This is a genomic window from Microcoleus sp. S13_C5, from assembly GCF_036700845.1.
In the GTDB taxonomy this organism is placed as follows: Bacteria; Cyanobacteriota; Cyanobacteriia; order Cyanobacteriales; family Microcoleaceae; genus Microcoleus.
In genome coordinates, this window is sequence record NZ_JAUBPR010000025.1 from 1 (window position 1) to 57,671 (window position 57,671).

At 45.8% G+C, this 57,671-nt stretch carries 34 protein-coding genes (1 of these 34 running past the window's edge); 18 read left to right on the plus strand and 16 right to left on the minus strand.

Going from position 1 to position 57,671, the window contains the following annotated elements; translation table 11 throughout:
- Nucleotides 1-150 precede the first annotated feature (150 nt).
- A complete protein-coding gene (locus QUA04_RS09680) occupies nucleotides 151-645 on the plus strand; it encodes a hypothetical protein (protein WP_333256063.1) in 495 nt (164 codons plus the stop codon).
- A gap of 581 nt (nucleotides 646-1,226) precedes the next feature.
- Here QUA04_RS09680 and QUA04_RS09685 read toward each other — a convergent pair.
- Nucleotides 1,227-2,399, minus strand: coding sequence for a TRC40/GET3/ArsA family transport-energizing ATPase (locus QUA04_RS09685; RefSeq protein WP_172188640.1), 1,173 nt, complete (start codon nucleotides 2,397-2,399; stop codon nucleotides 1,227-1,229).
- 298 nt (nucleotides 2,400-2,697) lie between these two features.
- A complete protein-coding gene (locus tag QUA04_RS09690; protein ID WP_333256064.1) occupies nucleotides 2,698-3,090 on the minus strand; it encodes a DUF2358 domain-containing protein in 393 nt (130 codons plus the stop codon).
- Between the two features lie 137 nt (nucleotides 3,091-3,227).
- Here QUA04_RS09690 and QUA04_RS09695 point away from each other — a divergent pair, with 137 nt between their 5' ends.
- Nucleotides 3,228-3,836, plus strand: a complete 609-nt coding sequence (locus QUA04_RS09695) for a glutathione S-transferase N-terminal domain-containing protein (protein ID WP_333256066.1) — start codon at nucleotides 3,228-3,230, stop codon at nucleotides 3,834-3,836.
- Nucleotides 3,837-4,011: 175 nt separating this feature from the next.
- Here the strand turns inward: QUA04_RS09695 and QUA04_RS09700 are convergent, their stop codons facing one another.
- From QUA04_RS09700 to QUA04_RS09715, 4 genes are all read right to left on the minus strand, one after another.
- Nucleotides 4,012-5,436, minus strand: a complete 1,425-nt coding sequence (locus tag QUA04_RS09700; RefSeq protein WP_333256068.1) for an NADP-dependent isocitrate dehydrogenase — start codon at nucleotides 5,434-5,436, stop codon at nucleotides 4,012-4,014.
- A 438-nt stretch (nucleotides 5,437-5,874) separates the two neighbouring features.
- Complete coding sequence (locus tag QUA04_RS09705) at nucleotides 5,875-6,489, minus strand: DedA family protein (RefSeq protein WP_333256070.1); 615 nt, start codon at nucleotides 6,487-6,489, stop codon at nucleotides 5,875-5,877.
- 167 nt (nucleotides 6,490-6,656) lie between these two features.
- Nucleotides 6,657-7,934 carry an adenosylhomocysteinase gene (gene ahcY, locus QUA04_RS09710; RefSeq protein WP_333256073.1) on the minus strand — a complete coding sequence of 426 codons (1,278 nt, stop codon included), beginning with the start codon at nucleotides 7,932-7,934 and terminating at the stop codon, nucleotides 6,657-6,659.
- Nucleotides 7,935-8,136: 202 nt separating this feature from the next.
- Nucleotides 8,137-8,748 carry a VTT domain-containing protein gene (locus tag QUA04_RS09715; RefSeq protein ID WP_333256075.1) on the minus strand — a complete coding sequence of 204 codons (612 nt, stop codon included), beginning with the start codon at nucleotides 8,746-8,748 and terminating at the stop codon, nucleotides 8,137-8,139.
- A 48-nt stretch (nucleotides 8,749-8,796) separates the two neighbouring features.
- Between QUA04_RS09715 and QUA04_RS09720 the strand changes: the two genes are divergently transcribed.
- From QUA04_RS09720 to QUA04_RS09730, 3 genes are all read left to right on the plus strand, one after another.
- Nucleotides 8,797-9,084, plus strand: a complete 288-nt coding sequence (locus tag QUA04_RS09720) for a mechanosensitive ion channel family protein (protein WP_333256077.1) — start codon at nucleotides 8,797-8,799, stop codon at nucleotides 9,082-9,084.
- 155 nt (nucleotides 9,085-9,239) lie between these two features.
- Nucleotides 9,240-9,476: a mechanosensitive ion channel domain-containing protein gene (locus tag QUA04_RS09725; protein ID WP_333256139.1), complete on the plus strand. Its 237-nt coding sequence runs from the start codon at nucleotides 9,240-9,242 to the stop codon at nucleotides 9,474-9,476.
- Nucleotides 9,477-9,502: 26 nt separating this feature from the next.
- Nucleotides 9,503-9,685, plus strand: coding sequence for a hypothetical protein (locus tag QUA04_RS09730; protein ID WP_333256079.1), 183 nt, complete (start codon nucleotides 9,503-9,505; stop codon nucleotides 9,683-9,685).
- Between the two features lie 539 nt (nucleotides 9,686-10,224).
- Here the strand turns inward: QUA04_RS09730 and QUA04_RS09735 are convergent.
- Both QUA04_RS09735 and QUA04_RS09740 read right to left on the minus strand, forming a co-directional pair.
- On the minus strand, nucleotides 10,225-10,917 hold the full coding sequence (locus tag QUA04_RS09735) for a PEP-CTERM sorting domain-containing protein (protein WP_333256081.1): 693 nt from the start codon (nucleotides 10,915-10,917) through the stop codon (nucleotides 10,225-10,227).
- Nucleotides 10,918-11,544: 627 nt separating this feature from the next.
- Entirely contained in the window at nucleotides 11,545-12,144 is a 600-nt protein-coding gene (locus QUA04_RS09740) for a sulfite oxidase-like oxidoreductase (protein WP_333256082.1), read from the minus strand.
- 437 nt (nucleotides 12,145-12,581) lie between these two features.
- Here QUA04_RS09740 and QUA04_RS09745 point away from each other — a divergent pair, with 437 nt between their 5' ends.
- Nucleotides 12,582-12,815: a hypothetical protein gene (locus QUA04_RS09745; protein ID WP_333256083.1), complete on the plus strand. Its 234-nt coding sequence runs from the start codon at nucleotides 12,582-12,584 to the stop codon at nucleotides 12,813-12,815.
- A gap of 340 nt (nucleotides 12,816-13,155) precedes the next feature.
- Here the strand turns inward: QUA04_RS09745 and QUA04_RS09750 are convergent, their stop codons facing one another.
- Both QUA04_RS09750 and QUA04_RS09755 read right to left on the minus strand, forming a co-directional pair.
- Entirely contained in the window at nucleotides 13,156-13,851 is a 696-nt protein-coding gene (locus tag QUA04_RS09750) for a TrkA family potassium uptake protein (protein ID WP_333256086.1), read from the minus strand.
- 140 nt (nucleotides 13,852-13,991) lie between these two features.
- The gene (locus QUA04_RS09755) at nucleotides 13,992-15,326 is read right to left on the minus strand and encodes a TrkH family potassium uptake protein (protein WP_333256088.1); all 1,335 of its coding nucleotides are present in this window, start codon (nucleotides 15,324-15,326) and stop codon (nucleotides 13,992-13,994) included.
- Between the two features lie 260 nt (nucleotides 15,327-15,586).
- Here QUA04_RS09755 and QUA04_RS09760 point away from each other — a divergent pair, with 260 nt between their 5' ends.
- The 3 genes from QUA04_RS09760 (at nucleotide 15,587) to QUA04_RS09770 (ending at nucleotide 27,650) form a co-directional block, all read left to right on the plus strand.
- The gene (locus QUA04_RS09760) at nucleotides 15,587-16,540 is read left to right on the plus strand and encodes a methyltransferase domain-containing protein (RefSeq protein WP_333256090.1); all 954 of its coding nucleotides are present in this window, start codon (nucleotides 15,587-15,589) and stop codon (nucleotides 16,538-16,540) included.
- Nucleotides 16,541-16,577: 37 nt separating this feature from the next.
- A complete protein-coding gene (locus tag QUA04_RS09765) occupies nucleotides 16,578-17,636 on the plus strand; it encodes a homogentisate phytyltransferase (RefSeq protein WP_333256092.1) in 1,059 nt (352 codons plus the stop codon).
- A 168-nt stretch (nucleotides 17,637-17,804) separates the two neighbouring features.
- Nucleotides 17,805-27,650 (plus strand): tetratricopeptide repeat protein, encoded by a 9,846-nt coding sequence (locus tag QUA04_RS09770; RefSeq protein ID WP_333256094.1) that lies wholly within the window; start codon nucleotides 17,805-17,807, stop codon nucleotides 27,648-27,650.
- A 108-nt stretch (nucleotides 27,651-27,758) separates the two neighbouring features.
- Here QUA04_RS09770 and QUA04_RS09775 read toward each other — a convergent pair whose 3' ends face one another.
- Nucleotides 27,759-30,974: a glycosyltransferase gene (locus QUA04_RS09775; protein ID WP_333256096.1), complete on the minus strand. Its 3,216-nt coding sequence runs from the start codon at nucleotides 30,972-30,974 to the stop codon at nucleotides 27,759-27,761.
- A gap of 140 nt (nucleotides 30,975-31,114) precedes the next feature.
- Between QUA04_RS09775 and cobA the strand changes: the two genes are divergently transcribed.
- From cobA to QUA04_RS09800, 5 genes are all read left to right on the plus strand, one after another.
- Nucleotides 31,115-32,686 (plus strand): uroporphyrinogen-III C-methyltransferase, encoded by a 1,572-nt coding sequence (gene cobA, locus QUA04_RS09780; protein WP_333256098.1) that lies wholly within the window; start codon nucleotides 31,115-31,117, stop codon nucleotides 32,684-32,686.
- Nucleotides 32,687-32,874: 188 nt separating this feature from the next.
- Nucleotides 32,875-33,066, plus strand: coding sequence for a hypothetical protein (locus QUA04_RS09785; RefSeq protein ID WP_015177921.1), 192 nt, complete (start codon nucleotides 32,875-32,877; stop codon nucleotides 33,064-33,066).
- A 16-nt stretch (nucleotides 33,067-33,082) separates the two neighbouring features.
- Entirely contained in the window at nucleotides 33,083-33,439 is a 357-nt protein-coding gene (locus tag QUA04_RS09790) for a type II toxin-antitoxin system death-on-curing family toxin (RefSeq protein WP_333256100.1), read from the plus strand.
- Nucleotides 33,440-33,672: 233 nt separating this feature from the next.
- Nucleotides 33,673-34,863: a tetratricopeptide repeat-containing serine protease family protein gene (locus QUA04_RS09795; RefSeq protein WP_333256102.1), complete on the plus strand. Its 1,191-nt coding sequence runs from the start codon at nucleotides 33,673-33,675 to the stop codon at nucleotides 34,861-34,863.
- A gap of 87 nt (nucleotides 34,864-34,950) precedes the next feature.
- A complete protein-coding gene (locus QUA04_RS09800; protein ID WP_333256104.1) occupies nucleotides 34,951-35,529 on the plus strand; it encodes a Uma2 family endonuclease in 579 nt (192 codons plus the stop codon).
- Nucleotides 35,530-36,487: 958 nt separating this feature from the next.
- On the opposite strand, the gene QUA04_RS09805 is transcribed toward QUA04_RS09800, so the two are convergent.
- Together QUA04_RS09805 and QUA04_RS09810 are read right to left on the minus strand one after the other, a co-directional pair.
- Nucleotides 36,488-39,514, minus strand: a complete 3,027-nt coding sequence (locus tag QUA04_RS09805) for a PAS domain S-box protein (protein ID WP_333256106.1) — start codon at nucleotides 39,512-39,514, stop codon at nucleotides 36,488-36,490.
- A gap of 34 nt (nucleotides 39,515-39,548) precedes the next feature.
- Nucleotides 39,549-39,704 carry a hypothetical protein gene (locus QUA04_RS09810; RefSeq protein WP_333256108.1) on the minus strand — a complete coding sequence of 52 codons (156 nt, stop codon included), beginning with the start codon at nucleotides 39,702-39,704 and terminating at the stop codon, nucleotides 39,549-39,551.
- 224 nt (nucleotides 39,705-39,928) lie between these two features.
- Between QUA04_RS09810 and QUA04_RS09815 the strand changes: the two genes are divergently transcribed.
- Entirely contained in the window at nucleotides 39,929-41,353 is a 1,425-nt protein-coding gene (locus QUA04_RS09815) for a diguanylate cyclase domain-containing protein (RefSeq protein ID WP_333256110.1), read from the plus strand.
- Between the two features lie 488 nt (nucleotides 41,354-41,841).
- On the opposite strand, the gene QUA04_RS09820 is transcribed toward QUA04_RS09815, so the two are convergent.
- On the minus strand, nucleotides 41,842-46,989 hold the full coding sequence (locus QUA04_RS09820; protein ID WP_333256112.1) for a CHAT domain-containing protein: 5,148 nt from the start codon (nucleotides 46,987-46,989) through the stop codon (nucleotides 41,842-41,844).
- Nucleotides 46,990-47,194: 205 nt separating this feature from the next.
- Between QUA04_RS09820 and coaE the strand changes: the two genes are divergently transcribed.
- Together coaE and patX are read left to right on the plus strand one after the other, a co-directional pair.
- Nucleotides 47,195-47,932, plus strand: a complete 738-nt coding sequence (gene coaE / locus QUA04_RS09825) for a dephospho-CoA kinase (protein ID WP_333256115.1) — start codon at nucleotides 47,195-47,197, stop codon at nucleotides 47,930-47,932.
- An 808-nt stretch (nucleotides 47,933-48,740) separates the two neighbouring features.
- Nucleotides 48,741-48,944: a heterocyst-inhibiting protein PatX gene (gene patX, locus QUA04_RS09830; protein ID WP_333256117.1), complete on the plus strand. Its 204-nt coding sequence runs from the start codon at nucleotides 48,741-48,743 to the stop codon at nucleotides 48,942-48,944.
- Nucleotides 48,945-49,254: 310 nt separating this feature from the next.
- Here patX and QUA04_RS09835 read toward each other — a convergent pair whose 3' ends face one another.
- Nucleotides 49,255-50,661, minus strand: a complete 1,407-nt coding sequence (locus QUA04_RS09835) for a TldD/PmbA family protein (protein WP_333256119.1) — start codon at nucleotides 50,659-50,661, stop codon at nucleotides 49,255-49,257.
- Between the two features lie 268 nt (nucleotides 50,662-50,929).
- Between QUA04_RS09835 and QUA04_RS09840 the strand changes: the two genes are divergently transcribed.
- Complete coding sequence (locus QUA04_RS09840) at nucleotides 50,930-52,546, plus strand: HAMP domain-containing sensor histidine kinase (RefSeq protein WP_333256121.1); 1,617 nt, start codon at nucleotides 50,930-50,932, stop codon at nucleotides 52,544-52,546.
- A gap of 152 nt (nucleotides 52,547-52,698) precedes the next feature.
- Here QUA04_RS09840 and QUA04_RS09845 read toward each other — a convergent pair whose 3' ends face one another.
- A protein-coding gene (locus tag QUA04_RS09845; protein WP_333256123.1) for an AAA family ATPase crosses the window boundary here: on the minus strand, nucleotides 52,699-57,671 show its 3' portion. Its footprint extends 412 nt past the window's final position; only the last 4,973 of its 5,385 coding nucleotides appear in the window; its start codon lies beyond the right edge, outside the window; the stop codon is at nucleotides 52,699-52,701.

Here is a 57,671-nt window from a genome sequence, read left to right on the forward strand (position 1 = left end):
ATCTCTTGTTTCATCTGTCGAAAGAATTCTTAAAGAATTTGGAGATAATTATGTAATTAATTTTGCTTAACTACTTATGACACAGATATCTTGTGTGGTGAGTGCGACGGTAATTTGATAGGTCCCTGGGACAACTACGGTCAAACACTTTTGCTAAGCTCTCCATCTCCAGAAAATTATATTGTTGACGATGCTGGTAAACCTGCTGCTTACAAGATTGAGACATTTGACTACAAGCAACTCAAACTCTTTTTTATGTCAATATTGTGGCGAGCAGCAATTACAAGTGATTCTTTTTTTGCTCAAGTTCAGCTTGGATCTTGGGAAGATAAGCTAAAGAAAATGATTTTAGCGCAAGATCCAGGTAGCGAAAACGATTTTTCAGTAGTCTTATTCAAATATGAGGGAGATGGGAGCGAAATTATGCAAAATCCGACTAAGCAAAAACAAGACGGAGTTAACTACTATCGCTTCAGATTTCCAAAATATGGATTTTTAATAAAAGTAGATCAGAGAAACTTTCCCCCTAATTTGGCTCCTTATATACTTAGCCCTAATCAGCCTTTGTTAATAGGTGTTATGGAATATATGGATTCTAAAGAATCTGAGAGAATTTGGGCAATTAGGGATAAAATTTCTGACTAAGCGGGGACGCTGCCTAACAACCTTGGTGCAACGGACTGTCAAAAGCCACTTGCTTAGTTGCAAAGATTATCGGCAGCCGCTGACCAAGAAAGTTATACCTAAACCGGATCGATCCGTTGAGGTTGTCTATTTTTAGCCCTTATTAAGCAAGCAAAGATGGTCGGCTTCGTTAATAATAGTTAAGCGTTAGGGGCATAACAAATCATTGGAGCGGACAAAATTATGATATTTTTAGGTTGAGCTAGGGCGATCGTTGGCGGCCCAATTTAGCCCTTATACCTAAACCCGATCAGTCCGTTAAGATTGTCTGTTTCTATCCGAGACTAGGCAAGCAAAAAGGGTCGGCTTCGTTGGTAAGTACCGAAAGTGGATCGGCGCTCGCACTAGCATAAATAATTGTTAAGCGATCGCCGTATAACACGTCATTGGAGCAGACAAAACAGAGATAACTTCAGTTAAGCTAAATAGGACTTACAATCGGGGCCCAGAAACCGGGTTTGATGGACGAAAATACTTCGTTAGAGCATCGCAGATTGGGTGAAAAACCCGGTTTCGAGGAGTCGGAGTGCGATCCGGAACTGTTAAGCAAACTTAATCTTCAAATAATCATCCTCCATCTTCGCCCCCGAAGGTTGCAGCGCCGCTAAAGCCTGGGGCAACACCAAATTACGGCGGTGATTCCCAATCCGAACATTCAACTCATCTCCCGTTTTGCTCAACTGGATCTGATCCTTAGCAATTCCGGGCAAATACAGTTCAAGACTATATTGATTGTTTTCCTGCACGATCTTAATCGTATTTTCTTTGTAATAAACTTGACTTGGGTCTTCGTCTTTGTAAAGCGTTTCTTTCAACCGTTCCAAAGCTGCCAAACCGCACATTTCTTCAGAATAAAGTGGCACCTCCTTAACTGGCAGCGGCATGAAATCAGAGTGAATTTCCTGACGGTACTGTTCCTGGCTTTCTTTCCACCGTTTAAAAAATGGGTCAGTTACTTCTGCGGGAATAATCCGGTTAGCTACTACTAAATCTGTGGCTACATTGTACAAACTCAAATAGGCATGAGCGCGCAGAGACTCTTTAATTACCATTTTTTCGGGATTGGTAACTAACCTTACCGAAGTGACAGTATTGTCAGTTAAAACCTTTTCCAAAGCTTCGATTTGTTCGTAAAATTCGTAAGGTGCATCCATCACCTCTTTGTCTGGTAAAGAAAAACCCGCAATTGGTCTAAAAATAGGTTCAACTAAAGGTCTAAGGGCGGCTGATATGCCTTGCAGCGGCTTGTAAAATTTTCTCATGTACCAGCCGCCAACTTCCGGCAAACTGAGCAGTCTCAATGCTGTGCCAGTCGGAGCAGAATCGATAATTAAAACATCAAATTCGCCTTCGTCGTAATGCCGCTTCATTCGCACCAAACCGAAGATTTCATCCATTCCGGGCAAGATGGCTAATTCTTCAGCTTGCACCCCTTCGAGCCCCTGCGCTCGCAAGACTTGAGTAATGTAGCGCTTAACGGCTCCCCAATTGCCTTCTAATTCCCTGAGAGCGTCTAATTCTGCTCCCCACAAATTCGGTTTCACCAGCCGCGAATCGTGTCCGAGTTCCATGTCAAAGCTGTCGGCTAAGGAGTGAGCGGGATCTGTGCTCAGCACTAGGGTTTTGTATCCCAATTCGGCACACCGCAGCCCAGTCGCAGCGGCTACGGAGGTTTTGCCGACGCCGCCTTTTCCAGTCATTAATATTAAGCGCATTGATTGTTTAGCTCGCCTGAAAGTAGTTTACTCCTATATTGTAACGTTATGTAACAGACATTAATTTAGTGGGCGCTTAATTTTGGCCACAAGCAGCCGCCGGACAAAGCACATTTTCGGTCATTCACGAATTTACTGCCATCTCAAGATAAGTTAAAATTATTTATCTCCGATATCAATTGCAACAAATAAAAATCCATCAGCGTTCATCTGTGTTTATCTGCTAACATCTGCGGTGAAAAAAGGGCGATCGCTCTTAAAGCACTATTTTTTATTCCTAAAAAACTAATAAAAATTCTCAAACATTAGTTTTCAGAGGAAATACAAGCTGTTTGAGAACATCCAACCGCGAACAGTCCCAATAATCGATGTGAGAAACGATTAAACTGTCGCTGTTGACTTTCAGTTCGCTCCTACCGGCGATCGCCATTTTCGGTTTCCAAGGTAACGGTGCAGTCCAGCTCAGAGTCCAGCGAGTTTCTATAATATCTCCCGACTGCGAAATCCCGTGCAAATCGAGATTTACATCCTGAAAAAAAGTACCCATAAACCCGATCATTTTGCGGTAGCGATCGACTCCTGTAAATCGATTCACCGGATCTTCAAAATAAACATCTTTTGCATAGATGCTGTAAGTCTGATTATCGGGAAATCTTTGATAATCGTCTTTGAGAATTTCCAGAATGTCCATTTCGAGCGAGCGTTATTCTTCTATTATTAGAATATAATTTTAACACGAGAGATCTAAAATCCGCAATTTTCGTCCAAATTGTGATAGTATATCGGGTTATTTCCTGCCTTGCCAACTTTCAACTTAACATCACAACTATGATCGACCTCTACACTTTTACCACACCGAACGGCCGCAAAGTCTCGATCATGCTCGAAGAAATAGCTTTACCCTACAACGTGCACGTCATCGACATCACAAAAAACGACCAATTTAGCCCAGAATTCATCGCCATCAACCCCAACAGCAAAATTCCGGCGATAGTCGATCGAGATAACGGCATCACCGTCTTCGAGTCTGGCGCTATTCTGATGTATCTTGCCGAAAAAAGCGGCAGATTTCTGCCCACAGACAAACAAAAATACTTTCAAGTTATAGAGTGGCTGATGTTTCAAATGGCCAGCGTCGGCCCGATGCTTGGTCAGCTAAACCACTTCAAACGCTTTGCACCCGAACAAATTCCCTATGCGATTGGGCGCTACCAAAAAGAAACCTTACGCCTCTACGGAGTATTAGACACTCAACTAGCAAAATATGAATACATCTGCGGCGACTATTCGATCGCCGACATTGCTACCTATCCCTGGGTTGCGATTTACGAATTTCAAGGATTAACCCTCGACCACCACCCCCACCTCAAACGTTGGGTAGAAACCTTGCAGAAGCGTCCCGCAGTTGAGCAAGGCATGGCTGTTCCATCGTTATAAACCCTCCATCTAAATTGTATTTTCGGGAGGGCGGGACACCCCACAAGCAAGTTGACTTTTGTGGAACGGGCTTCTAGCCCGTTCTTAATAAACAGGGGGCTAGAAGCCCACCCCACAAAGCAAGTTTACTGGTTGTGGAACGGGCTTCTAGCCCGTTCAAAAAAAGCCCTCAAACTCAATCCGCGAAATGCTTAATAATCGCCTCAGCAAACTCCGAACACTTCAACTCAGGCACCGGCGGCTCCATCAACCTCGCCAAATCGTAGGTAACTTCACCGTTAGAAATTGCCGCTCCCAAACCCTTCTTAATCAAGTCGGCTGCTTCCTGCCATCCCATGTATTCTAACATCATCACCCCGGATAAAATCAGGGAACCGGGATTGACTTTATCCAAACCAGCGTGTTTCGGTGCAGTGCCGTGAGTCGCCTCAAAAACTGCACATTCATCACCAATATTAGCGCCGGGGCCCATACCCAATCCACCCACAATGGCGGCGGCCGCATCGGATAAATAATCCCCGTTTAGATTCATTGTCGCCAAAATCGAATACTCTGCAGGTCGGGTTTGAATTTGTTGAAAAATACTGTCAGCAATTCGGTCGTTGACCATGATTTTTTCTTTCCACTGGCCACTGCCGTGACTCTCCCAAATTGCAAACAGAACGTCGGCTACTTCTTGACGAATTTTGGCTTGTTTTTCTGGGGTCAAAGCATCATATCCAGGGTCTATTTGGCGAGCATTATCTTCTAAGCTAATGTCGGGATTTTTTTCTTTGTTGCCCAGAATCCAAGACTCTCTTTCAGTTACGCACTGTTGGCGAAATTCGGTGGTTGCTAATTCATAACCCCAATCTCTGAAAGCTCCTTCAGTATATTTCATGATGTTGCCTTTGTGTACCAAAGTCACTTGCTGCTTATCTTTCGGCAACCGCAAAGCGTGGGTAATGGCGCGCCGTACTAAACGCTGAGAACCTGTTTTGCTAATGGGTTTAATTCCGATTCCAGAATCGAGGCGAATTTGTTTTTTGCCATGTTCTGGTGTTGCGGGAATTAACTCATTATTGAGGAATTCAATCAATTTTTTGCCGATTTCGCTGCCTTTGGCCCATTCAATTCCGAGGTAAATATCTTCTGTATTTTCCCGGTAAATAATTACATCTAGGAGTTCAGGAGTTTTGTGTAGCGATGGTGTTCCAGCATAATATTTGCAGGGCCGCACGCAGGCGTAAAGGTCAAAGATTTGTCGCAAAGCTACGTTTAGCGATCGAATGCCGCCCCCGATTGGGGTTGTCAGTGGCCCTTTGATGGCGACTCCGTATTCTTTGATGGCGTCTAAGGAATCCTGGGGCAGATATTGGTAAGTACCGTAGACATCGCAGGCTTCGTCGCCTACATAGATTTTAAACCAGTTGATTTTTCGATCGCCACCGTAAGCCTTTTCTACCGCAGCATCCATGACTTTCTGGGATGCAGGCCACAAGTCAACGCCCGTACCGTCGCCGCGAATGAAGGGAATAATTGGGTCATTGGGGACGATCGGCAAACCGTCTTTGAAAGTAATTTTAGAACCAGTTGTCGGGGCTACAATTTTTTCGTACATATCTTAACAGCGCGGATAGCAATGTTCCCTAATTTTGCCACGATTATCTGCCTAAACCTCAACTAATCCTAAATATTTGTATAAATTTAAGTTTAATTTTTGGGCTATCGGCTGCCCGTCACTGTGACTTTTTGGCGATCGCAAATTTAAACGTAAATTTTAAAAAGTAGCAAAGATAGCAGAAGTTTCTATCAAATCTCCCTCTCTATCTTTCAGCGCTACGGTTGAGAAGATGCTGAAAACAAGTCACTGGATTTTAGATTTTAGATTTTTAGATTTACTCCACAGATGAATCTGGGAGGTTGAACCTTAGTCTAAAATTTTGGGCGGATCACGACTCCTGTCGGAAAGTTGTATGCGCTTTTGGGCGGTTTAAAATGATGATTGTAGCCGCCGATGAACGCAAATAAACGCAGATTATTTTCACAAAAGTTGCATTTATTTGCGATATTTTTCCTTCTGCATATTCTTTTTGACCACCCATAATATAAACCAAATGACAATACTCACCACAACTATTTTGGAAACCGGGTCCAGATATTCCTCTACAAGTGTATAATTTTCCCCTAGTTTATATCCTGCAAAAGTCAGGAAACTTACCCATAAAAGAGTGCCGCCTGTTGAGTAGAGTAAAAAAGGAATTAAAGACATATTGTTGATGCCAGCGGGCAGGGAAATCAGGGTGCGAACTCCCGGTACGAGGCGACACAAAAACACGGCTTTGTTGCCGTGTCTATTAAACCATCTATTCGCTTTGTCAATATCTGCGCCCGATACAGTGATCCACTTGCCGTATTTGTCGGCTAAATTCCTCAAGCGTTCTTCGCTCAATAATTTACCGGCATAGTACCAGGGAAGCGCCCCCAGAACTGTACCGATTACTCCTGCTGCGATCGCCGGTGAAAACTCCATTCCGCCCTTGAATACCGTGAATCCTGCCAGTGGCATAATCAATTCTGAGGGTATGGGCGGGAAAAGATTTTCTAAAAACATCAACAGGCCTATTCCGAAATAGCCCATCGACTCCATTGTGTTAGTTATCCATTCAACCATTTTGGTTTAAATATTGGTAATAGGTACTTTGTATTTTGCTCGTTTTTGCTCGTTCCCCGGCTGTGCCTGGGAACGCATATCTAGAGGCTCTGCCTCGACTCTTCATGAGGGAGGCAGAGCCTCCTTGTATTCATTCCCCGGCACAGCCGGGGAACGATAAACGATGATTAAGTGCCCGAAGTCCAAGAGTTTGTGTACTCAATTTGTTCGGCAGTCAAGGTATCAATATGAATACCCATTGCTTCCAATTTGAGACGGGCAATTTCTTTGTCAACTTCTACGGGTATTGAGTGAATACCAGGCTCTAGTTTTCCTTTGTTCGTAACCAGATATTCGCAGGCTAAAGCTTGGTTAGCAAAGCTCATATCCATCACGGCGCTGGGGTGTCCTTCGGCTGCTGCCAAGTTGATCAAACGACCTTCGCCCAACACAATAATCGACTTGCCATTATTGAGGTGATATTCTTGAGTGAAAGACCGGACTGTTTTCACGTCGGTGCTTTTTGCGCCGAGGGATTTGAGGTCAATTTCAATGTCGAAGTGACCGGAATTGCAAACAATTGCCCCGTCTTTCATTGTCTCAAAATGTTCGGCACGAATGACGTGCTTGTTGCCGGTAACGGTAATGAATATATCTCCGACTGTTGCTGCTTCGTCCATCGGCATGACGCGGAAACCGTCCATCACTGCTTCGATCGCCCGAATCGGATCGATTTCGGTGACAATTACGTTAGCACCCATGCCCCGGGCCCGCAGTGCCGTGCCTTTGCCGCACCAACCGTAACCTGCAACCACAATATTTTTACCCGCTAACAAAATATTGGTAGCGCGGATAATGCCGTCTAGGGTAGATTGACCGGTACCGTAGCGGTTGTCAAAGAAGTGCTTGGTGTCGGCGTCGTTGACGTTCATTGCGGGGAAAGTCAGCACACCGTCTTTCAACATGGCCCGCAGGCGCACGATGCCCGTAGTAGTTTCTTCGGTAGTTCCGAGCAAGTCGGAAATTTGGTTCGGGCGGTGCTGGATTAGTGCCGCTACCACGTCGCTGCCGTCGTCGATGATAATATTGGGGCGGTGGTCTAGGGCTGTGTAGACGTGACGTTCGTAGGTAGCCGCGTCTTCTCCTTTGAGGGCGAAGACGGAAATGCCGTAGTCTTCAACTAAGCAAGCTGCTACGTCATCTTGAGTGCTCAAGGGGTTGCTGGCGATCAGTACGGCGTCGCCACCGCCGAGTTTGATGGCGATCGCCAAATGAGCGGTTTCTGTGGTTACGTGGCAGCAAGCAGCCAAGCGAATGCCAGCGAAAGGCTTTTCTTTAGCGAAGCGTTCTTGAATTTGTCGCAAAACCGGCATTTCCCGGCCGGCCCACTCAATGCGTTGCTTTCCCAAGGGGGCGAGGGACAAGTCTTTGACTTCGTGTTTAATCTTGACGGATGTAGCAACCATGTATGTTATTTCTGAGGAATCATCAAACTTTGTTAGTTCTAGCAGATTAACCCCTCGGCGGGCAAGTGCTGTGATTTTACTTGATCGGGCTGGGCGAGGTTAATCTTAAATTTTGATTGTGTTCGATCGACCAATTTGCGATCTGCACAGGGGAGTCACCCGCACCGCGAGAGTCAAAAATTCCTGTCGGGCGATCGCGATCTCAATCTTTTTTGTTAGCCTGGCGTTCTTGAATTATATGAATAATAGAAGGCACAAAAGAAAGTACAATTATTCCACAAACAATCGGCAGTAAATATTTGTCAACTTGATCTGGAGGAATCATTTTTCCCAAATAATAACCCAGCAGAGTTATCCCCACTGTCCACACAAACCCGCCGACGAGGTTATAAAACATAAAAGTTTTGTATTTCATTGCCGCCACTCCCGCCACTATCGGCGCAAAAGTGCGGACAATTGGCATAAATCTCGCCAGTACAACTGCTTTTTGACCGTGTTTTTCGTAGAAGTTTTCGGTTTTTTCTAAATATTCTTTCTTAAACAGCCACGAATCTTCCTTCTGAAATAAGCGACGGCCCCAACGGTGTCCCATTGCATAGCCAACATTATCACCAGCCACCGCGCAGACAAAAGCCCCAAAAATTAGCGTCCCAGTATTCAGAGAGTCGGGCGCAGCAGCGACAATTCCAGCAGTAAACAGCAAGCTGTCTCCTGGCAGAAAAAAACCGAACAGCAATCCGGATTCTGCGAACACAATAGCCCAAATCCCCAAATAGCCAAAGGTTTTAATCAGTTGCTGCAAATCAAGATTCATCTTTCTGTTTTTCCGAGGAATGAGCTAAGCAGTAGATAAATGACATATATGATATCATTGTCTGTTGAATATAGCATAAACGAGGGTCTGGAAAAATCAGAAATTAGCCAGCGATCGATTATTGGTCTAAAATTTTTGAGTTCAAATTTAACAATGGGTGTGATAATTCAACACATCCAAACTAGCTTGTTAAACCTGTTGGGTCAAGCGATCGAGGTAATGCCGTCAATAGCAGCGGCTGTGGTAGTTCTGGCGCTGACGAACACCGCAGCGAAGTTTGTTCGCCGAACAATCTCGGCAGCTACTCAACAGACTGTCAAAAGTTTGTCCTTGTGATCGCTATTGGTGCAGATAGCCTTTGCCCTCACTTGGGTTGCTGGCAGTTCGAACGCCTGCGTGATTGCGTTCTCGGCTTTGCGTCCGGGAAATATCATCAGTTTGTTAGGACTGGATTCAGTAGCTATTAGTTTCGCGTCCCAAGACATCTTCAAATAGTTTTTAGCGGAAATATTTTGCTGTTGCACGAAGCGTTGCAATTGGGCGATCGGATAATTGTAGAAGGCTTTGAAGCTACTGTTGAAAAGATTTTGCTGCGTTCAACTCAAACTATTAGCGATCGGGGAGAGCGAGTTATCGTGCCGAAGGCGATCGTATTTACCAATTCAGTGCGGGTACTAACAACCATTCCACACAGGCGAACCAACCTGTGTTTAATTTTAGCCTACTAGACCGGCCTTCCTGAGCAATTGAAACCTTGGTTAAAGCTATTTCCGAAGTCGAAGGTGTTTTGTCCCAAACAAATCGAGAAGTTGATAGTTCAGGCATTAAACAATGTTCTTTACATCTTATTCTCCGCTATTGGACGCTTCAGGAACAAGCACAGTGCGACGGACAAAAACCGTGGTTGTGGTGGCGATTAAAGGAGACTGTTGGCTAATTCGCCGAGGGCGTTACCCCTCACATCTGGAATGCAGCATTTGGGTTCGCTATTGCTACTTAATAGCTATATGGTTAATTAAATATTTAGTCCACAGCCACTATTTTTAGGCGTGGGGCGTGAAACCACTTTTAAATTCGCCAACAGTCTCTTAAAGTAGCGTGCGCCCCGGCAGACATTAAAATTCTTCAAGCGGTAGCGGTGACTTTGTACGATCGAACACTTTACCGTGAGTGAGTTTTGAATTTTGAGTTGGGAGAGGGAGAGAGTGGGAGAGGGCGAGAGTGGGATAGTCGGAGAGTGGGAAAAATCCTGTTTCTCCTGTCGGACTTCTTCACTTTTGACTTGTGCCCTCCACATCCATCCGTTAAATCCCTTAAATCCCGTATACGGCTGCGTGGCCGAACTTCCCTGTGACTGCTCCCTTCTGACTTTTCAAATCAAGCAAAAGGCGAGCCTATTTCTCATTAGCGCGCCTCCAAATTGAATTTTATTTTGTTGTCAAACGTAATTGAGGAGATGGTTCCGGTTGAAACAAATCATGAAGTAGTCTTGCTAGCACGGCGGCGGCGCGCTGCAACCAAGCCACCCAAGCCGAGAGCCAAACCAGTCATTGTCATCGGTTCGGGAACTGCTTCTGCGCTCACTGTGAAGTCTTGGAAGTCTTTGTCGTTTCCGCCACCGCGATCGTCGAAGGAGAGTAGTGTGCCTCCATTAAACAGAGAACCTGTTCCGTTGGTGAATTGTCCGGCAGCTTGGAAGACGTTCGTGGTTTCTTTGTCGAGTTCGTCCCACAGTTGCGATTGCGCGCCAAACACCGCTTGCTGGCTGCCACTGTTCAAGCTTGAGGTCGAGTAGACACTGCCACCCCAGCCACTGTCGAGCCCCAAAGTGTAAACTTGATTTGCCAGGAAGGTGAATACTTGCGAGCCAGAACCCAAGACTGTATTGCCCAGAGTTCCTTTCCATTCGTTTTCCCACTGGTTGTCTGAAGATTTAGTTTCCGAAAACAGGGTGCTAACTAGAGAGACCGCCGAATCCTTCACACTGTAGACTCCCAAAGAGGATTGGTACATTCCGTGAGATTCTTTGAAGTTAAATTTGACACTTGTATCTTGGCTGAATGTGATGCCGTTGGTACCAAAGGAGAAGGCTTGAGCAGGAGCTCCGGCGCCAAACAGAGCTGTGGCGGCGGCGGTAGCTGTTAGGGCGGATAAGAGTTTGGTATTCATAACCTGTTCCTTTTGTGCGAGGGTCTTAATAATTTCATTATGCGATACTTTCTTTGTGTTTGGTTCACTTTAGGTGAATTTTGACATATTCTTTATCAAGCCTTTACATAACCTTCACAAATGCTGTCGATCGCATCTGCCGGCGGGCGATCGATCCCTAATAATACCCACTAAATAATTATAAAAATTGTGGCTTGAAACCTTGCAGTCGCGGGCATGGGAGCGCGGATCAGCCCAAGTGATTTGGATCGGGCTTATGCTAATTTTTTATTAGATTCTCAAGTCTAAATCCTCAACAGCAAACACTTAAGTATAAATACGGTAATATTCCTGGGTAGTGACAGTTACAGAAGTTTTCTATTAACCCGAAACTGGGAATATTTGTTTTTTGGGGCTTGTGTAGGGGAGTTAAAGTAGTTGATATCTCTGGTAAATTACGTACAAAATGCGATCGTTGGGTCTACGTATTTTGGTTGAATTAAATAGATCCGGTGGCATGAGATATCCCAAAGATGGGATCGAGGAGATGCAATTTCCACAGACTGAAGCGGTAAAAGAGGTGATTACCCCTCAACAAAGATTTTATAGAGAAGCTCTGGCCCCGTCCTTGCTCCCGCATCTACCGCATCAAAACAGACCGCTGTAGCGTTCCTCTGCCCAAGGTTCGCCCCGCTGGTGATAGCCGTTGCGTTCCCAAAAACCGAGTTCTTCGGTTTCTGTAAACTCCAGGCCGTTAATCCATTTAGCGCTTTTCCAAGCGTACAAGTGGGGAACTACGAGTCGCAGTGGGCCACCGTGGTCTGCGGATAGAGGTTCGCCGAAGAGGGTGTGGGCGAAAAAGTTTTCTTCTCGGAGGAAGTCGGCGATCGCAATATTAGTAGTGTAGCCGCCGTAGCAGTGTTCCAGGACGTGCAGAGCTTTCGGATCGACTTCTATATAGTTCATAAAATCTGTGACTTTGACTCCCGTCCACTGCACGTCGAGTTTTGACCACCGGGTGACGCAGTGAAAATCCGCAGTAAAGTTACTTTGGGGCATGGCCTGAAAGTCCGACCAAGTGAAGGTTTGTGGTTTTGCTAATCCCCAGACTTTAAATTGCCAACTCTCAATACTGACGGAGGGTGTATCGCCGTAGGTCAGGACAGGAAAGCCGTTGGCAAGGTATTGACCCGGCGGGACGCGATCGCTGTTTTCTAATTCTGGCTTGCGAAAAAATTTGCCCAGCATTGATTCACGCTCTACAGTAACTGACTGCCGTCCTGAGTATAACTTGCAGAGATGGGCGCATCGCAATTCATCTCAAGGTAGAAAGCAAAAGCACTTCTTTAGAAAGAAAAATCCCTAAATTCTGCCTGATGCCCACCTAATTCTGCCTTTAGAGATAGCCGCAGCTAAAAATTACCCACTATTATGATTCCAGCGTAAGTAGGTAGGCGCTGTAAAACGCAATTATGTAAACGATCGTAAAGTATCGAAATGCCCTAAGCGTGGCTAAGTTTGCCCTGTTTACATACTGTTACATAGAGCAGTGTAATTCCGCCTACATACTTATTAAGTATGTAATCTTACATTTTATCGCAATTCATCGTGCATTCCCCAATTTTTGATGTATTGTTACAATATGCTCAGATGCCATATGTAAAAAAAATTGATGGGGTAAAATCATGATCACAAGTTGCTTGATTCCGTTGACGGTGTGCTTGATTGCTGGGTGGGTGACTGCCGAGACTGACAATAGAACGCTAGACGGAATTCCGGCTCCCATAGCTGCAATTATTGGAATGTGTTCGTTAATTTGGTTGGTGGCGGTGTGTCCTTGGCCTGTTGAACTCGCTCTAGTCTTGGCGGTGGTGGTCTTCGGCAAAGCTTATTTGCAAGATATCTTGAAAATCGGCTGAATTTTCAGCGCTAGCGCTCCTATGATTTGCGGGAGCGCCAGGATCGATTGATGATACTTTGTTGAAATTTTTCGCGAGTTGTCTGGCTAAGCTCTCAGAGGGAGTCGCAAAGGCGGAACCAACCCTAAAATTGGTGAAATTCAATTTAGATATTTCGGTTAAAAATTAGAACATTAAGATAGACAGAAAAACCCGGTTGATCTTAGATCAACCGGGTTTGTGAGGGTCTGAAATTTTGACACATCCCGCACCACTTGCTGAGGACTTCAACACTCGGAAGCCAAGAAACTGGGTTTCTGAGTCCAGGACTGTTGCTGTATGTGCGTAAAATGTCGAGCTGTTAAATTGGCAAGCGATTAATATCTTTATTAGAACCAATTACTACCATCACCTCGCCTTTTCTCAAGCGTTCGCTTGGCTGCGGATTGATCTCGAACTTGTCGGCACGACCGACTGCTAGCAAATTCAAACCATACCTGCGCCGGAGTTCCAAATCGGAGATAGTTTTGCCATCAAACTTTTCAGGAACGAGCAACTCAACGATGCTGTGAGCTGGGTCGAGGTCAAAGCGTTCTAAAATGCTGGGTTTTGTAAGAAGGCGGGCTAAAGAGCAGCCCATTTCTCGTTCGGGAAAAACTACATGATCTGCGCCGACTTTTTTCAACAGTTTTAAGTGAGTTTCCGAAGAAGCTTTGGCTATTACGTGAGTTACCCCGCCTTCCTTAAGATTTAGGGTGGTGGTAATGCTTTCTGCTAGGTAATTGCCGATCGCAACAATCACTGTTTCAAATTCAAATATACCAGCTTCCCCAAGAGCGCTAGGCTCAGTAGAATCTAACTGCAAAACATGAGCTGCAATACGATCGTTCAAAGCTTGAGTTACTTTTTTTTCATCGGTGTCAATTCCCAGGACTTCGTAACCCAAACCGTGCAGAGTAGAACACACAGCTTTGCCGAAGCGTCCCAAACCAATAACTGCAAACTGCTTGTTGTCGGCGCGCAAAGTGCGAAAAAAATTTAAAGATGACAGGTTCACTGAATATCCAGCGCTGAGCGTCTTGCTGTTTAAATATTAGCAGAGACAGCGCCGCCTCCTTTTGATTTTTGGGTAAGTAGTAAAAGTTGATTTGGGTTGTCACCCATTGTTTAGATTATCAGCAACGAGGCAGGATTTTTTTATCCGACTAACAAACTTTCCTCAGCATACTTAAAAGACCTGGGTTTTGGGTCGCCGAAGGCAGCACTCATCAGCAGCAACACCCCAACTCGACCTACATACATTGTAGCAATCAAAACCAACTTACCGCTCGCTGAAAGCGTGGGTGTAATCCCAGTGGAAAGACCGACCGTGCCAAAAGCTGAAACTGCTTCAAATAGCACTTCGATAAATTTAAATTGGGGATTGGTCACCTCAATTAAAATTGCAGATGTGAACGCGACCAACAGGGAACCGAAAACTACGCTAATGGTTTTCAGAATCATTGCTGGCGGGATTTGACGCTGATAGCACTCCACATCTTCCTGGCCTTCGATAACTGCTGTGGTACAGCAAAACAATATCCTAAAAGTTGTGGTTTTGATTCCGCCGCCGGTGCTGCCAGGACTGGCGCCGATAAACATCAGCGCGATAGTCAGAAATAGCGAGGCTTCGGTCATTTGGCCAATGCTAATTGTATTGAACCCCGCCGTTCGGGGAGTAACAGATTGAAACCAAGCTGCCATCAGCTTTTGAGGAAAATTTAGGGAGCCGAAAGTGTCGGGGTTGTCGTATTCCAGCACCAAAAAGGCTAGCGTTCCTAAAATTAAAAGCACAGCCGTTGTAGTGGTAACAACTTTGAAGTTCAGGGAAAAAACTGTGCAGATAAGGCTTTTGTTTAAGCGATCGCGCAGCCACAGGTACATTTCCATAATTACTTGATAGCCGATTCCCCCAAATATGATTAAACCGCTGACGGTGAAGTTAACCATAGGCGAACTGATGTAGCCAATCAAATTATCTGAATAGATGCTAAAACCCGCGTTGTTAAAGGAATTAACGCTGTGAAATATAGCAGACCACACACCCTCTTTAAATCCGTATTGGGGGACGAAAACCGTCATCAGCAAAAACACTCCTGTTAATTCAAACAAAAGCGTTGTTGCTAGAATTGACTGCACGAGTTGCACTACGCCGGCTAGCCCGGATTTGTCGAGAGATTGTTGCAGGGCAATTTTGTCTTTCAAGCCAAAGCGGCGGCCCAATAACAGCAGCAAGAAAGTCGTGGCTGTCATGTAGCCCAAACCTCCTATTTGCACCAGTAAAACGAGGCACAGTTGCCCCCAAAAAGAGTAATATTTTCCGACATCCACAACCGACAAGCCCGTGACGCAGACAGCGGAAGTAGAGGTAAACAGTGCTGTTATTGGATCGCTCCAAGTTCCATCAATTGTGGAAAAGGGCATCATCAGTAATAGAGCACCTGCGAGGATGACAGCGAGAAAGCCCAAAGCAATGGTTCGCGAGACAGTCATTCGATTTTAGATTTTAGATTTTAGATTTTAGATTTGAGAGAAAACCCACAAATCGATTTTAGATTTGAAATTTGAGAGGGAACCCACAAATCGATTTTAGATTTGAAATTTGAGAGGGAACCCACAAATCGGTCCTCGGGCTTCAAATAAGGACATCTCTGTCTGGCGAGTGCCTGCGGTCGATCGAACTCAATCGCCAAATTCTATGACAACAGCGGGAAAATAACGGTAGAATTCCTTTAATAACTTGCAATCCGGCGATGACATCAACACTTTACCAGCAAATTCAGCAACTTTACGACGCTTCTAGCGGTTTGTGGGAGCAGGTGTGGGGCGAACATATGCACCACGGTTACTACGGTCCGGATGGCAATTTGAAAAAAGAGCGCCGACAGGCTCAGATAGATTTGATAGAAGAACTGCTGGCTTGGGCTGGAGTGCCGTCAGAGAAGGCACTGTGTGAACCTTACCGCATTCTTGATGTCGGTTGCGGGATCGGCGGCAGCACGCTTTATTTGACCGAAAAGTTTAGTTCGATCGCTCAAAATAATTTAAAGTTGGATGGCATGGTCGATCGACAGCGTAGCCAATCGCCCGAACAAAACAAAACGGGCGCTAGCGTTACAGCGACCGGAATTACTCTGAGTCCGGTACAGGCCAACAGAGCGACCGAACGCGCTAAAATTGCCGATGCTCAAAGCAATGTGAATTTTTTGGTAGCCGATGCTTTGAATATGCCTTTTCCTGACGAATCCTTCGACTTGGTTTGGTCGCTAGAAAGTGGCGAACATATGCCGGACAAAATTAAGTTTTTGCAGGAATGTTGCCGCGTGCTCAAGCCGGGAGGAACTTTGATTTTGGCAACTTGGTGTCACCGCCCGCTGGGAGAAACTGCGGGAGAATTAACTGATGAAGAGAGAAAGGAGTTGGCAGAAATTTACCGGGTTTATGCTTTGCCTTATGTAATTTCTTTGCCGGAATACGAAGAAATTGTCCGCAGTTTGCCTTTGACAAGTATTCGCACCGCTGATTGGTCAAAAGCTGTTGCTCCTTTTTGGGATGTGGTGATCGATTCTGCTTTGACTCCGAGCGCGATTTGGGGTTTGCTCACGAGCGGTTGGACGACTATTCAAGCAGCACTTGCTCTCGGATTGATGAGCCGTGGATATCAGAGCGGGCTGATTCGTTTTGGGATGATTTGTGCTGTAAAATAGCAGGCATATATTCAGAGAAGTTTTGAGTGTTAAGTTGATGAGTAAGGTGTGCAATGCACACCTTAGAAAATATTATTTGTGTGGTGCGGGTTTGAGTTCTATGGGCAACGATTCGATTGACAAGTCTTGGATTGATAAAAATGGCTCGGCTCCGCAAAGCTGGGTGAGGGCATTTTGGGAGTTTTCTCGGCCGCACACAATTGTGGGTACTAGCTTGAGTGTAATGGCTTTGTACGCGATCGCCCAAAGTACGAGGCTGTTTGTGAATCCTGTATTTTGGCCCCTAGCTTTTGCCTGGTTGGCTTGCATTTGCGGCAATATTTATATTGTGGGATTGAACCAGTTAGAAGATGTAGAAATTGATAAAATAAATAAGCCCTATTTGCCGATTGCCTCCGGAATATTTTCTCGGAAAACCGGGGAATTAATTGTAATTGCAACGGGGATTATAGCAATTTTGACTGCTGTTTTACAAGGCCCGTTTTTGCTGGCTACAGTTGGCATTAGTTTGGCGATCGGGACTGCTTATTCTTTGCCGCCAATTCGGCTGAAGCGGTTTCCTTTTTGGGCGGCGCTGTGCATTTTTACTGTGCGGGGCGCGATCGTAAATTTAGGGTTATTTTTGCACTTTAATTGGGTGTTGGGTTTGGGAAGGGCGAAAAGCGCTTTTTCTGGCTGGAGTTTGAAGAGTGTGTCTTTTGACATTCCTGCAGAAGTTTGGGTGCTGACGGTTTTTGTTGTGGTGTTTACGTTTGCGATCGCCATTTTTAAAGATATCCCCGACATGGAAGGGGACAAGCAATATAATATTACTACGTTTACGATTGAGCTGGGCAAGCCGGCCGTCTTTAATTTATCTCGCTGGGTGTTGACGGTTTGTTATTTGGGCGCGACTTTGGCGGGAGCGATCGTATTGTCTAATGTTAATTTAGTGTTTCTGGCAGTTTCTCATTTGGCGGCTTTGGGTTTGATGTGGTTTTGGAGCGCGAAAGTTGATTTGGACGATCAAAAAGAAATTGCTGCATTTTATCAGTTTATCTGGAAGTTGTTTTTCTTAGAATATCTGATTTTTCCCGCAGCTTGTTTGTTGGGGTAGAAGGGGTAGAAGGAAGAAGGAAGAAGGAAGAAGGAAGAAGGAGGAAGAAGGAGGAAGAAGGGAGGGGGAAGAAGGAAGGGGGAAGGAAGAAGGAAGGAAGGAAGAGTTAACAAATTAGAACAATTTGGCAATTACCAGTTAGCGAACTCCCACACAACAAAGACAACTATGGCTTCTCAAAAAAAAATTCGGAAATCTGCCTGCAAACTGGGTGCCGAAGACTCTTTGAAATTAGCTTGGGAACATCACCAAGCGGGCCGTTTGTTAGAAGCTGAGAATTTGTATCGGCAAATAATAGAAGTGCAGCCGGAATCAGCAAACGTGCTGTGTTTGTTGGGAATAGCGGCGAGACAGCAGGGAAAAATTGCAGAGGCGATCGACTTTTATGAACAGGCGATCGCCCAAAACCGCGATTTTGTTGAAGCACATTTAAATAAGGCTAATCTTTTACTGGATGTAGGCGAGTATCAAAGGGCGATCGCCAGTTACGAACAAGTCATCAAAATCCAGCCAAATTCCGCACTCGCCTACAATAATTTGGGCTGGGCAAAACAGCAATTAGGCGAAATAGACTCGGCAATTTTATATTATCAAACAGCGCTACGACTCGACCCCAATCTGCACGAAACAGCGCACAATTTAGGACATTTATTTAAACAGAAAAATCAATTAAACGAGGCGATAGTTTATTATCTGCACGCTTTAAAAATCAATCCAAATTTAACATATTCTTTGATGGGATTGGGAACAGTTTGGCAGCAGCAAGGTAAATTAGCAGAAGCTTTTAAATGCTACCAGCAAGCGGTAAAACTCGACCCCAACAATCCCGAAGCTCACAACAATGTAGGAGCATTTTTCCACGAACAAGGCAATGCAAAAGCAGCAATATCCCACTACCGACAAGCATTAAACTTAAAGCCAGACTTCGTGGAGGCTATTAACAATCTCGGACACGCTTTGGTCGATTTAGGAGAGTTTCAAGAAGCTTTTTCTTGTCACAGTCGAGCCTTGGAATTGCAGCCAGAGAACGCCACCGCCCACCTGGAATTAGGTTTAAGTTTGCTATTGTTCGGAGATTTTAAGCGCGGTTTTGCTGAATACGAGTGGCGGTGGCGCACTCCGCAAGTACAACCGAGACAATTTAAAAAGTCGGTTTGGGATGGTTCGGATTTGCAGGGGAAAACTATTTTACTGCACGTTGAGCAAGGCTTCGGCGATTCGATTCAGTTTATTCGCTACGCGCCGATTCTTCGCAGCCGAGGCGCTAAAGTTATGGTGGCTTGCTATCCAGAACTGATGCGGTTGTTTGCGACAGTTCCTGGTATTGAATATTTATCAGTTAGTCTGGAAGGTTTGCCAGAATTTGACGTTCACGCACCTCTGATGAGTTTGCCGCGAATTGTGGGGACAACTCTGGAAACAATACCGGCAAATGTTCCTTATTTATATCCGCCTGCTGAGTGCAAATTTGCGCTTTCTTCTGATGCCAAATTGAAGGTAGGGATTGTTTGGGCGGGGAGTCCGCAGCGCCGGAAAGACAATCAGCGTTCTTGCAGCTTGAGCGATTTTATTCGATTTTTGGATGTTCCGGGAATCGCTTTTTATAGTTTACAAAAAAACTTATCCGAGAGCGATCGCACTTTGTTGAACCAACACTTGGTGCCGGATTTAACTCCGCATTTGAACGACTTTGCTGATACCGCTTCGGCTATATCTCAACTGGATTTAGTCATTACTGTCGATACGGCTGTGGCGCACTTAGCCGGTGCTTTAGGAAAACCGGTTTGGGTGCTGCTTTCTTTTGCTCCTGACTGGCGTTGGCTTCTGGATCGTGAAGACAATCCTTGGTATCCAACGGCGAGGCTTTTCCGTCAAAGCCAGCCGGAAAGTTGGCAAGAATTGTTTCAGGAAGTACAGGCGGCTTTGAGTTTATTTGCGATCGCTAATACTGCTAGTTATTCCGAGGATTCTGCCCACGATCAGCTTGACTCCATTTCGCTTGCAATGACTGGTAATAATAAGCCTGACCTCGATTCTGTGGCTCTCACAATGACAGGTGCAAGCGTGGTTAAAGAGAGTAAACAAATATTTGTGAGGGCGAGCGAAGGGTTAGCGGAACTCTCCACAGCTAAGCAATCGCAGGGAATTGAGACATCGATTGCGATCATCGGAACGGTTGGCGAGAATTTAGTTGTTTTAGAGGATTTATTGCGGCAAGCAGAACATTTAATGGAAACAGGAGATCGGCAAGAGGCGATCGCCCTTTACGAACAGATTATATCTCTTGAGCCAAATTGCGTTCAAGCGCGGATTAATTTTGGTTTTCTCAAACAAGAAAATGGAGAATTGGAAGCCGCTATCCCCCATTACCGAGAAGCTTTAGCCATCGATCCAAATATTCCTCAAACCGCTTACAACTTGGCAAAGATTTTTGAGGAACAAGGTCAAGTGGAAGAGGCGATCGCACATTACGAGCAAGCTCTTGTAGCGCAACCGGATTTCGTACCCGCCCTGATTAATTTAGCGGTGGCGCTGCAAGAAAAAGGTGAACTTTTAAGGGCGATCGAGCTGTACCGACGAGCGCTGGAAATTCATCCGCATAGCTGGGAAGCTTACAACAATCTGGCAACAGTGTTGCAAGAACAGGACAATTTAGAAGAGGCGCTGGAGTATTATCACAAAGCTCTAGAATTGCTGCCGGATTTTGTGGAAGCTATCAACAATTTAGGCAGGACGTTTCTGGAAAAAGGCGCAGTAGAAGATGCGATCGTCTGCTACAGACGAGCGATTCATTTAAGTCCAAATCACGCTAGCGCTCACCTAAATTTATCCTTGGCTTTGCTGTTGGTGGGAGATTTGGAAAATGGTCTCGCTGAATACGAGTGGCGCTGGCAAATTAAAGAATTTCACACTGGTCATTCCTGTTTTTTGGCGGGTTCGGATAATACTGTTTCGGCGAGAGAATATCGACCGCTATGGGACGGTTCTGATTTGGAGGGAAAGACTATTTTGCTGCACGCCGAACAAGGTTTAGGCGATTCGCTTCAGTTTATCCGCTACGCTGCGATCGTCAAAAATAAAGGCGGTAGGGTCATTGTTGGCTGTTACCCGCAATTGCACCGTTTATTTGCAACGGTTGACGGGATTGATTTGCTAATAGTTAAAGGCGAGACACTGCCGGAATTTGACGTGCAAGCGCCGATGTTGAGTTTGCCCTATATTCTTGGTACAAAGCTGGAAACAATACCGGGAAATACTGCTTATTTATCTCCGCCGGCGGGTGCTGAATTTGCACTTTTGCCCGATCGCAATTTGAAAGTTGGCCTGGTCTGGGCGGGGAATCCAAAACACCGCAAAAACAAGCAGCGTTCTTGCAGTTTAAGTCAGTTTCGGCCGCTTTTGGACGTTTCGGGGGTAAGTTTTTACAGCTTGCAGAAAGAGGTTTCCGAGGCCGATCGCGCGCTGTTGAATCAAACGCCGATCGTAGATTTGAGTCCGCATTTGGGCGATTTCGCCGATACTGCTGCTGCGATCGCCAAACTGGATTTAGTCATTAGTGTCGATACCGCTGTCGCCCATTTGGCGGGCGCTTTGGGCAAACCAGTGTGGATTTTGCTGGCGTTTTCGCCGGATTGGCGGTGGCTGCTGGAGCGTGAAGATAGTCCTTGGTATCCAAGCGCAAGGCTGTTTCGCCAGCATCAGCGGGGCGACTGGGAGGACGTTTTCGATCGGGTGGCGGGAGCTCTAGGCGCGGTTGCTGCTGCATTTGTGCCGTCGGATGCGGCGGAGGCAGAGTTTCGGTTGGGCGTGGATTTGCAGCAGCAAGCCGATTTGGGCGGTGCGATCAAATGTTATGATCGGGCGATCGCGATCAATCCTAATTACGCAGCCGCGCACAGCAATTTAGGCGTTGTCAAACAGCAAAGCGGCCAGCTAACAGAGGCGATCGCGCACTACCGACAAGCCCTAGCAATCGACCGAAATTTGGCGGAAACTGCGAGCAATTTGGGCAGCGCGCTCGCGGAAGCAGGGGAGACTGAAGAGGCGATCGCAGAATATGAGCGGGCGCTGTCTTTAAACCCGAATTGCGCGGAGGCGCTGATTAATTTGGGCCTGTTGCGGGAAGAGCAAGGGGATGTGGCGGAGGCTATAAGCTGCTACGAGCAAGCGATTCAAGTCAATCCTAATTGCGCGGTGGCTTATTTGAATTTGGGAATTGCTTTGGAGCAACAAGGGGAGGAAGCGGGCGCGAATTACGAACAGGCGATCGCGAATTACGAACAGGCGATCGCGATCAAGCCAAATTATGTGGACGCCCTGCACAACTTAGCATACGCCTCGATGCGACAGGGCAAAATTGACCGCGCGATCGCATACTACGATCGAGCTCTGGCGCTGCAACCGGATTGGGCAGAAACTGATCTCGCTTTCGGGATTTCGCTGTCTAGCCCTGATAAGTTGGATGAGGATTTAGCTGTTTGCCAGCAAGCGATTCAGGCATTGCCAGCCAGTGCACAGGCTCACGGCAATCTGGGAATTGTCCTGCACAAACAGGGCAAAATTGAAGATGCGATCGCCTGCTATCAGCAAGCTTTGAGCCTGAAACCCGACTTTCCACAAGCTTTGAACAATCTCGGCAAAGCTTTTGAGGAAGCGGGAAAAATGGCAGAGGCGATCGATTGTTACCGTCGGGCGATCGAACTCAAACCCGGTTATATCAATCCCCTCACCAGTTTGGGAAGTGCTTTGCACGATCGCGGCCAAGTTGCAAATGCTGTCACCTGCTACAGCCAAGCAGTAAAATTTAATGTCGGCCATCCTGAATCTCACCTAAATTTAGGTTTAGTTTTGCTGCTGGCGGGAGACTTTCAGCGCGGTTTTTGCGAGTACGAATGGCGACTCCTAGTTAAAGAAAAACAGTTCCGATCTCACAACTTTATTCAGCCACTTTGGGATGGCAAAGATTTACAGGGAAAAACTATTTTGCTTTGCCCGGAACAGGGTTTAGGGGATGCAATTCAGTTTATCCGCTACGCAGATTTAGTCAAACAAAAAGGCGGTAGGGTAATTGTTTGGTGTTTGCCACAGTTGCAGCGCTTGTTTGCACAAGTTTCGGGAATCGATGCGTTAATAGTTAATCCAGAGGATGCGCCGGATTTTCAAGTGCGCGCGCAGCTCATGAGTTTGCCTCACCTTCTGGGAACCACTTTAGAAACTATACCGGCGAAGGTTCCTTATTTAGCTCCCCCGCCTGGTTCGGAATTTACTCTCAATCCAACTACTAATTTGAAAGTAGGGATGGTGTGGTCTGGGAATCCTAAAAATTCCCAAAATAATGTGCGCTCGTTACCGCTAAATTTGTTAACTAAACTGTTAGATATTCCCGGAGCCGATTTTTACAGTTTGCAAAAGGAAATGACAGCAGACGAGCGCGCTTTGTTAGAGCAAAGGGCGGTAACAGATTTAAGCTCTTATTTGCACGACTTGGCGGATACTGCCGCAGCAATCTCGGCTCTTGATTTAGTAATTTCTGTAGATACTTGTGTGGCACACTTGGCTGGTGCTTTGGGCAAACCAGTGTGGATTTTGCTGTGTTTTGTGCCAGATTGGCGGTGGATGTTGCAACGCGAAGATAGTCCTTGGTATCCGACGGCGCGGCTGTTTCGCCAGTCTACAGCGGGGGATTGGGAAGGAGTTTTAGAACAAGCTAGTTTGGCGTTCAGAGAAAGAATTTCTCAGCATCAGGAAGCTCAACCACTAATAGAAGCTCAGCCCAATGTTGACTTAGCTAAAAAACAGTTCAATTGCGGAAATGTTCTGAAAGCGCAAGGTAGATTTGCCGAGGCGATCGCTTGTTTTAAAAATGCTTTAGTTTGGCAGCCGAATTCGATCGAAGCCGCCACGAATTTGGCAGTGACGCTGCACCAAACAGGCAATTTAGCCGAAGCTGCCACCTATTATCAGCGCGTGATCGAAATCGATCTGAACTGCGCTCAAGCGCACAACAACTTGGGTATTTTGCTGCAAGATCAAGGCAATATACCCGATGCTGTATCTTGTTTTCAAAAGGCGATCGCCCTGAATCCGCTTTACGTCAAAGCTCTCAACAATCTCGGCGCGATACTCCAGCAACAGGGCGAGTTGCCGACGGCGATCGCGTGTTTTCATCAAGCACTTTCCGTCAATTCCAATTACGTGCCTGCGCTGGTAAATTTGGGTGCGGCGATGCAAACACAATCTCAGCTAGACGAGGCTGAACGGCTTTACGAGCGTGCAATTGGAGTAGAACCAAACAATCCTACAGGACACTATTACCTGGGAACGTTATGCTTGGGTGCGGGCAAAATAGAACAGGCAATTTCTAGTTTGGAACGAGCCATATCTTTTAACCCTAATTATCTAGAAGCTATTACTAATTTAGGCAGTGTTCTTGAACAATTAGGAGACGTAAATCGGGCAATTTTGTGTTACAAGAAAGCTCTCGAAATTGATGCAAATTGTGTTAAGGCTCACTTCAATTTAAGCTTAGTTTTGTTATTGACTGGGGACTTGCCGCGCGGTTTAGCAGAATACGAGTGGCGCTGGCAAACAGAACAGGCGAAAAAGTTACCACGGTTGAATTTTGACCAACCAGTTTGGGACGGTTCCGATTTGAACGACCAAACTATTTTGCTCCGATCCGAACAAGGTTTGGGCGATGCGATTCAATTTGTACGATACGCGGCAATTGTCCAGCAAAAAGGTGGCAAAGTAATCATTTCTTGCTATCAAGAACTGAAGCGTTTATTTAAGCAAATTCCTGGGATTGAACAAGTGGTGGTTCGGATGGATGAATTGCCCGATTTCCAAGTGCAAGCACCGCTGATGAGTTTGCCGTATATTCTTGGAACAAATTTAGAAAATATACCGGCAAATGTTCCTTATTTAGCTGCGCCACCGAATTGGCAATTTTCCCTAAATTTGGATCGCAATTTCAAAGTGGGGATTGCGTGGGCGGGAAGTGCGGAACATTTGAAGGATTTTCAGCGATCGAGCGATTTAAGCTATTTCCTGCAATTGTTAGATATTCCCGGTGTAAGTTTTTACAGTCTTCAGAAAGAAATGTCGGCTGGCGATCGTACTTTGTTAACTCAAATTCCCGTTATAGATTTGAGCGACAATTTGAACGATTTTGCCGATACTGCGGCGGTGATATCGCAACTAGATTTAGTAATTTGCGTGGATACTGCTATCGCGCACTTAGCCGGTGCTTTGGGTAAACCGGTATGGATTTTGCTGTGTTTTATGCCGGATTGGCGGTGGATGTTGGAACGCGAGGACAGCCCTTGGTATCCGACAGCGCGGCTGTTTCGGCAGCAAACACCGGGCGATTGGGTGGGAGTTTGCGATGGCGTAAAAACAGCCTTAAAACACCTAATATCTACTCGTTACCAGGCTGTGCCTGGTAACGCCGATCCAGAGGCTCCGCCTCGATTTTCCTTATCGCCCGCACAGGTACAATTTCACATAGCAAATGCTTTACAAAAACAAGGTAAAAAAGCAGAAGCAGCCGCTCGCTACCAACAAGTAATTGCTGCCTCACCCAGCCACGCAGAAGCCCACAGTTGTTTAGGTTATCTCAAACAGGAAAACGGGCAAATAACAGAGGCAATTTCGCACTACAAACAAGCGCTAGAAACCAATCCCAACCTGAGCGAAACAAACTTATATTTGGGTTCTGCCCTCGAAGAACAAGGAAAAGTCGCAGAGGCGATCGACTTCTACAATAAAGCAATTCAACTACGTCCAAACTCGCCAAATTGGCGCTTGAGACTAGCCTTCGCTTTGCTCTTAACTGGAAATTTTGAGCGTGGTTTTGCGGAGTACGAATCGCGCTGGCAAACTGAAGAATTGGATCGGCGCTCTTTTGAGCAACCGCTTTGGGACGGCTCTGATTTGCAGGGAAAAACAATTTTATTGCACCCTGAACAAGGTTTTGGGGATACGATACAGTTTATCCGTTACGCGCCTTTAGTTAAGCAAAAAGGCGGCAAAGTTATTGTTGCTTGTCATGTCTTGCTGAAGCGTTTATTTGAAGGAATTGCAGGAGTCGATCGAGTAGGAGTCAGGCCGAGCGATTTGATAGATATTCAAGTGCAAGCCCCCCTGCTAAGTTTGCCCAGAATTCTGGGAACGAATTTGGAAAATATACCGGCAAATATTCCTTATTTAGCCCCGCCACAGAATTTTAAATTTTCCCTAGAGCCGAACAATAAACTAAAAGTAGGTCTTGTGTGGGCGGGCGGCCCGCTGCACCGCAACAATCATCAGCGATCGTGTAAATTGAGAGATTTTGTAAAATTTGTAGATGTTCCGGGAGTGAGTTTTTACAGTCTTCAGAAAGATTTGTCAGCGGGCGATTCCCTACAGGATAGCTGCGCTTCACGCACTTTATTAAAGCAACACCAAATTGAAGATTTGAGCGAACATTGCGTCGATTTTGCCGACACCGCAGCAATTATTTCGCAACTGGATTTAGTAATCTGCGTTGACACTGCTGTGGCGCATTTAGCCGGTGCTTTGGGCAAACCAGTCTGGATTTTGGTGTCTTTTGTTCCCGATTGGCGCTGGATGCTGGAACGCGAAGATAGCCCTTGGTATCCCACTGTGCGTCTGTTTCGCCAGCAAAAAGCGGGTGATTGGGATGGAGTTTGCGATCGTATAAAAGCAGCCTTGCTAGAGAGGGCGGGCACGGGGGCACCGCCCCTACAATCTACTCGTTACCAGGCTCTGCCTGGTAAGGCAGATTCTGATACTCCGCCTCAAATTCAACCCCCAGAAACTCCCCCACAAATTACAGGAATGGGCATCAGTTGGCCGATCAGCATCACCAGCGGCTGGGGAATTTACGCCATAAATTTAACACTACAACTGCGGCAAAATCCTGCCTGGGAAGTTGCACTTTTAGCATCGCCATCAATCACCTCAGAATCAATGAATCCGCTGCATAAATCGCTGTTGTTACCTGTAATTGAAAAGCACAAAAGTTTTCAGGAATTAGTGGCAGCAAATTCCGACAAACAAATCAGTTGTAATTTTCCCGTACTTTACGCTTTGGGGAATAATTTAGCATCCTCTGGAGTTGACAATCAAATTACCAGCGCTTGTCAAATAGGAGTCATATTTTTTGAAGACACACGAATCACAGCAGAAGCACTAGAAACAGCCAAAAAATATAGCGTGATTGTCGCAGGTTCCAACTGGAATGCGGATGTTTTGAGAAGCTGTGGCTTGACTAATGTGGCGATGGTACATCAAGGAATTGACCCAACAATTTTCCATCCTGCATCCAAATCTAATCTATTTGGCGATCGCTTCGTCATCTTCTCTGGTGGAAAACTGGAATATCGCAAAGGTCAAGATATTGTAATTGCCGCTTTCAAACGATTTCGCGCCAAACATCCAGAGGCTTTGTTACTAACAACATGGCACAATTTTTGGCCTCAATATATGTTAGGAATCGAACAAACCGGAAACGTTGCGGGACTTCCCAATATCAACGGCGACGGAAGTTTAGAAATTTCCCAATGGTTAGTGGCTAACGGTTTGCCAGTTGACTCTTTTATCGACATCGGCTTAATTCCCAATCACCTCACCGGACAAATTATGCGAGAAGCCGACTGTGCTGTTTTCACTAACCGCTGTGAAGGCGGCACTAATTTAGTCGCAATGGAAAGTATGGCCTGCGGAATTCCGACTATTTTATCAGCAAATACTGGTCATTTAGACTTGATTTACAGCAACATTTGCTATCCTTTATGGAGTCAAAGACGAGTTAAACCGACTGCTCCTTTTTCCGGTGTAGAAGGTTGGGGAGAGTCTGAGGTTGCAGAAGTTGTCGAGGCTTTGGAACAAGTTTATACTAATCGCGAAGAATCAAAACGTCGCGGTTTAGCTGCGGCTAATTTTATGCTGGATTGGACTTGGGAAAAACAGGTTAAGCGCTTTCTTGATGTCATATCAAATTCCCTTTAACAATCCTCTTTTTCCGGCGAATAGAATTCGCTACTACACAAACTTTAGTCCGCCTAAGCGTTGGCGTGCTGGCTTGGTTCAGGCGGACTAAAGAATAAATAATCCAGATTAACTTGCGATTTGTCCCAATAGCTTTTCAGCACTATTCACGCTTTCAATATCGTAAAGTTCCCGGTTGTAACAAACAATTTGTGCTACCAACTTTTGATGATATTGCTGAGCTTTTGCTAACATAGAACCCTGGGAACGCCGATAATTGACAACTACTTCTCTCGTTCCCAAAAAGGGAATATTGTGCTTGTGGCAGTTAACCCAAAACTCCCAATCTTCGTAACCTTCTTTCATCCCAACTTTGTACCCGCTGACCAAATCCAAAATAGATTTGTGATAGAGTGAAGATGGGTGAATCATGTTAGATTGCTTGATATTTTCGGGAGAATACAACTCGTAACTGGGTACTATCCGATTTTCAGTGCCAAACATTTGATAAGAACCAAATGCTACGCAAGGTGCCTTTGATTTTAAACATATTTCTAAAAGGTCAGTCAAGGCGTTTTCAGCTAGGATATCATCGGCATCTAAAGGCATGATGTATTCACCGTTTGCGGCTGCTATGCCCGCATTTCTAGCACTTGAAAGCCCTTGATTTGTTTGTTCTACAAGCCTAATTTGATATTGGAAATTGGCTACTATTAAATTTTTGGCCACTGTGCTGGTAGTATCTAAGCTGCCGTCGTTGACAATGATAATTTCCCAATTTTTGTATGTTTGGTTAATCACGCTAGTTACTGCTTGCAGCAAAAAATGAGATTGATTGTAGCAGGGAATAATCACAGATACCAAAGGTCGATCTCCCAATTGTGGCGAGGGGGCAACTTTTTTGACACTTTCTGATTGTAAATCATGTGCCGAATTTCTAGCAGTTTGCAAGCTGTAGAAATAAATTTTGGGATGGACGATAGCTAATTGATTCAGATCGGTATTTGGGTATTCCTTTACTAACTTCGGATATCCCGATAAGTATTCTTGTTTAACAAAAATCAAGATATTCTGAGCGTACCAAGGCTCTACTTTGTCATTGTTCCATATTTTTTTTCTCAAGCCGTCAATAACTGCATAGCCGTTTTTCTGAAAGTAATAAACCCAATATTGTGGCCACTGTTCGTTAACGTGTTCGACGCCTCCTTGAAATGGTATCGCAGCAGAAAACAGAATCACTGGTGCTAGTTGAGTGAGAGAATTAACAAAGTTTTCGGCACAGGTAGCGGGCAAATGTTCGGCAACTTCCAGAGAAATTGCTAAGTCAAATTTTCTGTTTATTTGCAGCGGTTGCTTTAAATCGGCGGATTGGAACTGATTTAAAGGAATTTGTAAAAGAGTGCGATCGACATAATCGCCATCTATTCCCAAACAATCCACAATTCCCAACTTGTGAAACGCAGCTAACCAACTTCCCGTACCGCAGCCCACATCCACTACACTTTTAGGTAAAATCGGTTGCAGCAAGTCTAACAGCAGGGGAATAATTTCTCTAGCAGAACTGCGAGTTCCTTCTCCGATTAATTGGTAAAAATCTCTTGTATAAGATGACTGTTGGTTTTGATTGGTTTGGCTGGCTGTTTGAGAATTAATAGTCTCTAAACTGCTAATATTGTAACCGTGCAGATGTGCTGGCAACTGCCAGGAAATATTAGGGTCTGGTTGATGTTTTACTGGCTGGACATTGCCCCGCCAAGCAGCCCCCATAATTTGCATCGTTTGATATACTACTGTTTGCCATCCCCTTTGCTTCAAGTAATCTAAACCTTTACCAACATCTGGAGTGGTTAAATCGTGAAATAAAATTATTGCATCTTCCTCAGCCAATTTTTCACACGCAATGGCATCATTTAACGGCCCATCACCTCCGTGTTCTCCGTCAATAAAAATTAACGACCATTTGCGGTTGAATTGAGCGGAAAATTTTTCTACTCTTTGGGGGCTATAGCCCGGTATTAGCTCGACGGTCGTTTGAACTCCCGACGCCTTTAGAGCACCTTGAATTGAATCGATTACGCTTTGTCTGATATCTTCTCTTTCTAACAGCGGATCGACGACATCTAACTCAACTCCTGCGAGGGCTAAGTGACAGGCAGACCACCCTAGCCAGCAGCCTATTTCTAAGGCTTTTTTACCTTTGAATTGCAGGGCTGTATTGTAAAGGATGTGGGCTTCGTCGCGATTCAAAAACCCGATGAATGGATAGCGCTTGTCTGCATACCAATTATGCGGAATTTCCCGGCGCAAATAAGGCCAGTTACTCGCATTTGGATCGGCAATAATCATATTGGGGAAATAGGAGTCAGGTATAATTATTTGGAACCCTGGGGAGACATAATCCCCTGGATGCAATAAATTATTTTTGCTAATTTCAGGTTGTTGGTAAGTCATTTTTGGTTCTTGAAATATTGGTATTGATTCCTGTTTTTTAGGTTGATAACGGACACTCATTTCCAGTATGTCGCCGTCAGTTGCCCTCAATTGTACTCTGTCAAACTGCTGGCGGCCAGCTAAATGCAAAATACCGATCGCCTCCTGCGGCAAGTACGGCTCCACAAAACAGCCTCGCTGCTTGTCCCAAACCGGAAAACCGTTGAATATCCAATTGCACCAAGCTGGGAGCATTTCAGTCAGATTGAACAATTCGCCACTGTAAACAGCGAGGTTGAGGGCAAATTGATCTGTCATGACACAGCCGGATCTTTGCAATCCTTGATTGAGTTTTTGCGCCCAGATTTCCCAGTGCAAAGCATCTTTTCGGAGTGCGAAAACTCCGGCATTTAATATGGGATAACTGTATAACTTATTAGCGACTTCTTCACCAAAGTTAGCTTCGTATTGTTGATAAACCCACTGCCAAAACTGAGGCAGTTGCCCGTACTGCTGCAAGCTCGCCCTGTGAACTTCGGGAATAATTGCCAGTCCCCGGCGCGATGCTCCTTCAACCAACAAATTAATTGCTCTCCAGTCTTGAACCCAAGCATCTGCATCAATCCAAAGGTATATATCAAAATTGGGAAAGTATTTTCGCAAACAAGGTCTAACTAATAGCCCTTTTAAATGTTCGGGAGATTCATTTCTGCCAGGAAAGTCAAAGGCCCAATCCGGCTTTTGAATGATATTAACTTGTGTTTCCAGCCACTCCAACTGTTCGGGAGTGCAGCCGAGATCGAAAAAGCCGATCGCCACATTTTCAGCCTCGGGTTTTTCCCGCACCGATAAAATAGTGCCTCGCACCAATTCAAAGTAATTTGCATCGGCGGCCGTGATGATGATAATCTGCATAAATAGCTTTTCTTATACAATAAACTGCTGAGTATACCGTAGGGTGCGCCTCGGCAAGTCTTACTATAGTGTAGGGTGCACCATGCGTACCTTACTATAGGCTAGCAATATTCATAAAACTATACTATTGAGGAGGAATTGTGAAAAACCAAAAAGGGAAAGTTTATTTAGTCGGTGCGGGACCCGGAGATTGTAACTTGATGACAGTACGATCGCACAAACTGCTATCTCAAGCCGAAGTCTTAATCTACGACGCTCTAATCGACATCCCGCAACTCGAATTAATCCCAGCAACTTGTCGGAAAATAGAAGTCGGCAAACGTGGCGGCAAACCTTCCACCCAGCAGCAAGACATTAACCGTTTGCTGGTAGAACATTGCAAATTAGGCAAACAAGTCGTGCGGCTAAAAAGCGGCGATCCCTTTATTTTTGGTCGATCCAGTTCGGAAATTCAAGCATTAATCACAGCGGGCTGCAACTTTGAAGTAATACCCGGAATTTCTTCCGCCCTATCCGCACCTTTACTAGCAGGAATTTCCCTCACAGATCCGGTAATGAGCCGCTGTTTTGCAGTGATGAGCGCCCATGAACCGGATGCTTTGGAATGGGAAGCATTAGTGCAGATAGAAACTTTGGTAATATTGATGGGAGGGCGCAATTTAAGCGAGATAATTTGGCAATTGCAAAAGCACGGACGATCGCCCGAAACTCCGATCGCCATTATCCGAGATTGCGGCCGCCCCCAACAGCAAATTTGGCTGGGCACTCTCTCCAACATTGTACAGCAAACAGCAGGTCAATCTCTATCGCCTTGCGTGATCGTAATTGGGGAAGTAGTCAGATTGCGCGAATATTTAATCCAGCCAGAAAGCACAAATATGATCGATACACCAGTCACCTCTAATAACAGCCAATTGCCGCTAGCAGGAAAAACCATTTTAGTCACGCGATCGGTTTCTCAGTCTGCTGAATTTAGCGATCGACTCCAGCAACAAGGAGCCCGCGTTATCGAAATGCCAGCCTTGGTAATTGGGCCGCCGTCCACTTGGGAACCATTAGACAGCGCGATCGCACAATTGTCAAGCTTTCACTGGTTAATTCTCACTTCCCACAACGCTGTAGACTGCTTTTTTCAACGATTACAAGCAAAAGACAAAGACGCCCGCAGCCTGTTTGGTATTAAAATCGCAGTTGTCGGGAAAAAAACAGCAGAAAGTTTGCGATCGCACTCTCTACAACCAGACTTTATTCCCCCCAACTTTATCGCCGATTCCCTAGTCGAGAACTTCCCCGATAACTTGCAAAACTGCAAAATCCTATTTCCGAGAGTAGAAAGCGGCGGCAGAGAAGTTTTAGTTAAAGAATTTACCGCCAAAGGAGCGCAAGTAATAGAAGTGCCAGCTTACCAATCTTGCTGCCCCGAAACTATCGATCCTGTCGCCCTATCCGCACTCCAAAATCAAGCCGTAAATATCATAACATTTGCCAGTTCCAAAACCGTGCAGAACTTTTGTCACCTCATAGGACAAAGCCCGGAATTGTCCCGATCTCAGGATTGGTTGGAAAGCGTTTGCATCGCATCCATCGGGCCGGAAACTTCCAAAAGCTGTCAGAATGTATTGGGTAAGTTAGATGTAGAAGCCAAAGAATACACGTTAGACGGATTGACTGAGGCGATCGTTGAATGGGTTACAGAAGAGCAAAATTTGTAAGTGCGCTCGAACAGTAGTTGATTATCTAATCTGTTGGTTGTAAAATTATTGTAATCTCATTTAAAAAAAGTTATCAGTAAGGACACGGCACTGCCGTATCCTTACTGATAATCGCGTACAATCTCTAGGTTGCAAGACTTTTATGAATTCGGATAAAATAGTTGTAAAATAACTAGGAGGAAAGAAACATGACCGCAAAAGACCAACTTCTTCAAGAACTCGACCAAGTACCAGAACCATTGCTGCTGAAAGTGCTTGAATTTGTCCGTTCCTTAAAGACTGAAGAAGAACAACAAAAACTAGAAGCCAAAGCATGGCAGGCATATCTAGATTCAGAACGCGAAAGAAAGGAGGTTTACCGTCGCCTTGCCAACTCCTAATTTTGTCAGCAAAAGTATGGTTTTAAGTATCCACTCCAGACAGATAGAGAGATTTGGCGGCACTCCCGGCATTAGAGATGAAGGCTTGTTAGAGTCGGCTTTGGCTCAACCGCAAGCAACTTTTGGCGGTCAATTTTTGCATCCAACAATTAGCGAACAAGCTACCGCCTATCTCTATCACATAGCGATGAATCATCCCTTTATTGACGGCAATAAACGAACGGCTTTTGCAGTGACAGATACCTTTTTGCGTTTAAATGGTTGCACTCTGAATTTGACGGACGATCGAGCATATGATTTAGTCATGCGAGTCGCGCGGGGAACGATGACTAAGGAACAATTAAGCACCGAGTTTGAGTCATGTATTGTTTAGTTTTAATAAGTAAGTTGGGCAGCGTTCATTGAGATTAAGTAAGGTGCGCCCATCAGCACCCTACAGGGAAAAAGGGAATCGAGGAACAAAAAAGCGAGTAAAATTATCACTAAAGAACAAAGCCGAGATCCTTTGCGTCAAATCAGTAATAAAACTACACAGAAAAAAGCACAAACCGCCGATCGCCCTTTCTCCCGCAAATCCCGCTACCCAACTACAAATTAGCAATAGCCATGAATATAAATTTTTCTCGTTACGACACCTTAACCACCCTGCTAGCAGGAACTACCGCAGCCTTAACCATAGTTATCAGCCAACCCGCGATCGCCAAAACCCCCCAAGAAGTTGCCAGCATTGCCGGGCCGCTGACAGTACAAATTAACAGTTCCATAGGAGACGGTTCTGGCGTAATTATTGCCAAAAACGGCAAAACTTACACAGTTTTAACAGTCAATCACGTCGTAGAAAAAGCAGACGTGAAATACACCGTTCGTACGTCGATCGGCAAAAACTATCAAGCAACAGCAGTCACCCGTTTGCAAACCGCCGAAACGGACCCGGATTTAGCCGTAGTCAAATTTGAAAGCCCCGAAGAATATCCAGTCGCGACGATCGCAGATTCCGATCAAGCCGTCATCGGCACTCAAATCTTCGTTTACGGCTATCCGGCTACGGGCGGACTTTTCGGCGCTGAACGAGAACCCGAACTCTCTCCCGGACTCGTTACCAGCCGCCCGGGCCACCGCCCGGAAGGTTACACTTTGCGGTATCAGGCCGTAACTTGGAGCGGAATGAGTGGCGGCCCAGTTTTTGACTCCGAAGCCCGAGTCATCGGTTTACACGGACAAGGGGAATTCGGTTTTGCTCAAACCAGTTCCGGCGAAGTCGCCCCGATTAAAACCGGATTTAACGCAGCAGTTCCAATCAATACATTTATCGCCAAGCTAGTGGCGGCGGGAATCAACAAATCTGACTTGAAAGTAGACAATACTCCCGCAACTCAAGGCCCCGTATCCACCGCCAATCCCCAAGACGCCCAAGCTTATTATTTTCGAGGACTTTCACTGTTAGATCAAGGAGAGGCTTGGGAGGCGATCGCGGATTTTAACAGAGCACTCGCTTTCAAGCCCAAATATACCCCTGAATTGTATTTTAATATCGGTAATGCCCGCACTTTCATCACCGCCGGCTTGGCCCAAGTCGAACCCACACGCGGTTCCACTGCTATTCAAGCATACACGCTGGCGATCGCAGCTAATCCTGGTTTTGCCGACGCCTACTACAACCGAGCTTTAGCTTACCTGGACAACAAAGACCAACCGAAAGCAATTGCCGACTTTCAAAAAGCAGCAGAACTTTACAAACAAGGCGGAAGAACCAGCGCCTATCAAGACGCGCTCAACAGAATCAAGCAATTGCAGTAGAATTAGAAGTTAATAATTAAGAATTAAAAATGACTAATCCCATTTTTAATTCTTAATGTAGTTCCTACAAACAGCAGGTAAATAACAATGACTGCTATCACCTTAAACCTCAATTCCCTTATCCAACTAACTTCCGAACAGTTTTATCAACTGTGTGAAGAAAACCCGGAATTAAAACTCGAACGGAATGCCAACGGAGAATTAATTGTCCTGCCACCAACCGGAGGAGAAACGGGAAGAAGCAACTCAAAATTTAACTTACAGATTGGACTTTGGAACGAACAAACCCAACTTGGTGAAGCCTTTAATTCCTCCACAGGATTTACTCTGCCCAATAAAGCCGATCGCTCTCCCGATGCGTCTTGGGTAGAAAAATCGCGCTGGGAAGCTTTAACGCCCGAACAAAGAGAAAAATTCATCCCGCTTTGTCCCGATTTTGCTGTGGAAATTCTCTCCCCAACTGACAGCTTGAAAAAGACTCAGGAAAAAATGCAAGAATATATGGAAAATGGCTGCCGTTTGGGTTGGCTGATTAACCGCAAAAAACGGGAAGTTGAAATTTATCGCCCCGGTCAAGATGTGGAAGTTTTACAATCTCCTCTCACTCTTTCTGGGGAAAATGTTTTGCCGGGATTTGTTCTCAATTTGCAAAAAATTTGGAATTAGCAGAATTAAATTTTGACTTATTATATCATCTTTAATAAAATAACCGTTACCATCTCGTAGTGAGGAAGGGAAGCCCTATCGAGTTGGATCAGGACTCTGGCTCCTCACTACGAACTCTTTTTATTATCATTCCAGCGGACATAATATTAGCTGGAAATTTGATAAAATTATAAGTAGCCATAAAATTAACAGGCTAGAATTATATTTCAAACAATTCCAGCTACAAATGTCACATGAGAATAATTAAAAACACTTTTTGACCTGCAACTTGTCACACACGACCAATTTTTCAGAGAATGGCAAGACGAATTGCCAGAAATCACCCACTTTCAAAAACGACAGCTAGATTAGATTAAAGCGGGTTACTTCAAGCTAGAGTATCCGCCAATGCTGGAAAAAACCATCAGTTTCTTTATCGCCTCTCCGCTGTTATTTGTCGCCGAGTTTGATCTGCATCCTTTCTACATTAAACAAAAAAAATTCGTCGAATTTTCCGAATAAGATGAAGGCGTTATCATCAAAGGCAGCATCGACACTTTAGTCTTAAAAGAGCAGTTGTGGCTGATGATAATAGAATCGAAACTCCTTTCGTTTTCGAGCGAAGCGGCTTGGCGTAACTCTTAGCTTATATGCTGGCAAATCCCAACCCGGACAAACCTAGTTACGGCATACTTACTACAGTTGGTGACAGTTGTTATTCAAAATTCATCCAAAGTTTTGGTGTGTTAGAATAACACTTAGGGAATTATTTTTCATCTAGAAATGGGATAATTAACCGGGATTTGGTATTATTACTGAACCGTTAAAACCCTGATTTAAGCGTTGGTTTATGGCTGCCGAGCCTTTAATGTACCCGCACCAAACCAAGCTGGTAAAGAGAGGTAATTATTGGAGAGGTTTATTCGAGATATAGCCACTCCTTAGATCACTCTACCTTCTTTGTCCTTAAACTCTATAACTAAACAGGCTTCGGGAGGAGAGGTCGAATTAACTCGATAATTTGGTCATAGTTAAAGTTATTGACCGAATCCATTAGCGCACGGGAAAGGGTTGATTTAGAGGCGGGAATTTGTTTGATTAGCTCGTTCATGACTTCAGGATCAACATAGTAGGCAGCTTGATACATTTCTTCTAACCACTGAGAGGACATCACAGCTAGATCTTCTGGAGATAAATAATCAACAAATAGTTTTTGGGAATCTTTTCCTACAACTGTGTAGATGTACTCTACTCCCAAGTGTTGAGCGAGTTTGTCAAAGACGAGCCTTTCCTGAAATGGCTTGCTCATAAAGTCGTCACAACCAGCCATAAGAGCTTTCTCTCGCTCGTCTTCAAAAGCACTGGCAGTTAAAGCAATAATGACAGTCTCTTGTCCATGAGGGTGTTCTCTAATGCGTTTAGTAGCTATGTAACCATCCATAATCGGCATTCGTAGATCCATCCAAATCAGGTGTGGGGACCAACTTTCCCACAGGGATAGTGCTTCAACTCCCTGTGTTGCTTGCCGGACCTCAAAACCGACTGAGGTAAGGAGTTTGACCAATAAGCGGCGATTTTCCTCTACATCTTCAACCACAAGGATGCGGTAAGTTGGTTGTCCTGGAGTTATACCAATCACTCTTTGTTTAAGCAATTCTGAGGCAAGAGAGACTGCTTGAGGTAACTTTACCTCAAGTTCAAAGTAAAAAATGCTGCCTTGATTCAATGTGCTTTGAACCTGAATCTGACTACCCATGAGTTTGACAAATCTTTGGCTGATAGCTAGACCTAGACCAGTACCTTGATTTAATTTATTCCCAGCTTCAGCTTGCACGAACGCCTTAAATAAGCTGTCAAGTTCTGTTGGATCAATTCCCACTCCAGTATCCTCAATTTCAAAACATAGACGACAGGACGTTTGGTCGATCTGTTCTGAGCTCACTCGTAAAGAGACGCTTCCTTGATTAGTAAACTTAATCGCATTACCGAGCAGATTGACTAACACTTGATACAGTTTTTTCTCATCGCTATGCACAAATTGGGGCAGATTTGGTTCTCGCTCGACAATTAGCTTCAACCCTTTGGATTGGGCTTTAACTTGCAACATTTCTTCAAGAGAAATCAGCAAAAATTTTAGGTCAAAGTCAGAAAGAGAGAGTATCATCTGTCCGCTCTCAATTTTGGATAAATCTAAAATGTCGTTAATCAATTCCAATAGATGTGTGCCGCTACGATTGACGATCGCCAGATCTTGTTGGAGTTCGGGAGTCAAAACAGGATCGTAACTCATCAATTGCGTAAATCCCAAAATAGCATTGAGAGGAGTACGGAGTTCGTGGCTCATATTGGACAGGAACATACTTTTGGCTCGGTTTGCTGTTTCTGCTGCTTCTTTAGCTTGCTTAAGTTCCAACTCGGCTTGTTTGCGATCGCTAATGTCAATTAAATATCCCAACATTTCCACTGGTCTACCTGCACGATCTCGAATTAGTCTGAGTTGACCGAGTATCCAGCGATAAACCCCATCTGAGCGACGAAGACGGTATTCATGGAAATAAAAATCATTGACGAATGGATTGGCTAAGCCATTAAGCACTCGTTCTAGATCATCTGGGTGTAAGTTATGCACCCAAAATTCACCATCTTCTAAAAACGCCATGCTTTCATAGCCCAATACCTCTTTGACATTTTCGCTGATGAACGTTGCTCGATAATCGCCATCAGGTTTACAGCTAAAAATAACGACGGGGCTGTAGTTCAGGAGAAAGTTGAGGCGATTTGTGGTAGCCTGCAAAGCTTGCTCAGCTTGTTTCAGATCTGTCACATCCTCCTGAACGGCAACATATACAGTTCCGTATTCAGGATGCTCAAACCTAGACGTATGAACTCTGCACCAAAAAAGTCTTCCATCTTTTTTCTTATTGTAGACTTCATATTGTGCTTCTCCGTTCTGATCAATTTGAGTGACAATATCTAGAACGCTGGCGTCTGGTGTAACGTCTGTATCGATATAATTCAAGACACCAACGGGTTGACCTACGAGTTCGTTATTTGGGTAGCCAAACATAGCGTCAAATTTGGGATTGGTGTAGACGAGCGTGAGATCTGAGGCTTTAATTAAACACACTCCACCTGCCATATTATGCATAATAACACTCTGAAGCTCTAGCGTCTTTTGAGCTTCTTTTCGAGCCGTAATTTCTTGGATCTGAGCAATAAAATGTAGTGGCTTTCCCTGTTCATCTTGTACTAGCGAGCCATCAAGAAGAATCCAAATTATATGCCCTTGTTTATGGAAATACCGTTTTTCCATTTGGAAAGTTGAAATAGTTCCTGCTAATAGCTGATGTACATAACTAAGATCCAGGTCTAAATCGTCAGGATGGGTAATATCTTGGAAAGTTAACGCTAACAACTCTTCTGAGGAGTAGCCAAGAATCTGACATAAGGCAGGATTGACTTTAACCCAGCGCCCATCAAGTGAAACGATCGCCATTCCAATTGACGCATTTTCAAACGCATTGCGAAACTGCTCTTCACTGTTTCGTAAAGCCACCTCAATTTGTTTGCGTTCGTTTTCAGCCCGCTTGCGCTCGTTGATCTCCTTCTCTAAGGCTTGATTTGCCGCAATAAGTTGAGCTGGACTAGGTAAAGCTAAGGCTGATGGAATTAACAAGACTAGCTCAGATGCAGTATATATAGAAATCAGAGCAGTAATAGCTTTAAGTCCTCCCGAAAGCCAATAAGTAGGAAACCAAAGCGTCCAAATTTCCATGATATGAGTTGTACCACAGGCAATTATGAAGGCGCCAAACAGCAAAAATACTTTCTGAAATGGAGTATCTTGGCGCTGTCGCACAAAGTAGATTAGCATGATTGGGATGGAGTAGTAAGCTAAAGCAATTAAACCATCGGATAAAATATGTAATCCTACTAAGTTTGTTTGCCAGAGATAGCAGTGACCATGAGGAATGAATCCTCCATTTTCAAAAAATTGTGTAATCATATCTAACCTGCATTATTCATGAGTGCTGAAGTGCTTAGCGATTGAGTTCTGCCATTGCCAGCTTCATGGTCGAAGTCTTACCCGAAAAACCACTTTTGAGTAGGGAGATGTCAAATTGCCAACCTAGCAGCACGAGACATCCGATCGCAATGAGGAGTAGACTTGCCCTGTAAGAAATGTGGTTGTTCATAAATCGGCTGGGGAAAAAAGGTTCTCCTGATGTTACGCGAAACGAAGAAGGGCAATCACGGGGGAAGATCCTACCTCAACAAGTCAGATTTTGTAGGGGCTGTGCCACTGTGCCAGTCCTAGAACCCTGCGAGCGCAGGACTTCTTTCTGCGTAAAGTGAGTTTATAACCTAATAATTCAACTATACTCTTATTCATAGGCTTATAGTCCTCTGGCAAGAAACTATGGAAAGGAGTAGGATTATCGATAGAACTAGCGATAGAGTTAGCGATCCAGCTACCAACAACCGAGGCAATATTTTAATTGTTGACGATCTGCCGGATAACCTGCGTCTTCTCAGCCGTACTTTGAGCGCACATGGTTATAAAGTTCGCAGTGTCACAACAGGCGCAATGGCGCTTCGAGCCGCCCAATCGCCATCGACGGAACTAATTTTACTCGACATTAAATTGCCCGATTTGGATGGCTATGAAGTTTGTAAACAATTAAAATCTGACGAGCAAACCACAGGCATTCCGATAATTTTTTTGAGTGCTCTCAATGCAACTTTCAATAAGGTTCAGGGGCTGGCGGTTGGTGGCGTAGATTATATTGCTAAGCCGTTTCAAGTCGAAGAAGTATTAGCTCGTGTCGAAACTCACCTAACCATCCGACGCTTGCAACAAAGCCTCCAAGAGCAGAATTTACGTCTCTTGAGAGAAATGGAAGAACGCCAACGTCTCGAAGCGTCCCTCTTTGCCGAAAAAGAACTCGCTCAAGTGACTCTCCAATCGATTGGTGATGCAGTTATTACTACCAATGCTCAAGGTAATGTGCGATTTTTCAATCCTATCGCTGAGCAACTGACAGGCTGGAAGGCTCATGAGGCTAAGGGACTCCCCCTGTCTACAGTCTTTGAAATTGTCAATGAAGTAACGCGAAAGCCAGTAGAGAATCCGATCGACAAGGCTCTGTTGGAGAAGCGAATTGTGGGCTTAGCTAAGGATACTATTCTCATTGCCCGCGATGGGACGGAGTATCCCATTAAGGACTCAGCAGCACCGATTCGAGACCGCCAAGGTCAAATTATCGGGGCAGTCATCGTCTTTCATGATGTTACCGAATCGCGCAATCTTGCTCGTCAACTCTCTTGGGAAGCCAGTCACGATGCTCTGACGGGTTTAATCAACCGTCGAGCATTTGAGCAGCGACTAATGGAGGCGATCGCCTCTGTTCAAGATAGCAATCAGCAGCACGCTCTCTGTTATTTAGATTTAGATAAGTTCAAAGTCGTTAACGATACCGCCGGTCATTGTGCTGGCGATGAGCTACTGCGCCAAATCACTACACTTTTACAAAAGGGAGTCCGCGCTAATGACACACTGGCTCGCTTGGGAGGGGATGAATTTGGTCTTTTGCTTACTAAATGTCCCCTCTCTAAAGCAGCTCAGATTGCGGAAAACCTCAAAGACCTAGTGCATCAGTTTCAGTTTTTTTGGGATAGTAAAACCTTTATCATCGGGGTCAGTATTGGAGTTGTTGCCATTAACCAAGCCAGCCAAGATTTGATGGATGTTATGCGGGCGGCTGATGTAGCTTGTTATGCTGCCAAAGGCAAAGGTCGCAACTGTGTTCATGTTTATCGTCTAGACGATGGCGAACTAATATAATTACACAACGTGGTGAGAGGCAGTTGATTTCCAACATCAGCCGTGCATTAGAAACCAATCGTTTTTATCTCTACTCCCAAAAGATTGGCTCTATTACCTCTAACCAATCATTAGAGCCTTATGAAATTTTGTTAAGAATGCTAGACTAAAACGGAGAAAGCGTGGTTCCCAATGAGTTTATTCTCTCCGGCGAGCGTTATGGCTTGATAACCAAAAGCGATTGTTTTTTGGTAATCGAAACTTTTTTATCGAATTATCATAATTTATCCGGGCTAAAGGTTTTAGTAAAGACTTGTATACCAGCAACATTTATGGCGCTAGCAGTCGAGTTTATTTTAATTTTTCTTGTTCCATTTTATCCCGTTTTCGATGTTGAGGTCGCGGTCTCTGGTGTGAGTTACCGCACTTTTTTAGGTATTTCCATCCTCCGAGTTTTGCGGCTTGTTCTGTCCCAGTTTTTTGGGCGATCGCACGTTCTTCCTTCAGAATTACCACGGCGAACCGATCATGGTAAAAGCGGCCCAATAATAAGGATGCGACAAATTTCGATCGCCCCGGGTGGTCAACTCCGACGGTAAAGGCAGAGCTTGATTGTTGCCCGATCGCACCAAATAACCGTCTTGTAACCGCACTTCTCCCCGCAACATCGCCAACTGCGCTTGCCGCAAAGCCTCAGCCTTAATCGGCGCTGTACGCAACTGCTGGTAAAACTCAGTCATCAGCCCCAAAGTACCGACATCGCTGACATACCACAAACTCGCCAAAGCCGATTTTACCCCCGCGTGCACCGCCAACCCCGCAAACCCCAACTCAGCTTGTTCGTCTCCCACCGCCGTAGTACACGCACTCAAAACCAACAACTCTACCTGCGGGTTAGATAGCTTCAACTGATCCAACTGATTCAACCGCAACTTAGTATCCCAAAACTGAATGTAAGAATTTTCCGCCCCCCCAGGCTGAAAATCGCCGTGAGTAGCTAAATGAATAATTTTGTATTGCGGTTGATTGCGCTTGTGCTTCAAATTTGCCAAAGTAAAAGCTTCATTGAGAAAAGACGAACCCGGCCAAATCTTGCCCACAATTGTCGATATTTCCAACGGCACCGCAGGCAAAGGATTTTGATCGTATTTGGCAGGAAAATTCGACGCACCCATCGCTAACACTTCAGAACCCTTAACATCGGCATAGCGAGTATCAGTTAAACTCAAACTCGGAATCAGCCCCAAACTGTACTTTTCTACCAAAAACTGCTTGCCGTCGTAAAGAGCAGCCAAAGGCAAAGTTCGCAAACCGACATCCATCGAAAACACTAAAGTATCAATCTTATTAGCATCCAATTCCGGTTGCAGCGGTGCAATTAACCACTGGTAAAGTTCCTCGGCAGATTCCTTATAATCAGCAGCATTCAATCTCCTGGGACTTCTGATAGCATTAGTGAATTCTTTAGCAACTTGCAGCACTGTCTCGCGGCTTACAGGCACGCTTTTAAAAACATTTTTGCCGTCTGGCAATAACAACACAAGTTCTAAATGTTTGTCTTTTGCCCATACGTAAAGGATCGCGGGTTTAACCCCAGTCAACTGATTGACGCTGCTAAGAGTATCTCGAATACTTTGCTGCGTGACTGACTTTTCAGTGAGATTACTCCCAAAGTAACGTTCAAATTCCCGGCCCTGAGTTCTATCCCTTTGCTGCACTGCGTCGATCGGATTTATTTGCGCGATCGAACTCGATCGAGAAATCTCAGGAACTCTCACATTCCCGATACTTTCTGCTGTTACCGCACTCGTCGGCTTCTGGGGAGTTGTGGTCACGCTGGCGTTTTCTGTCGTCGCAGGCGTGGCCAAATTGTCTTGTAACACCGACGACGACAGCAGTACCGGGCTGGCCGCAGTCGCGTTCGACTGAGCCTCAACAGGGACAGCAGCAGGTTCTGGCGAGACATTTGCGTTACTGCTCTTTGGCACCGACGCTGCGGGGCCGAGACTCACCTGAGTCACAATTTGTTGAGAATTGGCTGTAGTTTTCAGTTCCACGCTGGTAGTTGGTGCCGGACTCGGCACGATCGCCAGCGGCCCGATCGCAGTTGAGGAGGTGGCAGTGTTCGACTTCAAGTTTCCCGTCCCAACAGTTGCCACCGTGCAGGTTCCCGACGAGCAAGTGCTTTGCAGCAGCGTCTGTGAACCCGATTGAGCCAGCCCGTCTGTAGAAATGCTGACCTGGGCACGCTCAGCAGCCGTTCCTGTTCCCGCAGCCCGAAACGCTCCCCCCGCCTCGATTGCCACATCGCCACCCGTATTGCCACGAGCTTTGATCGAAACAACTTCAACATCTTTCTGCCCGACAATTTGGCTCGAACCCGCACTTCCCGATTGCGAACTCGAGTTGATCACCCCTGTAACGATCCGGCCCGGTGCCGCAATCGAAATATCTCCCCCGCTTCTGGCACCAAAAGCATCGATGTTGCCGGTTTCTACCGCACCGGCGCTGCGAATATTGATAGGGCCCGCCACCCCGGAAGTTGAGCGAGATGAAACCGTACCAGCAGTCAACTTGCCTTGACTGCTAGTGATGTTAATCCCCGCAGTCGAGGTAACGTCTCCGACGGCTACAGTACCGCCCATCAGAGAGATCGTGGCGTTATCAGTGCCGACGATCGCACCCGTTCCCACGATCGCGCCGCTGCCCGATGGCGAGCGAATAGTCGTCGGATCTTGAAATGTCACCGCCACTGGCGTTGAATTTGGCGTTGAATTTGGCACTGGAGAACCAATCGAGATCACACCGCTACCGTCAGCGCGACCGATCGTGATCGAAGCAAACCCATTCCGAAAAGTGTTCAATTCAGCAGCAGTCAATTTCAGAGCTTCTGTATCGCCAGAACCTTGAATTATAATATTTTGACTCGGATCAGCCGGTTGCAGCACCAGATTGCCGTTGCTGGCGATCGAATTTTTGTCACCCGTCAAGTCAATAGCGTTGCCGGTTAAAGTAATATTTCCCGGTGTTTTCGAGCCGCCAGCTTCGATCGCCCCCGCAGTGACTCCATTGCGCCCCGTCAGCGTCACATTCCCCGCGCCATCGCCCCTCGTGTCGATCGCCCCTGTACTCACCGTGCCCTGTGCGGTAACACTAACATCTCCCGCCGAATTGCCTATATCTTGGGAAGAATTGACAGAAGTGTTGATAGTGCGGCCAGTTCCAGTAAGTAGCTGACCGGTTGTGACATTGCCTGCGGTGCTGACGATGCGAATTTCCTGATTGTTGGTAGTGATATTTCCGGTACGGATATTGCCGTCAGCTTTGAGAGTAATTGAGGCATTGTCTGCCCCTCTCAGGGAACTTGTGGTAGTGATTGTTCCCAAACCCGCTGGCGATTGAATAATTAGCGGATCATAAAATGTGAAATCGTTGGCAATCAGAATTGAACCGATACCGTTGCTGCGGCCGATCGTAATTCCAGCAAACCCATTTTCCAAACTTCCGAGGTCGCTTGCCGTCAGATTCAAATAAATATTAGTGCCGACATCTCCAGAACCGCCGATCGCAATATTTTGACCTGGACTCCAAGGTTGCAGTACCAAAAATCCAGTACCGCTGACTGAATTTTTCTCGCCTTTAAAATTTATTTCATTACCAGTCAAAGTAATGTTTCCCGAACCCCCTGCGATCGAGGTAACTCCGAGAACATTCCGAGCCGTCACAGTTACATTTCCCGTCGCTTCCCGGCCGCTGGCATCAATTTTTTGGGCCGTTACGTTCAGGCCTTCGAGCAAAATATTTCCGCTGCTGCCAGTGTTAGGATTGGATGAAGAAATATTGTTGGCAACAGTCGAACTCGGACTAATCAAACTAATATTTCCGCCGTTACTCGACAAATTGCCCGCAGTAATTTGACTTCCCGAAATGGCGATCGCACCGCCAGCCGTGCTAATTGTATCTCCAGAATTCATCGAGAAAGCACCCGCACCATTGCGATCGGCATCTGCTCTCAATGTTACCGAACCAGTAGTTGCTTGAAAGCTCAACTGATTGTCCGCCAAATCAGCAATTGTAATATCATTGAGCGCTTCGAGAACCACATTTGACGTAGCCGACATACTTTCCAAAGCTCTAGCCGAAATTGTCAGCGAAGGCTCAGAATTCTTTTCCGATCCAGGTGGCGTTCCTGTTGCCAAAATATTATTGTTGGCAATAATTGCCGCATCGTCCGCAGTTTTTAGGGAATCTGTAATTAAGATATTGTCTGGATCTAACAGCAAAGTCCCCAAACCGTTTGTCCCAGAGGTATCAACAGTACCGTTAAAAATCAATCTTTGCTTCCCCGACACTTCCACAAACCCGCCAACACCTGCGGTTCCCGTTGTAGAAACGCCAGTGGCGCTGATGCTGCCCAAAAATGCTGTTGTGTTGTCAGCCCACACCAAAACTCTGCCGCCGTTGCCTGATTCAGTTGCGTTGGCGGCGATCGAACTTTTGCCATCCACGTAAGTCATCCTGGCATTCGGCACAGTTCCCTCGCCTCGGTAATCTCCCCCGATCCGCACCGTTCCGCCACCGTCGGGCCCCGAAGCCTCAATCTTCGCTCCCAATAGCCCTACCTTGTCGCCCAACACATTGACGCTTCCTCCCGCGCCCCCCCTGGTAGACACGTCCGCAGAACCCGCTACCAGCGCAGTTCCAGCACCTCCAGGCACTGTTTGGCCGCCTGTGAGCACGACTTCACCTTGAGCGTTCGTAGTTATACCCGTAGCGTTAGCCACGCCGGGGCCCGAAAGCAGTGCAGGTAAACTCTGGGGAGAGAAGGGAAGAGCTTCCGAACCCGACACTCCGGCTGCTGGAGAAACTTCTAAACTCAGCAAAAGTCCGTTTTGACTGAACCGCACCAAATTTTGGCCCGGGACAGCCGCCACAGTAATTTGACCGCCCGGGGCTGAAAGTTTGCCCGTACTGATCACCGTACCACCCAGCAAAGTCAAATTTTGCCCGGTTCCGACAGCCAAGTTACCAGCATTGACAATACTCGCCGGCTGTGAATCAAAAACAAAAGCATTCGGCGCTCCGACTATAGTGGCGTAGTCGTTCGCCCCTGTACCGTTGAACCAGCCGTTGTCAAAACCGATACCGCTAGCGGTGGTAGCAAAAAAAGACCCGGACACATCGAGTCGCGCATTTGCTCCGAAGATGATGCCTGCGGGATTCATCAGCAACAAATTAGAATTGCCGCCACTAACTTGAATTAGACCGTTAATTAAGGAAGCGTCGCCCCCGACAACACGGCCGAGGATATTTTTAACGCTTGGGTTGGAGATGAAATTGGCAGTTTCGCCAGAATTCAGACCGAACCGAGTAAAACTGTGGAACAAATTTGCTCCGTCTTTGGAGGTAGTGCCGCCTTGAATGTCGTAGCGAGGGGGCGACCCTGTACCTGGGGCGGTGACAGCGGTTCCGGTGCCGTCTGGGGCTGGAATAATAGATTGTGCCGCAGCAATTTGAGATTGGGGATAAATTGCCACGAGTACCCATCCTTTGCTGTTTTCTTGGAGGAAAACCAGGTTGGGCAAAAAATCTACTATCAAAAATCCAGCAAGGGGAATTGCTGCCAGAATCGACCGCACAGCACGTTGAGCATTCATAAGTTTGCCTCGGTCTAGACCTTAATTCGAGTTTAAAATTGAGATTTTAGGTAAAAAAGAGTCGATCGCACCCCAATGCTGACACTTCCTAACGCGAACTCTCGATCGCAAATCTTAAATTTTAAGTCGAAATTTGATTGTGTCACCAACATAGCAAAGACTGACAGTAAGTGTCGAAACACAGGAATTTTCAACAGATAAAATTATGAGCGATCGAATTGTCCGTCTGATTGGTTTAACTGGGGGTATCGCCACCGGTAAAACCGCTATATCTAATTATCTGGCAGATGCCTGTGGATTTCCGATTTTAGATGCCGATATTTACGCGCGCGAAGCTGTGAACCCCGGTTCGCCAATACTTGACTCTATTGTAAAACGATACGGCGCGGGTATTTTGCTCCCGGACGGCAATTTAAATCGGTCCGAGTTGGGAAGTATTATTTTTTGTAACGCAGACGAGCGGCAGTGGTTGGAACAACAGATTCACCCTTACGTGCGCCACCGATTAGTTGAGGAAACTCAAAGCTGCATTGCTGCATCGAGTTTGGTATCCCAGGACACACAGAATTTAGGTACAAAGACTCAAGAAACCGGGTTTTTTCACCCTCATCAAAAGCTAGAACGAAGTATTGTTGAAAAAAAACCCGGTTTCTGCGCCCCGACTGACACGTTGACTTTGGTTTTGGTAGTGCCGCTGCTGTTTGAAGCTAATATGACTGACTTGTGTACCGAAATTTGGGTGGTGTACTGTTCACCCGAAGTGCAGTTAGAACGACTAATGCAACGAGACGGCTTGAGTTACGATCGAGCTAATGCCCGCATTAACGCCCAGTTGCCACTAGCTCACAAATGTCAACAAGCTGATGTTATTTTGGACAATTCGTCAACCCTCGACGCGCTATTCCTGCAGGTAGATGTGCAAGTCAGTCGCTTTGAGATTTGATATTTGAGATTGACTCCGCGATAGCGGTTTTAAAACCAGGTTTTTATACTTTCTGCGGGCCAGTTCGATTTGAGAGTTGAGATTGAAGATTGACTCCACGATTTTGTGAACGGGCTTTTTTCCCCAACCGCTTTCGACTCCTCCTTCGGAGTGGCGCGTAAGCCCTCTTGTCACAAAGCAAAATCAGAAAAGTCAGAAAAGATCAGAAAAAATAAGAGCTTCACAATTTATTTAAAAATACAATAGCAATCATTTATGAAGTTAATGTAAAAAATTAGGCATTGCCCGCTTTAAGAAATCTCATTCACCAAGATATTTATATGTAAGGTGCTGAGGGCGCGCCTCGGTACTCTCATGTTGTGTCTTTAATCCCCGGGTTGCCGCTTCACATCAATAAATTATGAAGTTAATCATAAAAGTAGTAAAACTTTACAATTAGCGGTTTGTGTTTCCTTGTTGGAAGACTGTTTCAAGAGAATTCCAGGGGTGATACTCTTTTAGATTTTAGATTTTAGATTGGGGAATGATTTATAACTACCAGGGTTGGGAATATAGCCATAGAAGAGTAGCATTATTTTTTTGAACATGGTCTTGAATTCGGCTGGTTGCCCGCCAGTAGCAGAGAACTAGAAATTACCAGCGAACAAGCGAGCTAGAGTATGGATTTCACCAGCTTTTAACCACCAATAAAAAAAATTGTAGGGCCCGTCACTTACTAATGGATGATTTCGTCACAATTATTTTTTTTATCCTGATAGCAGAGTAGAGACTGCGTATCAAGAGGGGGAAAATACAAACACCAAAATTTATGATGCGCGTTTACTCTTCCATCCTGATGTCAAGCCTTTTACTGAGCGGCACCGCAGTTAACGCTCAAAGCTTAGAAACTCGATCGACCTTTTTTGATCAAGACAACCCTACTCCAGAAATTTTAACCACTCTACCTGGCACTCCGACCTTTGACGCAGATACCGGTAAAGATGAGCCGCCACCACGAGGCGCCGGGAGATAAAGCCGAAAAAAGCGATAATTGCAGGGAATTAAGGGGATGATGGGAGAATATAAAATTGGGAGAAGAAGAGAAAAATTGAAGATTTCGAGCCCTTAATTGGGGACTTACGTACTGCGTACCAAAAAACCGATTTTTTAGCCGTATTTGACGACTCCAGACATAATTTTTGGCTATTCCGGTTTTTTTGCCCAATATCCTCAAAATATCAGACACCACAAACGGGCGCGAAATGTTGCACTCAAAAAATAAAGAAAGGTAAAGCGGGAGTATGAATCTGGCGCTTTACCTTTTTTTTTTAACTTTTGCAGCTTTAATCTTCTTCCGCAGCTTCGCCACCAACAACGACATCGCGAATCCGCAAACTCGGGCCGCCACAGCCGACGGGCAAACCGCTTTGCCCTGCCTTGCCACAGCCGCCAGATTCATCCCAGTAGAAATCGTCGCCGATCGCCTCAATATCAGCTAAAGTGCTGAAAACATTACCCGAAAGAGTAACATCCCGCACCGGATTATCGAGTTTTCCGTCGCGGATCATCCAAGCTTCGCCGGCACTGAAAGTAAACATTTCGCCGTTTGTCATGCCGCCTTGCCAATTGCGCGCATAAACTCCTTCTTTGATACCAGAAAATAAGTCAGCAACTGGCGTGTCACCCCGTTCGATCCAAGTATTCGTCATGCGGACGATCGGCGGATAATGATAATTCAAACAGCGAGCATTGCCAGTAGGCGTTTCTCCCAATTTGCCCGCCGTTTCCCGCGAGTGCAGCCGCCCGACTAAAGCGCCGTCTTTAATTAACTGAGTCGTCGTCGCGGGAGTGCCTTCGTCGTCGTAGAAATAGCTCCCCCGGTGTCCTTCGGGCGATGCACCGTCGAAAATTTGCAAGTTTTTGGGGCCGAACTGGCGCCCGAGGGTCATAATTTCCAAGATGTCTGGATTTTCGTAGGCCATGTCGGCTTCGGAAAGGTGTCCGAAGGCTTCGTGGACGAATAATCCGGTCAAAATTGGGTCGATGACGACGGTGTAGGTGTTGCCTTGGACGGGGGGTAAGGCTAGGGAATCTACGGCTCTCTGCGCGGCGCTGCGAACTTGAACATCGAGATCGGTTAAGTCTTCGTAAGCTTTGCGGGAACCAGTGGTTTCGCGGCCGGTTTGTACGGTTTCCCCGCTGCGGGCTGTGGCGGCAAAGCGCATTTCCATGTCTGCCCAACCTTGTTCGAGCATGGTGCCTTCGGAGGTGGCGAGGATGATGCGCTGGGTGCTGTCGCCGTAACGCACGGAGATGGTGGCGATGCGGGGGTCAATGCTGCGGAGAATGGCCGCGTAGCGATCGCACAATTGCTTTTTGTCAATTAGGGGAACCAGACGGGGGTCTGTTCCTGTCAGCGGCAGCAAGCAAATGTCTTGTACTGGGGTAACTGGCGCGAGAATCGTTTCTTCTTCGCCGATCAGTTGGGCCGCGGCGATGGCTTCTTCGATTCTTTCGGCGAGGGTGGAAAGTCGGTTAAAACTGGCAAAGCCCCAGCCGCCTTTGTGACAAGCTCTGACTTGGCCGCCAATTGAGACTCCTTCGCTGAGGGTTTCAATTTTTTCGCCCCGCAGCAGGATGTCGGTGCCTTCGGCTTCTTCCAGTCGAATTGCCAGATAATCGACTTGGTGGCGGTAGCGGGCCATTAAGTCTGACAGCAGATTTTTCGAGTCGGCGATCGAGGTGGGCATAAGGAAAGCGCGGTGTTTAACTTACTTCATTTTGCACTTTTGTCAGGGCGATCGTGCAAAATATCGCCCCAAGCGCGGAGATTGCGACTTATTGGTACGGTTCTGCCAATATCGTTAGTTGATAAATGTGGATATCCTGTGAGTTAGGAGGAAGGTGCAAGAAATTATGCGGGATTTTTCAATCGTGCTGGTGCTTGACTCCTAACTCCTGAACTTTCCTATACATAAATACTTCACCCTTCAGGCCTCCGAAGGTGGGTTTATAACTGTGAATACTTACTTTTTACCGACAATAAGCGAAATTTTAGCCTCCGAAGGCCAAGAAAATGACCTGAGTCTCTTTGATGCTAAGTTGGCGGGAGAAAACAACCGCCATCGGTGTCCTGCAAGCCGTGGGGCTTCTCGGCTGAAAGCTGAACAGGAATGGTACGGGGCGATCGCAGCTTTGAATCAAATGCTCGATCGGCAAAAACCCGGACAAAAAACAGATGCCGATCGAGCAAATGGTCGATCGACAATCCCCAGTTCCTGTCAGGGATTGGTTTTGTCGGGCCCGTCTTCCGTTTTGACTGACCCTGAGAGGGCCAACGGCTTTGCCAATTGGATTTTTACCAGTATTCCCGACAACGATGCAGCTTTGTGGTCTTTTCGTGCTAGACAAACTTTAGCTTTAATGCCGGCGGCTGAGGTGCAAATATCTGTGCCGGCGGCGGCCCCGGCTTTGGCTTTGGCAAGTGGCGATCCCTTAGCCAACGAGCAGTTTTGTTTGGTTTTAACTGCTAGTTTTAGCCTAGTGATGGTTTTGGGTGAAAATCCTGCAGGAATTCCGGCTTTTCTATTTTCTTTCGATCCGCAAGTAGTGGCTAAAGCTTGGGAGGTTTTGCGGCGTCGGGTGACTGAAAGCGACAGTTTGCTTGCCAATTCTGACGGCGGATTCACTTTGCCAGTTAGCCCATTAACTAATAATTCTAGTAAATTAGACGCACTGTTTGAGCAGTTTTTACCTGTTGCTCCCAATTATCAAACAGTGATGCAGTTCAGCCGCTTGCTGTTGCATAATTTGCCGGTTGGGAAAGATGAAGCAGGCCGGATAAAGGATGAAAGAATTGATGATGGTTTGAACCACAGACATCACAAGTTATCGGCTACAGATATCAACTGCAAATCTCCAATTCCTCTCGCTACTAAAGAGGTGGAATTGCTACAGGCGATCGCCCACGAAGTCCGCACTCCTTTGGCTACTATTCGCACGCTGACTCGATTGTTGCTGAAGCGACCCAAACTCGATGCCGTAGTGGTCAAGCGTTTGGAAATGATTGATGCTGAGTGTACCGCTCAGATCGATCGCTTCAGTTTAATTTTCCGCGCCGTGGAATTGGAAATGTCGCAAGCTAAAAATTCTGGTGTGCAGCTAACAGCAATGTCCCTCGGTGAAGTGCTGCAAAATAGCATTCCCCGCTGGCAAAAACAGGCGAGTGTTCGCAACCACACTTTGGAAGTTATTGTGCCGAAAAAATTGCCTGCGGTAGTCAGCGATCCGACGATGTTGGATCAGGTTTTAACTAATTTGATTGAGAATTTTACTCGAACTTTGCCCTCGGGGAGTCGCATTCAGGTGGAGGTGACGTTGGCGGGCGATCAGTTAAAGTTGCAGTTGGAATCGGAACACATACCTGAAGGTAATGGCGCATCGACTTTTGCAGCTAAGGCGAATGGTCCTTTGCGATCGATCGGGCCTTTGTTGATGGTGCAGCCGGAGACGGGAAGTTTGAGTTTAAATTTGAGTGTGACTAAGAATTTATTTCGGGCTGCTGGCGGGAAGTTGGTAATTCGCCAGCGGCCCCAAAAGGGTGAGGTGATGACGGTATTTTTGCCGCTGCAATAGTCAGTTGTCAGTTGTTGGTTGTCATATAAATTCCGGTGGCATCGGAATGATGTAACAGCAGAGGACGCAGAGAACGCAGAGGAAGAGAAGAGAGAGATTAATAATATCGATCAACAACTAACAACCAACAACTGACAACTGACTACTAACCTTCAATCAATTAAAATCTCAATAACAAACTCCGTTCCTTCTCCCGGTGTAGAAAAACAACTCAGTTTTCCGCCGTGTTTTTCTTCTACAATTTGACGCGCGATCGCCAGTCCCAACCCAGTTCCTTTTCCAACGTCTTTAGTGGTAAATAGATGGTCAAAAATCCGATTTTTCACCTCTTCCGACATTCCATTGCCGTTATCGGCGATGGAAATTTTTACAGTTTCACTTTCTACTTTTGTCCGAATAGTGATTTGATTGGGATGGCCTTGAATCTCGGCAAAATTCCGTCCTTGATTGGAGTCTTCTAAGGCATCGATCGCATTCGCCAGCAAATTCATAAATACCTGGTTTAATTGTCCCAAATAACATTTGACTTTGGGAATCTTGCCGTACTCTTTAATAATTTGAATTTCAGGATGCTTTTCGCTAGCTTTCAGGCGATGGCGTAATATCATCAAAGTGCTATCGAGTCCTTCATGGAGATTGGCCTCAACTTTATTGGCGGTATCGGCGCGAGAGAAAGTGCGGAGGGAGGTGCTGATGTTTTTGATGCGCTCGCACCCTATTTTCATGGAACTCAACATCTTGGGTAAATCTTCTACTAGATAATCTAAATCTATTTCCTCTGCTTTCTCAATCAATTCTGCTCCTGGTTGAGGAAACTTTTCTTGATATAGCTGCAAATAATCAATTAAATCTTGGACTCCAGCATTAGCTTCATTAAGGTTCCCGGCAATAAAACCAACGGGGTTGTTGATTTCATGGGCAACCCCTGCCACTAGATTACCTAATGCTGACATCTTTTCACTTTGGATCATTTGCATCTGAGCTTGCTGAAGTTCATTCAAAGTCTGCTGCACTTGGTGATAGAGGCGGGCATTCTCCAGAGCGATCGCCGCTTGACTAGAGAGAAAATTCAGCACGAGGAGGCGATCGCGACTAAACACTCCACTGGTGATCCGATTTTCTAGATACAAAATGCCGACCAAATTCCCCTGATTTAGAATTGGCAAACCCAGCAAACTCGCCGGTTGGTGGTGCTGTAAATAATCGTCAATCACAGGCAGATCAGTTTTGAGGCGATCGATGACAACTGCTGCTAGGGTATTTTTTACATAGTGGATTAATTTAACGGGAACGGTGGGATTGTTCTCTAGGGGTTCCGTTTGCAGGCTAATGTGTTCCCACGTAGCGATCGCCCGCACTTGCCATTGTCGATCTTGGCAGAGCATCAGTGCACAGCGATCGGCTCCAGAGTTTTGTAACATGGTTTGGGTGACAATTTGCAGCAACTCATCGAGGTCGATCGTGCTGGAGATGACTTGGGAGATTTGCAGCAGGGTTGAAAAATCTAGAGCATGGTTGATGGAGGTGCTTGAGGTACTGTGGTGGGTGCTCGAATGAATGGAGTAAGTAGGATTGCTGAGCGTGGATAGGGTTTCTAAAATAGAGAGGGGTTGGGCTGCCTGTTGTAAGATGGGGCGCAGCAGATCGGGATAACGTTTTTCTAGGTCATCGGTTTTGGCTTTTGCTCCCCAGCGGGCGTAACAATAGTACGCTTCCTGCATATAGCCTGCGGCAACTTTTTCTTTGCCCCAGTTGAGGTAGAATTTAGCCGCGAGTTCGTTGGCTAAGGCTTCTTCGTTGAGAAATTGGTTTTCTTTAGCGAGGAAGATCGCGCGATCGTAGAGGTCGATGGCGTCTGCTTTGTGTCCTAAAACTCGCTGCTGTTCGGCTTGAATTAAATCGCATTTGTGGGCAAAGTTCATGGGCGCATGGGTTGCCCAGTTAGTAAGTTGCTCAAGATCCTTCGTAACCGCTTCAGTGATTGGCAACGTTTTTGTGTTTGCGAGTAACGTGAGTGCATGATAGAAATAAAAGACTCCATAGAACACAGTCCCGATAATGGCACCAATTGTTTTCTCGGCAATTTGAGCCATCTCCAGAGCTTCTTGGGGTTGCCCAAAATGGTAAGCTAGAACCAATTTATGAGCATAGACGCTCCCGATCGAGTAAGTATCTCCCGCTGACTGATGCTGAGGTAATCGCGTCGTTTCATCGTAAGCTGCTCCAACGAGTTTCTGGGGATTTTCGGCTTCACCTGTCCAATTTAAAACTGCTTGTTGATGAATTTGGTGAAAGTTCAGAGCAGTTGTTTGTTTGAGTTGGGCGATCGCCTCGGCATAGATTTCTTTCTCTTGCCCCAGTTGTAGAAGTTCATTTCCGGCCGCATAAGCAAGTTCACATCGGTTATGCACACAGTAAGCGGCGAACTCCAAATCTCCCGTTTCCAAACCCGCTTGATAGCCTTCGAGCAAAGGCATCAGTACAGTATGAATTGGCTCCTGCCAAATGCGAACAAATGGATAAACTAAATTGATAATCTTCGCTTTAAAACTCGATGCTTTCAACATTTCCATCAAGGCGATAGCGAGATCCGCAGCACGATTCCCGGCTACAATTTCCCCACCAAATGCACAAACAATTAGTCCATAGGTTGAATAAGCATAGGGTGTTTGGATCGCATTTCCAAACTGAAGTGATAATTCAATTTGTTTGAGGACAATCAACGGATAGAGGGCTGGCGAACCCATATAGGCTGCTGAAGCCATACTGCTGAGAATATTCATTGCAGCCAGTTTCTGTGGATCGCTCATCCTTGGTGAAGTCATTACATCCACACTCATCAGTCGATCGCGAATAGCATCAAGAGCAGGGGCTACCATGTCTTGGGTGGGATGTTCTGGCAACTCCACATCCAACTCTTGAAGGATTGCCCGTGCCACCTGAATCGCCTCTGATAATTGATTGCGGGCAATCAAGGATTGAATCTTTATTTCTAAGGCTTTAACTTGTTCTAGAGGGTTTGACGTATGTTGGAGAACTGCCTCGACGCAAGCATCTACCCGCTCAAATGCGCCAATCAGACAGGTTGAATTCGCAGCTTCAATGTACAATTCTGAAGTAAGAATGGGCTGTCTGATCCATTCGTCAGAATTGTCAGTGGCTAAAAGTTGCAGCCCTATCTCACAGTATTGAGCCGATGCTGGGTAAGCAGCCGAGAGCCGTGCTTTACGCCCAGCCTTCAGATTGAGGTTGGCTAGATGGTCTCGCTGCTCCTGAATTGCAATGCGATCGCTGCCCAGATTAAATTGACTGACAATCGCAAAAATTCTCTCGTCTAGTTGCTCTGGTGAGGTTCGAGCGAATAGCAATTGCCCAATGTGCAGATGGACGGATTGTTTTTGGTCTTCAGGAATCAGGGAATAGGCGGCTTGCTGGACGCGATCATGCAAAAACTTGTAATTCACCACCTCGGAATTTTGTGCCTGATCCTGTTTTTCCATGCCCACATAAAACTTGTAGACTTCACTTTCAGGCAGGATTAACTCTTCTTGCAATGCCTTCCACAAATCCGCCGCCGTTTCTGTTGCTAATTGCTCAGAAACAACAGCCAAAGTACCCAAATCAAATTGATTGCCAATACAAGCCGCCAACTTCAAGACATTCTGAGTCGCTGGCGGCAATTTTTGCAACTGCAACGCCATAAAGTCAACGATATCATCCGTCACTGCTAATGCTTTTACTTTTGCAATGTCGCATTGCCAATTGCCCTCATCAAAGTCAAACTGAATGAGCTCCTCATCGTGCAGCATTTTCAGGAATTGCACGCTAAAAAATGGATTGCCTTTGGTTTTTTGGTAAATTAGTTGAGTTAATGGTTGTGCGATTTCGGGCGAACAGCTAAGAGTATCGGCAACGAGTTGATTTAAACTCGTTTCAGTCAGAGCGGCTAATGTAATCGTTTTGATTGCAGCTTGTGCTTTCCCAATCTCCTCTAGCGCCAACATCAAAGGATGAGCGGCAGAAACTTCATTGTCGCGATAAGCTCCAATTAATAATAGATATCGACCGTCTGACTCGCTCATCAACAACTGCATCAATTTCAAAGAGGCAGAATCTGCCCATTGCAAATCATCGAGGAACATTACTAAGGGATGTTCTTTTGTGGTGAATACTTGGAGAAATTTTTGAAATAGTAAATTAAAGCGGTTCTGTGCCGCCGTCCCAGACAGTTCTGTTGCGGGCGGCTGTTGAGAGATAATTTGCTCTAGTTCAGGAATTACTTCAATAATTACTTGCGCGCTGTCACCAAGCGCAGCTAAAATTTTGGTTTTCCAAGCTGCTAACTGAACCTCGCTTTCACTCAGCAATTGACCCATTAATTCTCGAAATGCTTGCACAAAAGCTGAGAAGGGAATATTGCGATTAAATTGGTCAAATTTGCCTTTGATGAAGTAGCCGCGCTGGCGGACAATTGGTTTTTGAACTTCGTTAACAATGGCAGTTTTGCCAATGCCAGAAAAACCCGCCACCAGCATTAACTCGCGCCTTCCCTCGTTCCCAGGAAAAGTCTCGCAACCAGAGATGCGATCGAACGCTGCCAATAATTGGGCAACTTCGCTTTCTCTGCCGTAGAGTTTCTCTGGTATGATGAAGCGCTCGCAAACATCCCGTTGCGCGATCGCAAAACTTTCTATTTTACCACTTTCTTTTAATTGACGCAAACACAATTCTAAATCAAATTTCAGCCCCAAAGCACTCTGATAACGGTCTTCGGCATTCTTCGCCATCAATTTCATCACGATGTCGCAGAGAACTTGCGGAATTTCTTCCCTTCTCTTTTCGCCAAGCAGCGGCGGTTGTTTGGCAATATGAGAGTGTACCAATTCCATCGCATCGTTAGATTGAAACGGCAACTCTCCGGTCAGCAATTCATAAAAAGTGACACCCAAAGAATAAAAATCTGTCCGGTAGTCAATGCCGCGATTCATCCTTCCTGTTTGTTCAGGAGACAAATAGCTTAGTGTCCCTTCTAGCACGTTGGGACTCATCAGCATTTGAGTTTCTCGCGGTAGCAAAGATGCAATACTAAAGTCAATGAGTTTGACTTGTTTAGTCGCAGGATTAA

What these genes read in the sequence shown, in the direction of transcription:
- QUA04_RS09685 (WP_172188640.1), bottom strand. Translation starts at nt 2,399, where the DNA reads ATGCGCTTAATATTAATGACTGGAAAAGGCGGCGTCGGCAAAACCTCC.
- QUA04_RS09690 (WP_333256064.1), bottom strand. Translation starts at nt 3,090, where the DNA reads ATGGACATTCTGGAAATTCTCAAAGACGATTATCAAAGATTTCCCGAT.
- QUA04_RS09695 (WP_333256066.1), top strand. Translation starts at nt 3,228, where the DNA reads ATGATCGACCTCTACACTTTTACCACACCGAACGGCCGCAAAGTCTCG.
- QUA04_RS09700 (WP_333256068.1), bottom strand. Translation starts at nt 5,436, where the DNA reads ATGTACGAAAAAATTGTAGCCCCGACAACTGGTTCTAAAATTACTTTC.
- QUA04_RS09705 (WP_333256070.1), bottom strand. Translation starts at nt 6,489, where the DNA reads ATGGTTGAATGGATAACTAACACAATGGAGTCGATGGGCTATTTCGGA.
- ahcY (WP_333256073.1), bottom strand. Translation starts at nt 7,934, where the DNA reads ATGGTTGCTACATCCGTCAAGATTAAACACGAAGTCAAAGACTTGTCC.
- QUA04_RS09715 (WP_333256075.1), bottom strand. Translation starts at nt 8,748, where the DNA reads ATGAATCTTGATTTGCAGCAACTGATTAAAACCTTTGGCTATTTGGGG.
- QUA04_RS09720 (WP_333256077.1), top strand. Translation starts at nt 8,797, where the DNA reads ATGATATCATTGTCTGTTGAATATAGCATAAACGAGGGTCTGGAAAAA.
- QUA04_RS09735 (WP_333256081.1), bottom strand. Translation starts at nt 10,917, where the DNA reads ATGAATACCAAACTCTTATCCGCCCTAACAGCTACCGCCGCCGCCACA.
- QUA04_RS09740 (WP_333256082.1), bottom strand. Translation starts at nt 12,144, where the DNA reads ATGCTGGGCAAATTTTTTCGCAAGCCAGAATTAGAAAACAGCGATCGC.
- QUA04_RS09745 (WP_333256083.1), top strand. Translation starts at nt 12,582, where the DNA reads ATGATCACAAGTTGCTTGATTCCGTTGACGGTGTGCTTGATTGCTGGG.
- QUA04_RS09755 (WP_333256088.1), bottom strand. Translation starts at nt 15,326, where the DNA reads ATGACTGTCTCGCGAACCATTGCTTTGGGCTTTCTCGCTGTCATCCTC.
- QUA04_RS09760 (WP_333256090.1), top strand. Translation starts at nt 15,587, where the DNA reads ATGACATCAACACTTTACCAGCAAATTCAGCAACTTTACGACGCTTCT.
- QUA04_RS09765 (WP_333256092.1), top strand. Translation starts at nt 16,578, where the DNA reads ATGAGTAAGGTGTGCAATGCACACCTTAGAAAATATTATTTGTGTGGT.
- QUA04_RS09770 (WP_333256094.1), top strand. Translation starts at nt 17,805, where the DNA reads ATGGCTTCTCAAAAAAAAATTCGGAAATCTGCCTGCAAACTGGGTGCC.
- QUA04_RS09775 (WP_333256096.1), bottom strand. Translation starts at nt 30,974, where the DNA reads ATGCAGATTATCATCATCACGGCCGCCGATGCAAATTACTTTGAATTG.
- QUA04_RS09785 (WP_015177921.1), top strand. Translation starts at nt 32,875, where the DNA reads ATGACCGCAAAAGACCAACTTCTTCAAGAACTCGACCAAGTACCAGAA.
- QUA04_RS09790 (WP_333256100.1), top strand. Translation starts at nt 33,083, where the DNA reads ATGGTTTTAAGTATCCACTCCAGACAGATAGAGAGATTTGGCGGCACT.
- QUA04_RS09795 (WP_333256102.1), top strand. Translation starts at nt 33,673, where the DNA reads ATGAATATAAATTTTTCTCGTTACGACACCTTAACCACCCTGCTAGCA.
- QUA04_RS09800 (WP_333256104.1), top strand. Translation starts at nt 34,951, where the DNA reads ATGACTGCTATCACCTTAAACCTCAATTCCCTTATCCAACTAACTTCC.
- QUA04_RS09805 (WP_333256106.1), bottom strand. Translation starts at nt 39,514, where the DNA reads ATGATTACACAATTTTTTGAAAATGGAGGATTCATTCCTCATGGTCAC.
- QUA04_RS09810 (WP_333256108.1), bottom strand. Translation starts at nt 39,704, where the DNA reads ATGAACAACCACATTTCTTACAGGGCAAGTCTACTCCTCATTGCGATC.
- QUA04_RS09815 (WP_333256110.1), top strand. Translation starts at nt 39,929, where the DNA reads ATGGAAAGGAGTAGGATTATCGATAGAACTAGCGATAGAGTTAGCGAT.
- QUA04_RS09820 (WP_333256112.1), bottom strand. Translation starts at nt 46,989, where the DNA reads ATGAATGCTCAACGTGCTGTGCGGTCGATTCTGGCAGCAATTCCCCTT.
- coaE (WP_333256115.1), top strand. Translation starts at nt 47,195, where the DNA reads ATGAGCGATCGAATTGTCCGTCTGATTGGTTTAACTGGGGGTATCGCC.
- patX (WP_333256117.1), top strand. Translation starts at nt 48,741, where the DNA reads ATGATGCGCGTTTACTCTTCCATCCTGATGTCAAGCCTTTTACTGAGC.
- QUA04_RS09835 (WP_333256119.1), bottom strand. Translation starts at nt 50,661, where the DNA reads ATGCCCACCTCGATCGCCGACTCGAAAAATCTGCTGTCAGACTTAATG.